The sequence below is a fragment of the Pseudoalteromonas sp. SG41-1 genome (assembly GCF_014164575.1).
Lineage (GTDB): Bacteria > Pseudomonadota > Gammaproteobacteria > Enterobacterales > Alteromonadaceae > Pseudoalteromonas > Pseudoalteromonas rhizosphaerae.
The window spans coordinates 1-52264 of the sequence record NZ_JACJFL010000030.1; the positions used below are offsets into that span (position 1 = coordinate 1).

Below are 52264 nucleotides of genomic sequence, written 5' to 3' on the forward strand. Positions count from 1 at the left end.
AGTGCCCACACAGATGATTGCTTTATATTGTTAAAGAACGTTGCGGTTAAAGTTAAACTTTATCTCGCTAGGGCTGCGCATATTACGCTTTCCTATTTTTTTGTCAACACTTAATTTTAAACTTTATTAAAAATCTAAACTTAAGTTTTACTCGACTAACTGATTAACTCTTGCAGCTTAAGCGTTGCCTGCTGCCGTCTCAGTGGGGTCGCATTATAGGGCGCGGCGAATTTTACGCAAGCGTTTTTATCATTAAATTCGCATTTATTTCATACCCTCAAGATACTCAAAAGAAACTGACACCTTACCCACAGAAGCCTGTGGATAACCTCGTTTTTTTCATCGTTTCACTAAACTATCTGCTTTGCTTATGGTAAGTTGCCCGCTGTTTTTTAAACTCGTTCATTAGGCATATAACATGATAGATATAATAAATAGTATTAGTGGGCTGCTTTGGGGTCATATTCTCGTCTACCTATTAATAGCGGCAGGACTCTTTTTTACTATTAAACTCAAGTTCATTCAATTTGTTCAATTCCCCCACATGATTAAAGTCATGTTCAATTCTCGTCAGTGTGATAAAAACGGTATTTCATCTTTTCAAGCTTTTTGTACTTCCTTAGCCGCACGTGTTGGTACCGGAAATATGGCTGGTGTTGCTGTTGCACTGTATTTAGGTGGTGCTGGGGCTATTTTCTGGATGTGGCTAATTGCCTTAATAGGTATGGCAACGAGTTTTGCAGAAAGTACTTTGGCTCAAGCTTATAAGATTCGTGATGAACATGGTAATTTCAGAGGAGGCCCTGCTTATTATATGGAATATGGTTTGGGTAAACGTTGGATGGGGGTGGTTTTCTCACTCTGTTTGATATTGGCATTTGGCCTAGTATTCAATGCAGTGCAATCTAACTCTATAGCCGCTGCATTTAAAGTCGCTTTTGACATTCCAAACTATGTTGTTGGTTTAGTACTAGTCGTTGGCTCTGGCATTATTATATTTGGTGGCCTGAAAACTATTTCTCGCTTTGCAGAGTTGGTTGTACCATTTATGGCATTAGCTTACTTACTTGTAGCTTTATATGTGTGCGCTATTAATGCAGAGCAATTACCGACTGTATTTATGCGTATTATTAATAGTGCCTTTGGAATTGAGCAAGCGGGTGCCGGTGCGATTGGTTATGGCGTTATGCAAGCAATGATCCAAGGAATAAAGCGCGGCTTATTCTCAAATGAAGCAGGTATGGGTAGCGCAGCAAATGCGGCAGCGACTGCGACGCCAAATCCGCCCCACCCTGCCTCACAAGGTTATGTGCAAATGCTTGGTGTATTTATTGATACGGTTGTTATATGTAGTGCAACAGCCGCGCTGATTTTGCTCTCTGATCAATTAGTAGCTGACTCAGGTGTAACTGGTATTGCATTAACTCAGGCTGCTCTTGAAGAACATGTTGGAAGCTGGGGCACAATCTTTGTTGCGATTGCTATATTATTCTTTGCTTTTACCTCAATTGTTGCTAACTATTCATACGCAGAAACTAATCTATTATTCTTAGAGCATAATCATGAGCATGGTATGTTGATCTTTAGACTTATAGTATTAGGTATGGTGATGTTTGGCTCTGTGAGTGAACTGGGGTTGATCTGGACCTTAGCTGATATTTCGATGGGCCTCATGGCAATCGTGAATGTTATCGCACTGTTTATGTTATCAGGCGTGGTGATCTGGCTTGCGAACGACTACACCACACAGCGCAAAGCTGGCAAATTACCAACATTTGATCCAACCAAAAATACTCAGCTTGATCAAACCATCCCGAAAGGGATTTGGCATAAAAAGTAAATAAGCTTATTTACAATCAAAGAGGGAGCCTATGTGCTCCCTTTTTTGATCAAAATAATAATGTCTTAGTAGTTATTCAGATTTGCTATCACAAGCGTCTAATATATTCATCGCTAAAGCGCGGCCCTTATTGAGTGCTTTATAAATCTGGCTACAGCTTCAACAATGCTTCAGCGAAGCGCCACACAGGAGTGTTGCTCTGAATCTATTGGGTATGCATGCGGCTGCAATTGGCATAGTGACGCTTTACTGTTCTCAGCATTGGCCATTTATCAAGCGTCACCACAAAAGTAAAGCCTGCTGCTTTTTATACCAATCTGCCAAATTATGTGATCTAATTAGCGCACAGATACTTATCTACTTTTACTGAATTGAACTTAAAAGAATCCAAACAACTTTTAGTTTTATCACGTAAAGAGCCTAATGCAAGAAAACGCATACGCCTGCTTGATGTTTCATTATTCTTTGAGGGTGGAAACAGAACGAATATTGCTAAGCGGCCAAATACAGCACGCGGCAGTGTCAAAAATGGATTTCAAACTACCTTAACAATTGAGTTGAATACGACAACACTCTCTATCTGATCGTGTATTTAGTGGTTATGAAGAAATAGTCGAACAGGTTTCACAAGCGTGGAATAAATTCATCTCCGTCCCTGATACGGTTAAAATTATATGCTCTAGAGATTGGATCAAATTTTCTTAATCTTTATGCAGATTGGTATTAGTGTTAGTTAAGCTAATTTCTCTGGCATCAATCAACAAAGTGATTTGCGTATATTTTGGTATTAAGATTGTCCGTACGCGCTATGGATAAAAGTTAAACGCATACAAAAGCTATAAGGTGAAAGTTTAATTTAATAGATAGATAAGCAATTTTGGGTGTGTTTTTTACGCTGTAGGTATAAATGAAGTAATAGTGAAGATAAAGTGGTGCCCGAGGCCGGACTTGAACCGGCACGACTTGTTAGTCGAGGGATTTTAAATCCCTTGTGTCTACCAATTCCACCACTCGGGCATCGAGTTTGCTAATTAAAGCGTGTGGAGTAATTATTTGGAGGCGGAACCCGGAGTCGAACCGGGGTAAACGGATTTGCAATCCGGTGCATGGCCACTCTGCCATTCCGCCTAAATGTAACAAATAATTTGGAGCGGCACACGAGGCTCGAACTCGTGACCTCGACCTTGGCAAGGTCGCGCTCTACCAACTGAGCTAGTGCCGCATAAAACTTTGTCAGTAATTTGTACGTTGGTGCGCGACTATGTCGCGGTAAACGTTCTGGCAACTGAGCTAGTGCCGCATAATTAGATATAATTCTTTGTAAGAAATATTTTTTATCGCCCTTAAATTACCTTGGTTGAGTAATTTAAAGTGGTGCCCGAGGCCGGACTTGAACCGGCACGACTTGTTAGTCGAGGGATTTTAAATCCCTTGTGTCTACCAATTCCACCACTCGGGCATCGAGTTTGCTATTTAAAGCAAGTGGATAAAACTAATATGGAGCGGCACACGAGGCTCGAACTCGTGACCTCGACCTTGGCAAGGTCGCGCTCTACCAACTGAGCTAGTGCCGCATCATATTAATTCTAATTACTACATTTTTAAAAGTTACATTTGGTATATGCAACTAAACCACAAAGTGGTGCCCGAGGCCGGACTTGAACCGGCACGACTTGTTAGTCGAGGGATTTTAAATCCCTTGTGTCTACCAATTCCACCACTCGGGCATCGAGTTTGCTAATTAAAGCGTGTGGAGTGTTGATTGGAGGCGGAACCCGGAGTCGAACCGGGGTAAACGGATTTGCAATCCGGTGCATGGCCACTCTGCCATTCCGCCTCAATACTGGGTAACCTTTGATAAACTGGAGCGGCACACGAGGCTCGAACTCGTGACCTCGACCTTGGCAAGGTCGCGCTCTACCAACTGAGCTAGTGCCGCATAACGCATGTAAGTATTAATATGTTTCATCGCAACCTTGTCGCGGTAAAACATTCTAGCAACTTAACCTGTGTCACTTTGTTTATCTAGGGGGCTATGCCCTCTCAACACGGACGCATTCTACAGAGATTATTAAACGCGTCAATACAAAAAATGCTAGTTTTGAACTGTTTGATTATTTTTTATCTAAAACGGTGCGTTATTATACGTTTAGAGTCAATTTTTAGTCAATTCAGACCACGCTGCTATCAAATATTGCAGCATAGAAGTAACCGTTAAGAAGGTCGCAATGTAAAGTAAGCCATAACTTAAGTACATCATCCAACTATCGTATTGCCAAATGAGTCCAATAATAGCTAACATTTGCGCAGCAGTTTTAAACTTACCCATATTTGATACAGCTACATTACCACGCTTGCCTTGCTCTGCCATCCATTCTCGAAGTGCTGAGATAACAATTTCTCTGCTTATTATGATTAAAGCAGGAATAGTCATATACATTGATTGATAATAACTAGCTAAAGCAACCAATGCTGTACACACCATCACTTTATCAGCAACAGGATCTAAGAATGCACCAAATGGCGTAGACTGCTCAAGCTTGCGCGCTAGATAGCCATCAAGAATATCAGTGATCGATGCAAGCCAGAAAATAAAAGCTGCAGCAAAGAAAGCCCATGAATAAGGCAGATAAAATACCACCAAAAAAATGGGGATAAGAAAAAGTCTAAATGTTGTGAGTGTGTTTGGAATATTCCACATAACTACTTGGGGATGTCTTTTTTTCTATATTCGCACGAAGGGCTAGCCCTTGTCATGCAAATGGTTAAATATCTTCTCAGCCATGTCAGAGCTGATCCCGGGTACTTGCTTTAATTGATCTATATTAGCAGCTTTTACTCCCTGCATGCCCCCTAAAAATTTTAATAATGTTTGGCGTCGTACCGAGCCGATACCACCTATCTCTTCTAATAGTGATTGAGTGCGTTGTTTTTGCCGCTTATTACGGTGCCCTGCAATAGCAAAGCGATGTGATTCATCGCGAATATGTTGGATCAGATGTAGCGCTGGTGCGTCTGAATCCATTGGAATTGTTTTCCGACCACCATCAATTAATAGTGTTTCAAGGCCTGGCCTACGACTGGTGCCTTTTGCCACACCGACTAACAGCGGCATTTTTGCATGTGGCCAATTAGCAAAGTACTGCTCGGCACGAGAAAGTTGTCCTTTACCACCGTCGATAAAAATCACATCAGGAATTTTATCTTCGTCAACCAACTTGTTGTAACGCTTGTTTAACGCAAACTCCATTGCAGCATAATCATCACCTCCAGTGATCCCTGTGACATTAAAGCGTCGATATTCTTTATTATTCGGTCCTTGCGAATCAAACACCACACAACTGGCAACTGTGTTTTCTCCCATTGTATGGCTGATATCAAAACATTCCATACGATTAATATCATCAAGCCCTAACGTCGCTTTAAGTTGTGCGTAACGCTTATTAATCGAATCCTGAGTGCTTTGCTTCACGGTAATACTATTAAGCGCATTCTTATTAGCGAGCTGTAAGTATTGCGCACGCTCACCGCGTGTAACTGTTTTTAAAGTTACTTTGCGTTCACTCACTTGGCTTAATGCTTCACTGAGTACATCAATTTCATCAAGTGCAAATGGCAAAATAACTTCTTTAGCAATTCGCCCTGTTGCACCTGGCGCTAAATAATATTGCCCAAGAAATGAAGCCAGTATTTCTTGTGGCTGTGAATCTTTCGGTACTTTTGGAAAGTACGTTTTGCTACCGAGTACTTTATGATCGCGGATCATCAACAAATGAATGCCATTGAGGCCATTTAAATGAGCAAAACCCACAACATCCATTTCGGCATAATTACCTGATATCGATTGTTGCTCTTGCATTTTACGCAGTAGCATTATTTGATCGCGTACTTTAGCCGCTAGTTCAAATTGTAAAGCGTGGCTCGCAGCTTCCATTTTAGAGATCAACGCTGCGATGACTTCATGAGATTTGCCAGTCAAAAATTTACGTACAAAATCAACTTGCTGATTGTATTCATCGTCACTCACTTCATTCACGCAGGGTGCAGAACAACGTTTTAGCTGAAATTGCAAACAAGGTCGGCTGCGAACGCGATAATACGCATCTTCACATTGACGAACAGGAAATATTTTCTGCATTAACCGCAAACTTTCAGAGACAGCCCCAGCGCTTGGAAATGGCCCAAAATACTCGCCTTTTACTTTGCGGCTACCGCGATGAAATGCAAGTCTTGGATGTTTGTGAGCAGTTAATAAAATATACGGATAGGATTTATCATCACGCAGTAAAATATTGTAACGTGGCTGATATTTTTTTATTAAGTTATTTTCAAGCAGTAAAGCTTCGGTTTCAGTATTGGTTAAAGTGATGTCAATATCACTAATGTTACTGACTAAAGCGCGAGTCTTGCCATCCGTGACATTGCTACGAAAATAGCTACTAACACGTTTTTTAAGGTTTTTAGCTTTACCAACATAAATAACTTTATCATCACTATCAAGCATCCGATAAACGCCGGGTTCGCTTGATAGTGTTTTTAAGAAATGGGCGTGATCAAATTCTGCCATGGGGCAACACTAGTGGGCGCTGTCGATGTCGATCATCTTATGACGAATAGCCAAATGAGTTAATTCAACATCACCACCCACATTCAGCTTTTCAAACATTCTATATCGATAGCTGTTCACTGTTTTAGAACTTAAATTAAGGCGTTCGGCAATGTCTTGTACTTTTTCACCTTTAGTGATCATTAACATGATCTGTAATTCACGTTCAGATAAACTCTGAAATGGACTTTCATCAGTACGACCCGTCACTTGCGCAAGGGCAATTTGTTGAGCTATTTCTGGTGCAATATAGCGTTGCCCTGCATTTACTGCGCGAATTGCATTAACCATTTCATCAGAGCCCGCCCCTTTAGTTAAGTAACCATGAGCGCCAATTTGCATCACTTTACTTGGGAATGGGTCTTCACAATGTACTGTTAGTACAATAATTTTCACATCAGGGCAATAGCGACAAATTTTCTTGGTCGCTTCTAATCCGCCAATACCTGGCATATTCATGTCCATTAGCACAATATCAGGAGAATGCTGACGGCAAAATTGTACCGCTTCTTCACCTGTTTTAGCTTCACCAATTACTTTAAACCCACGAACATCATCTAAAATACGTTTGATACCCGTTCGTACGAGCTCATGGTCATCAACTAAAAGTACATTAATCAATGGGACACCCTCATATAACCTAACAGCACGTCAATATGACAATTTAATTGGTCACACTAACACAGAAAATCTGAAACGATAACTCAATTATCGTTTCAGATAACTAATTTAAGATGGCGTTTTTTCACTGAAGCGGTCAACCCACAAAGCAATTACACCATCACCGGTAACATTACAGGCTGTACCAAAACTATCCTGAGCCAAATAAAGCGCTATCATTAACGCCACAGCACCTTCATTGAAACCGAGCATACTGGTTAACAACCCCAGCGCAGACATGACAGCTCCGCCCGGAGCACCTGGTGCGGCAATCATTACCACACCTAGCATCATAATAAACGGCAACATCCCAAATAATGATGGTACATCCATGTTTGGTGATAAAAACATCACCGCCATCGCGCAAGTTACGATAGTGATCGTTGAGCCAGATAGATGAATAGTCGCACACAAAGGTACAGTAAAGTTAGCAACATCTTCTTTTACATTATTTGCTTTGCTTGAGCGTAAAGACACTGGAATAGTCGCAGCACTAGACATAGTGCCTAAGGCTGTAAAGTAAGCTGGGAGCATATTTTTAATTAATTCAACTGGGTTGCGTTTTAATAAGATACCCGTACCGATATAAAGAATAGTCAACCATACCCAATGCATGATTAATGCAGCAATCAACACCACACCAAACGTTTGTAAGGTATCAACAACAGTGCCTGCAACTGTCATCTCAGCAAACACACCTGCAATATAAAACGGTAATGCTGGGATAATAACTTTTGCTAGCAAACCATCAATCACATCGCGGCCCTGATCCGATACTTTTTTCAAGGTCTCTAGCTCTAATTGGCTCATACCGATACCAAACACAAACGCTGTCGCAAGCGCAGTCATAACACCCATCAATGGTGGGATCTCTAAATCAATAAAACTTGCCACTTCGGTGGCTATTTCAGCTTCGAAGGTTAAACCGCCATCAAATAACGGAATAATTGCACTAACAACCATCACTGCTAATGTGCCTGCAATAATGGTCGAACCGTAGGCGAAACCAACGGTTTTACCTAACAGATGGCCTGAGCCTTTTGGTAAACCAGCAATACCTGATGCTATAAAAAATAAAATAATTAGTGGAATAGTAAAAGTGATCAGTTGGCCAATTATTTCTTTTACCGTGTAAAGGAGTTCAACTCCCGTTAGTGGAACATATAAACCCACTAAAATACCGGCCAATATACCGGCAATTAATTTTAAGATTAACGTCATTGTCATCACTTCATAAATTTTGATGGGTGAGGTTTTAGCATGTTTTTAATTATATGTATCATAAAACCGCTCAACAACAGCCTGTTTGCACAAAATACAATCACTTTTAGCGTTAAACGCCCGTCTAATTTGTTCATTATAATATCTACTAGGCAATTCATTATGATCTAGCGCATATAAATTTTGGTCAGTATTTGTATCCCTAATAATCCTATGTCAGCATACCTGATAGTATTTTTGTTTTAATAACTATACATACAAGCTGTCGCTGTTTTTATTTCATTCAGTTATAAGCCGAATAGATATATCTTATAGCCAAACTTTACTTTAGTTTTTTTAATTCAGCAGTAAAGTGTCACTATTACAGATCGATTTACAATAAAAATCGATCACGATTGAATAAATTGCACCTAAGGGAACATTATGTCTACTATTTTTGAAGATAACTCACTCAGTATTGGTAACACACCGTTAGTAAAACTAAACCGTGTAACGACAGGTAATGTTTTTGCTAAAATAGAATCTCGTAATCCTAGCTTTAGCATTAAATGCCGTATTGGTGCATCAATGATCTGGGAAGCTGAAAAATCAGGTGAGCTGACTAAAGATAAAGAGCTGATTGAACCAACTTCAGGTAACACAGGTATCGCTTTGGCGTTTGTTGCGGCCTCGCGTGGATACAAACTTACGCTTACAATGCCAAACACCATGAGTCTTGAACGTCGTAAGTTACTAAAAGCATTAGGTGCTAATTTAGTCTTAACAGATGGTGCTAAAGGTATGAACGGTGCGATCGCTAAGGCAAAGGAAATTCAAGCATCAGCCCCTGAAAAGTTTATTTTATTACAACAATTCGAAAACCCTGCAAACCCTAAAATTCACTTTGAAACAACAGGCCCAGAAATCTTTAATGCATTAGATGGAAAAGTTGATTTCTTTGTGGCTGGTGTGGGTACTGGAGGTACAATTACTGGTGTCAGCCGTTATTTGAAACTTGAAAAAGGCCTTAATGTAAAGTCAATCGCTGTTGAACCAACTAATTCGCCAGTGATCAGCCAAACACTCGCGGGTGAAGAAATTAAACCTGGGCCACATAAAATTCAAGGTATTGGCGCAGGCTTTATTCCTGGTAATTTAGACCTATCAATGATCGATGGTGTAGAGCAAGTGTCTAATGAAGAATGTATAGCAATGGCTCATGAGCTGATGAAAAAAGAAGGTATATTAGTTGGTATTTCATCTGGCGCTGCGGTTGTTGCAGCAAAGCGTATTGCGGAGTTACCTGAAAATGCAGGTAAAAATGTCGTAGTAATTTTACCTAGTGCAACTGAGCGTTATTTATCAAGCCCACTTTTTGCTGAAGAGTTTTCAGAGCAAGAGCTGGTTCAATAAGTTTAAATAGCTTTTGAAAAAGGATGCAAACTGCATCCTTTTTTATTATTTATTGCATTCACATCACTAATTCTTACCGTAAACTTTACATCTGCCGCATTTCGTCACACACTAAATCATCACTAATAAATCTATTTATCTAATGAAATCATTTATAACTCTTTGCACTGCTACATTTTTACTGCTAATGAGCGGCTGTGGAAATGAAGATTCACCAAAAGGTGAAAAAAATACTCCAGGAAATAGCGCAGCACTATTTTTTGATACGCTTTATAACGAAAACGACCTAAAAAAAGCCAGTACTATGGCCACACCTAAAATGGCGCGGATCATGAACTCTTACGGCACCTCAAAACAATTTGCCCGCAATTTAGTCAACATGCAATACGATGATGTAGTAATTGAAGTTGATATGACTAATATGAGTTTAAGAGAACAATATGGCGATACAGCCAATATCAACCTTATTTTCACAGGCCACTTAAATGGGAATAAAGTTGATGATATGCGCAGCGTAAAAATGGTGCGTAAAAAAGGCAATTGGTACGTTGATAAAATAAATGCCGATCCATTTGCACGCTAACGCTTTATATTAAATATTTAGACCGCTTAACAAGCCTTGCTCGCAGCAAGGCTTGTTAGTTTTCGCTATTACAGTTCACCTGGCTGATAATTATCTACCGCAATAGCCTGTTTGCGTAGGTTATTTGCAGCATGTAGCTTTTCGCCTTGCTCATCAGTTATTAACTGTTTTTCAAGCGCACTGTCGATTGCAGTTGCTATATTAGCATTACGGTTAAGTGTGCCGTCACGTTGCCATTTCTTCAATCGTTTGAAGGCGGCGCTGGTATCATGCATCGCTATAAATGCATTCTCCATCACACCAGTACCCGCTTTATCATCCACATAACATAAATGAGTTAAGCGGTTTCTAAATACCCCTGGTTGTGTCATATGCTCACAAATTGTTTGTGCAAGTTCATCACTTGGGCGCTGGTAATGATTACCAAGCGGAAATACAATACGTTTTAGGATGAAGTTAATAACCGGGTTTGAAAAGTTTTTGAAAAAACCGTCAAATGCTTGGCCAATTTCAAACAGTGACAATTCAACCGCATATTTTACGAACGGAAGATCAGCTTGTTGACGCCCCTCGTCTTCAAAACGTTTTAATACACAAGATGCTAAGTATAAGTGGCTTAAGACATCCCCTAAACGCGCTGAAATCATCTCTTTACGTTTAAGCTCACCACCAAGTACTAACATTGCCACATCAGTGCTAAAGGCAAGTCCTCGGCTCATACGCCCTAATTGCTTATAATATGAAGCAGTCTCACCACAAACGGGCGATTTTGCAAAATAGCTTCGCGTTAATCCATGTATAAAAGCCATACTCGCATTAGTAGCGGCAAATAAAATATGCTGCAGTAATAATGAATCAAATTCTTTTAACGCGAGATCGTCATCTTCCATTGCTGCGGCTTCCATTTCTTTGAGTACAAATGGGTGGCAACGAGTTGCACCTTGACCGAAGATCATCAGATTACGGGTTAATATATTCGCCCCTTCAACGGTAATTGATACTGGAATGCCCATATAACCGTGCGCTAAATAGTTATTTGGCCCCACTTGGATCCCCTTACCTGAATGAATGTCCATAGCATCATTCATTACCGTACGGCCCATCTCTGTCATATGATATTTGGCAATCGCAGTCACCACTGATGGGCTTAATTTTAAATCAATGGCTCCGGCAGTCATTAAGCGGCATGATTCAAGACTATAGGTTAGTCCACCAATGCGAGCCAGCGCCTCTTGCACGCCTTCAAACTGCCCGATAGAAACACCAAATTGTTGACGTACCATTGCATAGGCCGATGTCATACGGGCACATAAATGCCCTGTTGCACTGCTCAATGCTGGTAATGAAATACCGCGCCCGGCACTTAAGCACTCAACCAACATCCGCCAACCTCGTCCTGCCCCTTTTTGACCGCCAATGATCCAATCAAGAGGAATAAATACATCTTTACCGTAGGTTGTGCCATTCATAAACGCCATATTCAATGGATAATGGCGCTCACCCGTTTCCACACCAGGGTGATCTGTTGGGATCAGCGCACAGGTTATACCTAGCTCTTTATGTTTACCAAGTAATCCATCGGGATCATACATTTTAAAAGCAAGTCCAAGAACCGTTGCTACGGGTGCAAGCGTAATATAGCGTTTTGACCAATTTAATCGTAAGCCTACAACTTCTTGGCCTTCAAACTCCCCCTTACACACTACGCCAGAGTCAGGAATACTGCCAGCATCAGAGCCGGCTTCAGGGCCTGTTAGAGCAAAACACGGCACATCATCCCCCTTCGCAAGTGAAGGTAACCAGCGCTCTTGCTGCTCTTTTGTACCATAATGTAATAGTAATTCCCCAGGGCCTAAGCTGTTGGGCACCATCACGGTCACTGCTGCTGTTAAGCTTTTAGTGGCGATTTTAGCTACAATGGTTGAGTTTGCGATTGCTGAAAACTGGCGTCCGCCAAATTTCTCGGGAATGATCAGCGCAAAGAAACCTTGGGTCTTTAGGTAATCCCATACTTCTTTTGGCAAGTCTTTATCTTTTTGCACAATGTGATAGTCATCAAGCATCGCCAACAGTGTTTCCACTTCATTGTCTAAAAATATTCGCTCTTTTTCGCTCAACTCTGGCTTTGGGTAGCTGTGAAGTAATTGCCAATCAGGATTGCCACTAAATAGTTCTCCATCCCACCACACGTCGCCCGCTTCCATCGCTTCACGCTCAGTTTGCGAAAGCGGCGGTAATACCTTTTTAAACATTTTAAATGTCGGGCGGCTGACGAGATTTAAGCGGATATCTTTAACCGCAAAAATAACTATCACCAACACCAGTAACAAAATAAACACTGACATGGAAACTATCCTTATTAATTAATAAAACAGATTGGCTTAATTATGACCGATCCTTTAATAAATACAATGCCACTATAAACTCGCATGGCCTGAGCTTAAGAGTCGGTTATTGATAAACTTTGCCTAACACATAGACGCTGCTATCATCCTACACGATAAATAACAAATATAAGGACCAACATGACTACTCCACATTTTAAGCTCAGTTTGAGCGCAATAATGGTTGCCAGCACATTAGCATTGAGCGGCTGTAACCAAGAAGCCACTAACACAGTAACTCAAGTTGCAAGCCCTGCGCCGGTAACTGCAAAAGACGCGCAAGCCTTTTTAGATACAACAGAGCAAGAGCTCAGTGCTTTATATCTAGAATCAAGTCGCGCGGAATGGATTTACGCTAACTTTATAACGCATGATACATCAGCCCTATCAGCTGAAGTAAATCGTAAAATGACCGAAGCGGTGGTTCGCCTTGCTAACGAAGCTGCACAGTTTGACTCTCTCGAACTTGATTATGACGCACGTCGTAAACTCGACAAATTAAAACTGGCACTGACTTTACCTGCCCCACAAGATGCAGAAAAAACAGCAAAACTATCACAGCTTGTGGCTGAACTTGGCGGTATATATGGTAAAGGTAAATATTGTAAAGACGATGGCAGCTGTTTAAGCCTAGGTGATATGACTGCAACAATGGCCACCAGCCGTGATTACAACGAACTGCTTGATTTATGGCAAGGTTGGCGCCAGGTATCAAAACCAATGCGTCCACTGTATGAACAACAAGTTGTATTAACCAATGAAGGCGCTAAAGAGCTTGGTTATGCAGACACTGGTGCAATGTGGCGTAGTAAGTATGATATGCCAGCAGATGATTTTGCCAAAGAACTTGATCGTATTTGGGGGCAAGTAAAACCATTATATGATTCGCTGCATTGTCATGTTCGTGCCAAGTTAGGTGAAAAATACGGTGAAGACAAAGTACCCCAAGACCAACCTATCCCAGCGCATTTATTAGGTAATATGTGGGCGCAATCGTGGGGCAACATTTATGATGTAGTCGCACCTGAAAATGCCGATCCTGGTTATGATGTAACCGCATTATTAGCCGAGCATAACTACGATGAACTTAAAATGGTACGCGGCGCTGAAAAATTTTTCACCTCAATGGGATTTGCACCTTTACCTGACACCTTTTACCAACGTTCGTTATTCACTAAACCTGCCGATCGTGATGTACAGTGCCATGCTTCAGCGTGGAATATAGATAGTAAAGACGATTTACGCATTAAAATGTGTATTCAGCGTACTGGTGAAGAATTCTCAGTTATTCACCATGAGTTAGGTCACAACTTTTATCAACGCGCTTACAATACCCAACCGCTTTATTATCAAGAAAGTGCTAACGACGGTTTCCACGAAGCCATTGGCGATACTATTGCGCTTTCGGTAACACCTGGTTACTTAAAAGAAATTGGTTTATTAGAGCAAGTGCCTGATGAATCGAAAGACATTGGCTTACTGATGAAAATGGCGCTAGATAAAGTAGCGTTTATTCCATTTGGTTTACTTGTGGACCAATGGCGTTGGCAAGTATTTTCAGGTGCAGTAACCCCTGAAAACTACAATAAGGCATGGTGGGAATTACGTGAAAAATACCAAGGTGTAAAAGCACCTATCACACGAAGCGAAGCTGACTTTGATCCAGGTGCAAAATATCATGTGCCAGGTAATACACCATATACACGTTACTTCTTAGCGCATATTTTACAGTTTGATTTCCACCGTAGTTTATGTGAAATAGCTGGTAACAAAGAAGCCATTCATCGCTGCTCAGTATACAACTCTAAAGAAGCAGGTGAAAAACTCAATGCTATGCTAGAAATAGGTTCAAGCCGCCCTTGGCAAGAAGCATTAGCCACCGTAACAGGTAAACCTGAAATGGATGCAACAGCCCTACTTGATTACTTTGCGCCACTGCAAAAATACCTTGATGAGCAAAATAAAGGCCGACAATGTGGTTGGTAAGTAAACTTAGTTAAATAACAAAAATGCAAAAGCCCGCTCAATTGAGCGGGCTTTTTTAGTATTGCAGTACTAGTATTACAGTTTGATTAGAACTGTAAGCTTACATTTGCAAAGTAAGCGTCATAACCAGAATCATCCCAGTTGTTGCCGTAACCCGCTTTTAAGCCAACATTTTTGTTGAAGAAATGTTGAGCACCAAAAGTGTAATCATCGTTTTTATTAAATGTAACAAACGCTGATGTCGCTTTAGTGAAGTAGTAATTAGAACCTAATTCCCATGAACTACCACTGTCGTCAGTATCTGAAATAGTACCTTCAACAGTTAGGTAGTTACCTTGCTTAAGATCCATGAAGTATTTAGCGTTCACAGCGCGGTAATCAAACTCGTCATCAGATGTTACAGTGAAACCGATGTAATCTGTGCTATTAAGTTTATGATCATAAGCAAGATCAAATATTACTGAATTTTCGCCATCTTCAACGTCAATGAATGTCGCTTTTAATAATAAATTTGGATTAAAAAAGTAACCTGCTGATACATTAAATACGTCTTTGCTTGAAACAGAATCAACATCAAGGTTGCTATATTGAGCACCTACCACAAAATTTTCAACAAAGTACTCACCACCGATAGTTGTTACATCGCTAAAGTCATTATCAATGTATGAACCATATACGTTGGTTTGCTTGTTAATATACTCAAATTGATCGTAAGGACCTAATGTTGCTTTTGGTGAGAAGTAATATTTTGAATCAACACTAACTGTGTCGTTGCCATCGGTATCCATATATCCTAAATGGCTGATTGACTGATAGTTATCCGCAGCAGTCGCGGCACTAGAAAGAAGAATACTCGAAATAATAACTGCTAATTTTTTCATAAAAAGATTTCCCTATTTTACATTGTTTTATTGCTACAAGGTTTAACGTTTAACCGGTTGGTTAAGACGGGGCACATCCTAACGCGAGTAAACTGAATTGAAACTTAACTAAGTGCTTGTATTTTATTATAAAAATGTAAGTGGATGTAAGGAAGTGTAAAAAAAAGGTAGCGAATAGGAATGTTAATCGCTACCGTTTTAAAAGCTCAATTATGATCAAAGCGCGTACTGGCTGATTATCCGGTACACATCATTGATATTATCACCCGATTTAAAGTCTTTGCTGATCGGTGTTGGATCAGAGCCAACCCAAATTTTTAATTCAGCATCTAAATCAAAATGACCTGCACTTTCTTTACTAAACTTAGTAATTTTTGAATAAGCAATACTGATCATCTCTATTTTTGAGCCAGTGACCCCCTGCTTATCCAACAAAATTAAACGTTTGTTAGTAAAAATAAACATGTCACGTACCACTTTATAGGCCTTTTCAACTTGTTCACCTTCAATCAGTGTATTTGCCAATACTTTTTCTAAATCATTGTCATCAATTTCACTGGCATTACCCATTAAACCACTTAATAAACCCATTATATTTGCTCCTGTTTAAATATTTGATTTTCTAATGTATGGCCGTTTACCAATTGGCGATACCGCCAACCTTGCTGATAACAATGTTGCAGTATGGTGATATCAAATGGTGTCGCCGTTTTTTGGTACTCGATAACATATTCTTTAGCTTGGCTCATATACACTTTAGACACTTCTGCTAAAGCTTGTATTTTCTCTTCAACATCCGGGTAATGCTCGCTCAATAACAATGTAATAAATCCAGACTCTAGTTCGCTATTATCACTGTGCGTTGGATGCTCTGTGAGCTTACCTTTATCAAGGTGCAGTACATGTGAACATAAGCGTTCTAGTTCAGTTAAATCATGCGAACTTAAAATAAAGGTAGCCTCACTGCTAAGATTCGCAACCACTTCGCGTACTTCGCGAGCATGAATAGGATCAAGCCCAGCGGTTGCTTCATCCAGCATGACTATTTGTGGTTTCCCGATCAGCGCTTGACCTATGGTGACACGTTTACGCATTCCATGTGATAAATCATCAGAACGCTGTTTAGCAACGTCAGCTAGTCCGACTAACTCAAGTACGCGGATCGCTTCTGCTTGGCTTTGCTTATTTGACAGCCCTTGTAGCTGGCCATAAAACGCCAGTTGGTGAGCGATACTAAAGCGCGGATCAAGTTGAGCATCTTGCGGTAACGCACTGAGCTTGCCAAACAATTCACTACTGCCTGGATTATGTCCAATAATATTGAGCGTGCCTTTTGTTGGTAAAATATAACCGCATAACAAACTAAACAAGGTGGTTTTGCCTGCACCATTTGGCCCAACCAGTGCTACTGGCGCGCCTTGCTGTATCTCAAAACTTACCTGATCAAGGGCCAATTTATTACCATACTGCTTAGTTAAACCTGTTGCGTGTATTAGTGTGCTCATAGAGAACTCCTTGCAAAAATACGCTGAGCAATCGCTAGCATCACGGTAGTTTGTATTAACGGAATGCCAATGCTATTAAATATTCCTGCGTTTTGTCCTGCCATTTGATCAAGTTGTACGCCAGGGAAAACATAATCAAGCATTGCCAAAACGGGTATTTGCCAGCTTAAAATACTGACCACAATATTTCCGCCAGCAAAAAATAATACGGCAAGCACTACAGTTAAACGCGCTGAGCGTGCAAAAGTATTTAACAACGTCATTAGTGCTATAAAGGGCAAAACAGCAATTAATAAATAACAGAACAAAATAAAGCTGCGACTTATGCCACTGACTAATAATGCAGGATCTCTAAATACCATAACCGCAACTGAAGCTACCAAGGTAACAAGTAGTAATGCTGCTAAAATAAATACCTGTCCTAAAAAGCGGCCAAATAACATTTCATTACGGGTAGCTCTAAGAGATAAAAAGCGTAGTGTTCCTCGTTGTTTATCACCAACAAGTTGGTCGCTACATAAAAACAAGCAAAAGCTGGGAAAGCTATACAATGCAATTAACCAATACATAGCTAATTCAGCTTCAGGCCAATCGAGTAATTTACTCAGCCCAATAGCGCCAAACACTTGTTGTGCTAAATCGGCTATTTGGGGCGAACTAATTAAGCTGACAGCTTGACCTATCGGATAACGTAAAATCAATAACCAACAAATCGAAAATGCGGCAACAGCAAGTAAGCCGCGCTTGGTCAAAAATAATCTCACTAGTTCAAACTGGGCAATCTTTAATAATCGCTGAGGGTGGAGTTGCGTCACAGATATTCCTTATTAATCTATATACAGCTTACACTAAGGGCAAACGTGTTGAATTACTAGCAAAAAAAAACCCGTATTAATACGAGCTTTGTAACAAATAATGTAGTCTTATTGATCCGCAGGCTACAAATTCTGTTGGTATATGTCGAGTGCTTGGCTTAAATCAGCAATCAAATCGTCCACATCTTCAAGGCCTATATGTAAGCGGATCACTGGTCCTTGCGTCCAACCAGTTGCTGAGCGTAAACCTTTCATAGTTAAGTTGGCAGTCACTAAACTCTCGAAGCCGCCCCACGAGAAGCCCATTTTAAAATGCTCTAAACTATCTAAAAAAGCATCAATCGCGCTTTGGTTACCTTGTTTCATAACAAAAGAAAACAAGCCATTACTACCATCAAAATCACGCTTAAAAAACTCATGACCCGGACACGTTGCAAATGCCGGGTGACGAATATGGTCAACTAACGGATGTTGCTCTAACCAAGTAGCGACTTCGATCGCGGCTTTTTCATGCTGATTTAAACGTACCGCCATAGTGCGCAGGCCTCTTAACGCTAAATAAGCGTCATCAGCCGACGTACATTGACCAAGTAAATATGAATTTTCTCGAAGTGTCGGCCAGTATTTTTTATTGGCCACTGCCACCCCCATCATCACGTCCGAATGACCCACAATGTATTTAGTTGCCGCTTGAATACTAATATCCACCCCGTGTTCAAGTGGGCGATAATGCAAGCCATTACCATAGGTGTTATCAAGCATGGTCATTACCCCATGCTCATTGGCAACTGCAACCATGGCTGGTACATCTTGAATTTCCATGGTGATAGAACCTGGCGACTCTAAAAACAGCACTTTGGTGTTGTCTTTGATCAGCGCTTTAATATCTGCCCCAATTGTTGGTGGATAATAAGTCGTCTCAACGCCAAAGCCAGCTAAAATTTTATCGCAAAAATCACGCGTTGGTTCATAGGCATTATCTACCATTAAGATATGATCGCCCGCTTTCAAAAAAGCCAATAGTGTGCTGCTAATGGCCGCTGCACCACATGGATAAAGCGCACATCCCTCACCACCTTCAAGCTCAGTGATCGCTTCTTGTAATGCAAAATGTGTAGTAGTACCACGACGACCATAAAAAAGTGTTTTATCGCCACGTTTTTTTGCCGCTTCTTTAAGCTCTGCCACTGAATCAAAAACAACTGTCGATGCACGTTGCACTACGGGGTTAACCACCCCATGAGTATATGCTTTTTTACGTCCGGTACTTACTAACAGCGTATTTTTATTGCTTTTTGTCGTCATCATTAATCCTTAAAATATTTCGTTAGAACATACTCTGCACTATGCTTAATCTTGCAAATTACACCAATAGTCGATTAAATAGCGCGAAATAGAATCAGCTCTTGGTAGCTTTAAATGCTCCCCCTTTTCGTGCCAATTGCCAAATTGAGCGAGCTCTTCACGGCTAAACCACTGCGCATCGTCTAGTTCGTCCTTATCAACCTGGATATTTTCTGTAACAGCTTCAGCGGTAAAGCCCAGCATAATCGATGATGGAAATGGCCACGGCTGCGAGGCAATATACTTAACATTTTCAACCACAATGCCCGCTTCTTCCATCACTTCACGCGCCACCGCTTGCTCTAAGCTTTCGCCCGGATCTACAAAACCAGCTAAAGACGAATACATACCTGGTGCCCATATTGCTTGGCGACCAAGTAAACAGCGTTCAACACCATCAGCAAATGTACGAGTAACCACCATGATCACGGCCGGATCAGTTCGCGGAAACGTTTGGTGTTTACACCCATCATTACTACATAAACGTGAATGACCAGCTTCAACAAGCTCGTTTTCGCTGCCACAACGTCCACAAAAACGATGAGTTGCATGCCAGTAACACAAACCTCGTGCCAGTGCAGCCATTGAGCCTTGCGCGATTTCCACTTGCACCCCAAAGCGGCGAATATCAACAAACTCAGCGTCACCTATCAGCTGACTTAAGACGGCTTCGTCTAGCTTGCTTACATCAAGTGCGAAATGACTGGTTTGCTGCTCATCTAAACCTAAAAAAATCGCTTCGTTTAATGCTAAGTGACTCACATCACTAAAGCTTAAAAAAGTCACAGCAATATTATTTATATCAAATAAAGTGTGATTGTTATTCACCAATAACCAACGGCTTTGCTCATTTATTTGTGCTGCCACCCATTGTTGCTCTTTACGTAGGTTTGATGCACGGTTTAAAGGCATCTGGCTGTAATTAAGCATGCTTATCCTTTTTACTATTTAGATGGCTAAAACTACCATAACACTTACTTAAACCCAATTATTACTCACTGACAAATAGGCAAAAAAAAAGCCCTTACGGACTTTTTTAAACACACAATAAATTCTGTCGTAATTACAATGTAGCTAAATGAGCCTGTAATTTTTGATTTTCAGCTTCAATATGCTGATAAAATTCTAAATCGGCTAATTTACTTGCCGCCGCTTTATCAATTACAATCACTGCATCTTGATGAAGCTGTAGTGCCGACGCTGGACATGCAGCCATCAGTGGCCCTTCAATCATAGCGCGTACCGCATCCGCTTTATTTTCACCCGTTGCAAGTAATACGACTTTTTTCGCCTCTAAAATCGTACCAATTCCCATCGTAATTGATAACTGTGGCTGATATTCATCAGCAGCAAAAAAACGGGCATTATCATCTACCGTTGCTTTTGTGAGTGTTTTTACGCGAGTACGTGAACGCAGACCTGATGAAGGCTCATTAAAGCCGATGTGACCATTACGTCCGATGCCTAATAACTGTACATCAACACCGCCTGCTGCAACTATTTTGTCTTCGTATTCTTTGCATGCTGTAATTGGATTTAGGGCATCCCCTGGCGGTACAAAGGTATTATCTTTGTTTATATCAATATGGCTAAACAATTGCTCATTCATAAAGTGGCGGTAACTTTGTGGATGATCGCCCGTTAAACCTAAGTATTCATCTAAATTAAACGTTGTTGCTTGTGAAAATGAAATCTCACCCGCTTTATTTTTAGCGATTAATTCTTGATATAACGCAACTGGCGTAGAGCCCGTTGCTAAACCGAGCACTGACGTTGGTTTTTTTTGTAATTGTGTTGCGAAAATATTTGCGCCATATGCTGCTACGGCTGCTGCATCATTTAAAATTACTATTTGCATATTAATTTGCTCAGTTATTAAATTAGTTGATGAAAAAATGGGATCTAAGTCCCAACCCCATGTGCAATCGGATTGGGCCTTAGATCAAACCAAACAGGGATACACTATTTGGTCAATACCATTATGACAACGCTGTCATTATTACCATTCAATTTTAGTTTGTAAAGTAAAAGTGAATAAAAATTTACCTTTTTTACTGTGCTGTACATTAGCCAGCTAAACACTGACAAATATTTTGCGCTTATACATCCAATGTAATAAAAGCATTTGCACCAGCAAAAGCGCAACCACGCCAATCAGTGGCTGCCAATCGGTAGCTGCTGCTGCAATAAAGCCACCAAACACGCTATGGCTTATAAACTCCCAATTCACTAAGCTTGATGCCAAATAAATAATGATTGAGTTAGCACCAATAATCACAAACGGATAAGCTAATTTTTGGCCATTGAGAATATCAACCACTGCATAAAACACAGCCAGTAATATTGCGCTCCACCCGACTGTGACTAAAACAAATGAACTGGTCCATAATTCTTTATTAACTGGAAACTGTAAATCCCAAAGCCAACCTAAGCAAACACTCACAACACCTGCAACAAATAATATGCCTGCTGTTTGCCACTCGCCAACCTTACTTGCTCTGGCGATTAGTTGTCCTGCAAATACCCCAAACATGGCATTCACAATAGCTGGTAGACTCGATAACACGCCCTCGGGGTCGACGGCTCTATTTTGATAACTAATACCGGGTAAAAAATGCGAATCAAACCATGCATTCCAACTTCCCTGTGCACTTAAATCACCAGCGTTACCACCTGGTACAGGAATAAAACACATCAAGATCCAATACCCTAGCAGGAGAGCGATTGCTGTAAAGAGCTGTGTGCGAATACTGGTATGCCACACTAGCATTGCACAGAAAAACCATGCAATCGCTATTCGACCAAGTACACTCGCATAGCGTATTTCATCGAAGGCAAGCGGAATACCTGTGCCCCAACCATGGTTATACATCACCCCTAACCCGCACAATAGCAATAACCGCTTTAATGCTTTAGCATAAAAAACTTTTCGCTCTTGCCATGGCAGGTGATCGATGCGTTTTGGTGCTAAGCCCATCGCCACACCTGATAAAAAGATAAATAACGGAAAAATCAAATCGTAAAATGTAAATCCATGCCATGCACTGTGTAGCGTATGCGCTTCAAATACCTGCCAACCAGTCCAACCGGTTAAAACAAATAAAGCGGCAAAAATAGATTGCCCACCTAAAATCCAAAACATATCCATGCCACGTAAAGCATCAAGAGATGCTAAGCGCTTTTTACTCGGCTTTGTGTCTGTATGTGCTGTTGTCATTATTTTTACTCTTAAATAAAAAGCCCCGCGATACAACTGCGGGGTTTTTACAGGGAAACGTTACACTGCATTACCTGCAATATAAGTGGCTTTTACAAACTGATGTTCATCGAGCACCACAAAGTCTGCATCAAAGCCATCAAGTAAACGTCCCTTTTTCTTGAGGTTTAAATATTCTGCTGGATACAGTGCAGCCATGCGTAAACTTTCACTGAGGCTTACATCCAATGTATTAATGGTATTACGCACTGCACTGGCCATGTCTAATACACTGCCTGCTAATTCGCCCGTACTTGAGTTTAATCTATCCCCAGTACGAATTACTTTGCGCCCGTCAAAAAAATCAAATTCCATATCATCGGTACCCACTGGTGGCATTGCGTCAGTGACTAACATAATTTTGCCGCGCTGTTTGGTGCGAATAGCTAATTGTGCAGACAATGGATGTACATGATGCCCATCAACAATTAAGCCACACCAGCTGTTATCATGCCAAAGCGCAGCGCCAACCACGCCTGGTTCACGCGATGTAAACGGCGACATCGCGTTATATAAATGTGTAAACCCATCGGCGCCAGCATTGAGTGCCGCCATTGTCGTTGTATAGTCAGCATTAGTGTGACCTAGTGATACTTTTACACCACACGCCACTAAGCGCTCAATATCAGCAATGCTGACATTTTCTGGCGCTAAGGTAACCATTTTGATACCTAAATCTTGACGCGCATAAATGGCAAATTCTTGTTCGCTAATTGGGCGAATAAACTGCTCACTGTGTGTGCCTTTTTTTGGAAAAGACAAATGCGGACCTTCAAAGTGAATACCTAATACACCCGCGACCCCTTCGCATATTGCTTTTGCTGTTGCATCAGCAGCTGCTTGCATGGTTTCAACTTTATCGGTGATAAGTGTTGGCATCAGTGCCGTTGTACCAAATTGACCATGCGCTTTTGCGATACGATCTAAGCATTGTGTGCTTTGCTCAGCATTAAAAAATGCCCCGCCACCGCCATTAACTTGTACATCGATAAAGCCTGGCGCAACTAAACCATCTAGCTCAATAACACTGCCTGTGGTGGAAGTTTCAAGATGAAAAACGCCATTTTCAACGCTGAATAATGCATTATCTAGAAATTTTTCAGCCGTGAATAAACGTGTCGCGCGATAGAAGGTTTTCATTACAGTGCTACCTTTTGGTCTTGCTCTAATACTGATTGCTGTGCAAAATAAATTGCGCCCATTTCAGGCGGTTGCTTTGGTACTTCAACGAGTTTTGCAATTGCTGGGTCAAGCCATTGATTTAAAGGCTCTGCAAGACCACCGATCATAGATAAACGCGGAGGATTGTTCTCTAATAAACGATGCGCTAACTGACTCACGTATTGCGCTCCGTCTTTTACAATGGCTAAAGCGATTTGATCGCCTTGGTGTGCTGCATCAAATACATAGCGAGCAAGTTTTGCATAGCTACTTGACGGTTGTCCGGCCATTTGCTCTGCAATGCCCATTGCTGTGGTGACATTAAAATGCTCTTTAACCACTGGCGTCATTATCGTGTGAGGACATAAACCATCTAGCTCCATTAACACCGCTTTAATTGCCTCTAAGCCCATCCATGCGCCACTGCCTTTATCGCCAAGTGCAAAACCATGACCGCCGTAATTCACCGACTGCCCTTTTACATATGAAAAACCACATGAACCAGTACCCGTGATTATCACAGCACCATCACCGCCTTCATGAGCCCCGATACACGCCGTATGTAAGTCAGTAGTTAAAAACATTTGTTTAAATGGGTGCTCCCACTCTGTTATTTTTTCATATAAGTTCGGTAAATTAACACCCGCCAATCCTAAACCGGCATACACTTGATGAATAGACTCTAATGGCAAACCTGCATCGCGCATCGCCAATTGTGTAGATACCATTATTGACTCTAATGTGCGCTCCAACCCATGTAATGGATTCGCAGGGCCACCTAAACCTGTTCCTAATACCCCGTTTTGCACAGAGTATATAGTTGCACGGCACTTAGTTCCGCCACCGTCGATACCAATATACAATTGGTCCTCATTCGCACTCTTAGCCATCATTTAACGACCTCTAACCTTCGTTTTATATTTGTATTAATCGCATGTTTTTTTATTATCTTAATGCGATTCACCCTCAACCCATGTTGAATTAATGTTACACAACAAATGACAGCGTTGTCATTAAGTTTTTTATAAAAAATCTCACATATCCCACATTTATCTCTAATTAACTGAATTAAATAAATAATTAATATCAATTAAATTAGTGTCGACTATCTTTTAACGTAATAATAAGGTTTAAAAATGACATTATTACCTAAAAAAACAACAAAAATGGTGATTTATAACACTATTTTCATAACTTAAATGGCCAAAAAACATAAATAAAAATGCAGAATATGCATCCAGTTTACCAAAAATAATAATTTAGTAAAGATTCACTGTCGATATTGGAATATTTTTTCTAGTGGTAGATTAAAAACAATCGCGATCTTAAAAGCGACCTCCAGCGACGGTGAATACCTTGCCACTTCAATTGCGGCAATTGTTTGACGCGTCACCCCAACGACTTCAGCTAATTGCTGCTGCGTCATTTCATTATGCTGAAACCGTAATGCACGGATCGTGTTAGTAATCGCTAACTTTGCCATTCTAACCTCTATATAATAGCCAAGCTTCGGCCCCAGCGCCGATTATCTCGCTCACCAACGCTGCGATTACTAACTGGTGAACCGGACTAATTGCAAACCCAAAATGTGGGTCAATCAGCATTGCAAACACCGCGTTCACAACGCCTAATTGTAAAATAAATAGTGCAACACTTTTTGCTTTTAAGGCAATAGCCTGTTCGCGTTCATCTTTCGCTTGATTCGCATATTTAGTATTAAATATCGCTAAGATAATGTGCATCACAATAAGCATTACAACGGTTTGTATCGTAAGTGATATCAACAAGCCACTTGCTAATAACGGATCCATCTGAGCTTCTGGCGTCATTGATAATACTGACTGCAAGTAATTAAACAACACAACCATCGTTATGCACATCTCAAGTAACCGCGATTTTTGTGTATAACTCATATCACCCCCTTATAATAATAAATTTGATGTTAAGTATACTTAACATTAATGACTATAAGAGTGGGCTCACATCATGTCAAATATTTTTAACATGATGTTATGTTTTTAATACATTAGTTTCAAAGTAACAGGGAATCATCAATGCAAAAAAACTGTGCCGCACTTTGTTTTAATGCATCAGCCGTCAGTCTATCAGCGCCATAGACGTCACACGGTACATTATAATGATGCTGTAAATGACCCAGTAATAAGGCAAAATCCCCGTCGCCGGAGAGTAAAATAACTTTGTCGAGGTTTTTACCTTGTTCTAGCATGTCGATGGTGATGCCGACGTCCCAATCGCCTTTTGCGCTGCCATCTTTACGCTGAATAAATGGTTTTAGCTTTACCTCAAAACCAATCGCACGAAGAATATTTTGAAATTGAGATTGCTTTTCGTCCCCGCGATAAATTGCATATGCAATCGCGCAGTCTATATCATAGTCATCACTGATTTTTGCCCAAAAGGCATTGTAATCAAAGTTTTTTCGGTAGCTCTCTCGACAGGTGTAATAAATATTTTGGACATCGACAAAAATCCCCACTCTCGGCTTTTTCGCCGTTGTACTATGTATTTCTTGACTCATGCGTTATCCCTTTTAAATTAATCACGCTACTGTAGCATACCCTGATTAATTTCAAGCCCTTGCATTTAGCTTTCAAGTAACCTAAATTAGTTACATTGAAGCATGTAACCAAAATTGGTTACTTTTCTTTATGTAACTTAAATCAAGGACATTTATGATTGCGGTGATCAGCGGTGATGTGATCAAATCACAACATATTCCAAAGCACGACTACGATGCGATGCTCTACCAGCTCGACCAAAGTTTGCGAGCAATTACTCAACGCCATCTAGGACAAAGTATTATTTATCGAGGCGATGCTTTTCAGGTGCAAATAAATCAACCACCCCAAGTATGCCGTGTCGCAGTGCTGCTTTACTTACATCTTAAAGCCACCGGCTATGAAATTCGCCAAAGCCTTGCCATTGGTGAAATAGATAATGCTAGAGCCGATATTAAAACAGCAACAGGCTCTGCATTTACATTATCGGGGCGCGGTCTTGACGAAATCCATAACCAACGCTTTACTCTTAGCAGTATTGATGAACTCAAAAATGATGGCTTAACCCTTAATCTAGCTTTTATTGACGTGCTCCTGAGCAAAATGACACACAAACAAGCGAATGCCTTATATGTCTATTTAACCGCAGAAAACAATCAACATAGTGAACTTGCTAAACAATTAAAAACCAGTCGTGAGAATGTGACCAAGTTACTTAATCTTGCACATTATCAGTTGATCGAGCGTTTTTTAGACTATGCAGAGCAGGCCATTGCTAATGCCGTGATAGGAGTAAAAAAATGAGTTTTATGTTGTTATTAGTTGCATTATTTATCGGTCATATTATAGCTGATTTTTATTGGCAGCCAATGAGTTGGGTTAATAACCGTAATACACGTCACTTTCGTGCTAAAAAACTGTACTTGCATGTGCTAGTGCACGGTCTAACTACGGCAGCAATTGTCAGCTGGTGGGAGTTTAGTTTTGGCTGGCAAGAGCTCTCGCGTATCGGTATTGCCACAGCTATTGTTATCGTGACCCACTACTTAATTGATTTAGCAAAATCATATTCAAACAAAGGAGTTGTGCCATTTATCATTGATCAACTTGCTCATCTTGTCGTGATACTACTACTGACTGTGTGGTTGAGCGACAACAGTGAATTTATTACCAGCATTTGGCAATGGCTGATAACCCCCACTACATTATGGGTGCTATGTGGCTATTTACTGGTATTGAGTCCCAGTGCTGTGTTCATTCGTATGATGTTAGAGCGTCTCACTACCGGGTTTAGCTCCACAGGAAGTTTACCAGCAGCGGGGCAAAGTATTGGCATGCTTGAGCGAGTATTAATGCTTACATTTATTTTGCTAGATCAGTTGGCTGGCGTTGGCTTTTTATTAGCAGCAAAATCGGTATTTCGCTTTGGCGACTTACGTGCCAGTAAAGATAAAAAACTCACCGAATATGTTATGCTCGGTACACTTTTAAGTGTCACCGTCACCTTATTTATTGGCTTAGCAGTTAATTATCTTAAAGCATTATAGAAATAAAAAGCATAAAAAAACGCGCCAGCTTAGGCGCGTTTTTTATCAAAATATTATTACGTGTTACTCACGCCATCATTACCAGAGCGACGACGTTGACCACTGCCACCAACAGATTGACGCTTAGCCCATGGGTTTTGTGTTTGCTCACCAGCGGCTTTAGCAGTAGGTTTTTTACCTGAGCCACCACGGCGTGGGCCGGTGCCATTACCGCCGTTATTATTTGGCTTTTTGCTATCAGACTTAGGTTTAGAAAAAGGCTGACCCGCTTTTTTAGGCTTTTTAGGTTTGATAGGTCGTGCATCAAGCTCTCTTTCAGGCACTCCTTTTGTTGGCTCAAAACCAGCTTCTTTTGCACGTGGGATCAATTCACCGATAAAACGTTCAATACCGTATAAGTCATCAGCATCTTCCGGTGTTACAAATGAAATTGCGTCGCCAGATGCACCCGCACGGCCGGTACGACCAATACGATGCACATAATCTTCATACACATTAGGCAAATCATAGTTAACTACATGTGGCAGTTCAACAATGTCTAAACCACGGGCAACAATATCCGTTGCCACAAGTACGCGTACTTCGCCACTTTTAAAGCCTTCAAGCGCTTTAACACGCGCGCCTTGAGATTTATTACCATGAATTGCAGCGCCAACAATATCATCGCGCTCTAACTGCTTTACTAAACGGTTTGCACCATGTTTAGTGCGGCTAAATACCAACACTTGTTGCCAATCATTAGTACGAATTAAATGACTTAACAAGGCGGTTTTACGTGCTTTATCTACCGCATAAACGCATTGGGTAACACTTTTTGCCGTGGTATTTTTTGCAGCGACTGAAATTTCAACCGGATCATTAATAAGCCCTTTCGCAAGCGCTCTAATATCGTCTGAGAACGTCGCTGAGAACATCAAGTTTTGACGTTTAGCCGGTAACTTGCTGATGATACGTTTAATGTCATGAATAAAGCCCATATCAAGCATACGGTCAGCTTCATCAAGCACCAACACTTCGAGGTTATCGAACTTCAAGGCATTTTGGTTATGCAAATCCATTAAACGACCCGGAGTGGCAACTAAAATATCTACGCCTTTGCGTAAACGCATCATTTGCGGATTAATTTTAACACCACCGTACACAACAAAAGAACTGATATTAGAATGCTTAGCATACTCTTCAACGTTCTCGCTTACTTGTAATGCCAGCTCACGGGTTGGAGTTAAAATTAAAGCACGAACTTGGTTAACCTTGGCTTTTTGGCCTGTTGATAAGCGCTCAATTAACGGTAAAGTGAAACCCGCTGTTTTACCTGTACCAGTTTGCGCTGCAGCCATAACATCACGACCTTCAATGATCGCTGGAATGGCTTGAGCCTGAATTGGTGTTGGCGTTTCATAGCCCTTTTCTAAAACCGCATTAACTAAAGACTGTGATAAACCTAACCCATCAAAACTCATATTTTCTCTCAATAATTTTAAGGCCCAATCGGCCAATGGCGCATTATACCGATCGTACGCAATAATGCATGGTATATTCACGTTTGAAATAGCGTCAGCCAAATTTAACTAGCCACATCACACTATAACTCACTAAAAAAACACAACCTTAAAAAACAAAAAAGCGGCACTGTGGCCGCTGTTGAAAAGCTATCATCACTTGAGTGATGCTATTTAACACCTAACTCACGCAGACGCTCTTGTAAGTAACTGTCAGCAGTATAACGCGCTGATAACACCACATCTGGACGCGGGTGCAAAAATAACGGCAAAGAAATACGTGACTTAGATGACGCTTTGCCAGTAGGGTTAATAACACGGTGAATAGTCGACGGAAAATAACCACCTGACGCTTCTTGCAACATGTCGCCAATGTTAATAATTAAACTGCCAAAATCGCATGGCACATCTAACCAACCGCCATCTGTTTTTTGTACTTGCAAGCCTGGCTCATTTGAAGCAGGTAATACCGTTAATAAATTAATATCACCATGTGCAGCAGCACGAATAGCGCCAGGTTCTTCATCACCTGTCATCGGCGGGTAATGTAATATACGTAATAATGTTTGCTCTGAATCAGCAATCATATCTTTTAAATCGATTGAAAACTTAGCACGCACATCCGCTGGTGCTTCAGCTTGCACCCAGCTTAACAATGTCGCAGCAAATTCATTGGCTAAACGATAATATTCGCGAATATCTGCTTCTAACTGCGCTGGTACACGGCCTTTTGGATAAACATGAAAGTATTCTTTAATGTCTTTAACTGTAAAGCCTTTTGCAACTTCTGATACCGAAGGCGGAAAGTAGCCATCTTGAGTGTCTTTAGAGAATAAGAATTCATGTTTTTGTTCAGAATTAAAAAAATCCTGCCAATTTTTATAAATTGATTCAACAAGAGACTGTGGAATTGGGTGGTTTTTTAATACACCAAAGCCCGTATTTCTAAGAGACTCAACAAATTGAGCGGCCGCATCGCTCGCTTTATAATCAACGGTAGGTAATTGCATGTTCGTATCCAATGAATTAAGTTGTTAAAAGCCTTTGCTAATCATAGCAGTTGCTCCATTGTAGCGCTTCGCGAGCATAATAAAACGGGCAAAAAAACATAAGGACTTATGTCCTCTTTAGCTGGGTAAGCGTTTATTACTTGATGCAAATCAAAATGTTGCTATTGTGGATAAAACGCCAAAACAACTGTAATTATAAACGCACTTTAATGGTCTATTCTTCACTAACCTCTTTCATTAAGCAAAGGTAACATATGCGCCAAAAAATTTCGTTCAAAAGTGGTGATTTAACACTCGCCGGTCAGCTTGAAACACCCGCCAGTGATATTAAATTTTATGCCTTGTTTGCCCATTGTTTTACCTGTGGTAAAGATATAGCCGCAGCAAGTCGAATTAGCCGAGCACTCACTCAACAAGGTATTGCGGTATTACGCTTTGATTTTACTGGCCTTGGTAATAGCGACGGTGATTTTGCCAACAGTAATTTCTCATCAAATATCCAAGATTTAATTGCCGCGGCAGATCACTTACGTGAACACTTTAAAGCGCCACAATTATTAATCGGTCATAGTTTAGGGGGCGCAGCGGTACTAGCAGCTGCCGAACACATTGCTGATGTACAAGCCATTACCACCATAGGCGCACCATCAGATGCGCAACATGTAGCGCATAACTTTGCCGCTCATCTTGATGAAATTAATAGCAAGGGCGAAGCCAAGGTAAATTTAGCAGGGCGAGAATTTACCATTAAAAAACAGTTTGTGGACGACATTGCCAATTACGACCACAGCCATATCAGTAAATTAAAACGTGCTTTATTAGTTATGCACTCCCCTATTGATGCCACGGTAAGTATTAACGAAGCTGAAAAGATTTACGCCGCTGCTAAACATCCAAAAAGCTTTATTAGCCTAGATAACGCCGACCACTTACTCACTAACAAAGACGATGCAGATTACGCAGCAGACGTTATAGCATCATGGGCAAAACGTTATGTGGATTTTGATAAAAACCAGTACAGTGCCAAACTTAGCAGCGGCAATGTATTAGTTGAAGAGAAAGATCATGTCTTTACTCAGCATGTAAGTACCAAGGATCATACTTGGCTTGCCGATGAACCACTAAGTGTTGGCGGTAATAATTTAGGCCCAGACCCTTATCACCACTTACTTGCTGGACTTGGTGCATGCACCGCGATGACTTTACGTATGTATGCAAGTCGTAAAAACTTGCCACTTGAACACGTAAAGGTAGAACTGGACCACAGCCGTGATTATCACGCCGATTGCGATAACTGCGAGCAAACCGACAAACTCGAAGCCATCACCCGTAAAATCACCTTAGTGGGTGATTTGAGTGACGCTCAGCGCCAGCGCCTATTAGAAATTGCCGACAAATGCCCTGTGCATAAAACCCTGCATAACAACCCACTGATTGTAAGTGAGCTGGTAAAATAACTATCAAGCGCGTAAGAGTGGCAACTTAATATGTTTACGCGCTAAGTTTTATTATTTTAGTTTGCAACAAACGCTTTGATTTCTTTACTCATCCGCTCTACTAACCACTTAGGTCCGCCATCATACATCTCATTATGGCGTGAGTTCTTTATCGAAATCTGCGTAACCGGATACTGTGCTAATTCATCTTCATTGAGTAATACCTGATTATCCGCAGGGTAATCACTGCCACGAAGCGTTAAAACCCGAATGTTATTATTACGAGGTAACAACATACGCCGATGATCAAGCGTAATAATTTGACTCACTTGCTTAGGATAAATCGCCGCGTAAAGCGCGGCTATATCACCGCCATTAGAATGGCCAAATAACGTTAACTGCGTAAAATCATACTCTGGGTAGCGAGAGCTCAACTCGGTCACTAAAAATTTTAGAGTGACCACACCACGATGCCAGTTTTCCATACGAGTGGCCATATAAGGTGGCGTGCGGTTGAGCGCAGGATCGCTGTCTAATTCATGGGCTACAGCAATGGTTAAATAGCCCTTAGCTGTAAATATATCAGCCGCAAACTGATAGTCAGTATGCGCAATACCATATCCGGCATTAATAAATACCACAGGGCATTTTGTTTGTTGGCTACAATGCTCGTTATATGCTGGTAATGAAATACTGATCGGGATCGCGCGGTCACGCGCTTTATCAACAATCATTTCGCTGTTTGTTGCGGAACTGGCGACGGCACTGACTATGAGAAAAAAGAAGCTCACAAGGTACTTAAAAGGTAGTGGCATTAATTTGCTCGACTTATTTTATTTAAATTATAAAGTACTTTAAGCTTTTGAATATTAATTGCAATAAAACGAGGTACCTAAAACAGCAGAAGAGTTTTAAAGAAAAAAATAATTATTATAAATTTATGCGATAATAGTCGTATTGTCCTAATGTCTATTTAGAAAAGAACCTATCCATGAAATCATACAACAGCATCGAACAGCGTATCGATATTTTACAAAGCAGAATTGAAGCGTATCAAGATGAAATCGAAACGCTAGAAACAGAGCCAAAAAATAATAACGAGCGTATTATTTTTAAATTCATCGAAACAGGCAGCACTGGCAAGACTAAAGATTTTGTGCGTGAATTAGGCATTAAATCACCACGCGATAGTTTGTATTCATCAGGTGATGTATCAAAACTCATCAAAGATGGCGCCAGTGATATTTCCCCTGCATTACTTGAAATTGCCCGCGCACTTGCCAGCGCACGAAATAAAAATGGTCCTGCCTGCTAATTAAGCATTAGATTAGCCGTGTCATAACGGCTAATCCACCAGCTCGATATCTAGTCCGCTGAGTAAGTTTAACGCTGCAAAGCGCTCAAACTTAGCCCGGCTAACATTATTATTTTTAATATCAATATTAAAATGCATCGCCCCGACAAAGTTTACTTTACTCAAGTTTGTTTGCAGAAATAGACTATCTCTAAAGTCAGTGTTACTAAAATCACTGGTAGCTAAATTAGCCTGTCTAAAATCAACATCTTTGGCAAAACAGTCAATCATGATCAAGCCTTTTAACTGTAACTCATAAAATGAGCTATGACTAAGTTGGCAATTTTTAAAACTCACCGATGACGTAAGTGCCAATTGTGGCCAATTTACCTGCGCCCATTGAATACTGTTGAGCTTACAATCAACAAAGCAGACTTCTTCTAACGAACTATAGCCCCAATTTAAATCGCTTAAATTACAGTTAATAAATTCGCACTCAATAAAACGACAATTACTAAATTGACTATGACTAAAATCACATTCAATAAACTGGCACTGTTCAAACTCAATGTCACTAAAGCGCTGCGTATTAGCCATGCAGTTTGAAAAATGCTGGTCGTAGTAGTCTGTTTGTGAAAATTGATAACTCACAGCCATAAAATCCTCTAATAAAATTATCTACACATCTAAATGAAAAAACCCCTAGGTATGAGCCTAAGGGTTTTCAACAAATCACTTATCGGATTGCTTATTCTGCTGATTTTTCAGCTTTTTCAACAACACTAATAGCAAGCTCTGTAAGCGAATCTGCATTTGCTTTACTTGGTGCGTTAGTTAACAAACACGACGCTTGGGTTGTTTTAGGGAAAGCAATCACGTCACGAATGTTATCAGTACCACACAGTAGCATTGCTAAACGGTCTAAACCGAACGCTAAACCAGCATGTGGTGGCGTACCGTATTTTAGCGCTTCAAGTAAGAAACCAAACTTGTCTTGCTGCTCTTGCGCATCAATACCTAGGATTCTAAATGCTGCTTCTTGCATATCTGTATTATGAATACGTACCGAACCACCACCTACTTCGTAGCCATTTAGTACCATATCGTATGCATCTGAAATAGCCGCTGCTGGGTTTGCTTCAAGTTCGCTTGCATTTACATCTTTTGGTGCTGTAAATGGGTGATGAACAGCATGCAATGTACCTTCGTCGTCTTCTTCAAACATTGGGAAGTCAACAACCCAAAGCGGAGCCCAGCTATTTAGATTAGTGATCTCTAAATCAAGGCCAATCTTAATACGTAGCGCGCCCATAGCTTCGTTTACTGTGTTGCGTTTATCAGCACCGAATAAAATGATGTCGCCAGTTTGTGCGTTAGTGCGTGCAAGAAGTTCGTTAATCACCTCTTCATTTAAGAACTTAGCGATTGGCGATTGCACGCCTTCAGCGCCTGCACCGCGGTCGTTTACTTTCATCCACGCAAGCCCTTTCGCGCCGTAAATGCCGATGAATTTAGTGTAGTCATCTAGTTGCTTACGCGAAAGTGATGCACCGCCTGGTACTGTTAATACCGCAACACGGCCTTTTTCATCATTGGCAGGACCAGAAAAAACTTTAAACTCGACGTCTTTTACTAAATCGGCAACGTCAATTAATGTCATTGGGTTACGTAAATCAGGCTTATCAGAACCATACAAGCTCATTGCCTCAGCGTAAGGCATGATTGGGAACTCGCCTAAATCCACGTCTAGCAATTGCTGCCACATTTCGCGGATCATTTTTTCTGTGATACCACGTACCTGAGCAGAGCTCATGAACGAGGTCTCTATATCGATTTGAGTAAACTCAGGCTGACGGTCAGCACGTAAATCTTCATCACGGAAACATTTAACAATTTGGTAGTAACGGTCAAAACCCGACATCATCAACAATTGCTTGAACAACTGCGGAGACTGCGGTAATGCGTAAAAACTGCCTTTGTGAACACGGCTCGGTACTAAATAATCGCGCGCTCCTTCTGGGGTAGCTTTTGTAAGTACTGGCGTTTCGATATCTAAGAAATTATTTTCATCTAAGAAACGACGCACAAAGCTGCTAGCTTTAGCGCGTAGTTTAATACGGTCACTCATTTCTAAACGACGAAGGTCTAAGTAACGGTATTTTAAGCGACGCTCTTCAGAGTTTACCTGATTAAAATCAAGTGGTAATGGCTCTGAACGGTTGATGATAGTAAGGCCTGTGCCTAAAATTTCAACTTCACCAGTTGCCATATCTTTGTTGATTTGGCTGTCAGGACGTGCGCGAACTACACCTTTTAATTGTACGCAAAATTCTTGACGTAATGTATTCGCGGTATCCATTAAGCCTTCAACTTCAGGATCGAATACAACTTGTACTAAACCTTCTCTATCGCGTAAATCGACAAAGATAAGTCCACCAAGGTCACGTCGTTTGTTGATCCAACCACATAGTTCAACTTCTTGATCTACGTGAGTTTTATTTAGCTGTCCGCAGTATATAGAGCGCATAGTTTTCCTGTCAGTGTAAAGACGAATAGCCGCTTCCCCTAAGAATTGCTGTTTTTGAGGGAGAATAGCCACTATTTATAAATCATTTTAGGGGGAGCATTATACCCAAGTTACTTGAAAATGCGAGCTCGGCAGCAGCTACTATGCTTTCAATTTATAGATTTGATATACTAACCAAAACACACAATCAGTTAACCGTTTTATGTTGTATTTAGGGTGTCCGCAGTGGTCAAGTACCGCATGGAAAGGCAATTTATTATCAAGACACTGCAAAAATGCCGATATGTTGCACGAATACGCACAGGTGTTTAATTCAGTCGAAGGCAATACCAGCTTTTATGCCGATCCTAGTGTTGAATCATTAAATCGCTGGCGTGATGCTGTCGGCAATGACTTTAAATTTACTTTTAAATTCCATCGACGCTTTAGCCATGAATTACAGCTTACTCATATCGATGACGAACTCACTGCATGGTTTAATTTATTCGAGCCAATATTGTCTCATGTTGGGCAGATCATGTTGCAGCTACCAAGTAGTTTTAGCCCCAAACAACTGCCGTTATTAGCACAGTTTATTGCCAAGCTCCCGACAGGTTTAAACTACGGCGTTGAAGTTCGCCACCCCGAATTTTTTAAGAAAGGCGCAGCCGAAATTGCCTTTAATCAGCTATTAATAGCAAACAATGTCAACCGTATCTCAATGGACACCCGTGCATTATTTGCAGTTAAGCCGAACACTGAAGCACTCATCGATGCACAACAAAAAAAGCCCCATTTACCCGTGCATGCCATTGCAACAGGCAATCAACCTATGGCCCGCTTTGTGATTGCCGATTTAGATCATGACTATAAAAGCTATTACCAACCGTGGCTTAAAAAAGTAAAACAATGGCTTGATGAGGGTAAGCACCCGTATGTATTTTTTCATACTGCAGATAACCGCCAAGCACCATTATTAGCACGCGAGTTTTGCCAAGATTTAGGTTACCAGCACCCCGTGCTAAACCCTTTCACTGGTGAAAAAGAAGCCAGTCAAGCCAGCCTTTTTTGACTCGCTTTGAAAATTAATTAACTACAAAGAAGTATTGAATGAGTGATTATAAACGCTATTTTAGCGGCTATCCAGAGCAAATTGTAACGCAAGTAATGCAGCTTATTGAAAATGATAAACACGGCGCGTATTTAACTAAAAAATACCCCAGCTCCCATAATATTACCAGTGACAAGTCGTTATACGCATACGCCACTGAGCTTAAAAAGCGCTATTTAAAAAATGCGCCACCGTTTGGCCGCGCCGCGTTTAAAAAACAAGGCGATATGGTCACTAATGCGCTAGGTACTCATACGTATCGTATGCAAGGTAAAACCCGCAAGCACGATTTAGCCATCAACAGTGATTTACTGCGTGCACCAGAGGAATTACTCAAAGCTTTAGTAGTACACGAGCTCGCCCACTTTAAGGAAAAAGACCACAACAAAAGCTTTTACGCCCTGTGCTGCCACATGGAGCCAAACTACCATCAACTCGAATTAGATTTACGGGTTTTTTGTGTGCTAGTAGCTGAAGGTAAAAACCCATACACATAAAAATAACTGAATCACAAAGTACATAGCCGTACAGTTAACATATAAATACTATGCAAGATGAGTACGGGAGATTTCTTCATTGACCCAATGTAATAATTGCTTTATCGCTTTTGAAAGTACCTGATTTTGCCTCACTATATAACCTAAACTGGTAGTTGGAAATTGCGGTAATGCGGTCACTGTGGTGGTTAGATTTGCTTTACTGCGCAGGGAAAACTCTGGCACGATGGCAACGCCAAACCCCGCTTCAGCCCAATCAATTTGCGCATCGACACTGCCCACTTCCATCACCCGGTAATTTGGTAAGTTTAAAGATGGCAAGGCACTATCGAGCAAGTCTCGGGTTCGCGTATCATGGCCGAGTAAGATTAATGTTGGCGGCTCAGTCAGTGTAACATTGTTATCGTTTTTGGCTTGCTGCCATAACTTTAAATGATTACCTAATGCACACCATTTTATCTGCTGTAATTGCGTAAAATGCAGCGGCTCACTTTCTTTTTGGGCAATCACAAACCCTAAATCAGCTTCAGCACTTTTAACCAATGCTGACGCTTGAGAAGACGTTGTATTGAGCAAAGTAAAGTCAATGCCAGGAAACTGGCGCTTAAAAAGCTGAAAAGGCTCAATCAACAATAAACGTGAAATTATATCACTGGCGGCAATTGTCAGTGTGCCTTGGCTGAGATCATTAATCGCATTTAAGTCAGATTGGCAAACCTGTAATTCCCATAAGGTTTTTTGTCCAGACTCTAATAGCCGTAAACCTGCTTGGGTCAAACTAAAGGGATTACGTTCTATCAGTTTAACCCGTGTCGTTTTTTCTAACTGCTTAATATGCAAGCTAACATTTGGCTGTGTCATATGCAGCGCATTGGCTGTTTTACCAAAGTGCTTTAACTCAGCCAATGTGACAAAAGTTTTTAACCAGTGAATATCTAGCATCTTTATGACCTTAATGGTGTGAAATCGATATGAAATTCTTATCAAGATAATAATTATAATTAATTTCTCTTATTTTAATAGAGCGCATACCATATTCGTTCAATCAATTTGGAGATTAAATTATGCCGTCAATTGTTGTTGTAGGTGCAAACTGGGGTGATGAAGGCAAAGGCCGTATCGTCGATTTTCTAGCTGAGAACGCATCTGCGAGCATTCGCTTTCAAGGTGGTAACAACGCCGGACATACCGTTGTGAATGACTTTGGTACGTTTAAACTACACCAATTACCAAGCGGTATTTTTAATCCTGATTGTATTGCAGTACTAGGCCCAGGCATGGTGATAAGCCCTGCGGCATTAAGCGAAGAAATAGCCGAAGTTAACGCCGCCGGTGTTGATGTAAAATTATGTATTTCTGATCGTGCAACGTTATGCTTACCATTACACGCCCTTGAAGATACCCTCGAAGAAGTGCGCTTAGGCGATGCCGCTTACGGCTCTACTCGTCAAGGAATTGCACCTGCATACGGCGACCGAGTAATGAAAAAAGGCATTTTAGTTGGCTGGTTAAATCAGCCAGACGTTTTATTAGAGCGTATTCAATTTATGCTGGATTGGAAAATGCCACAGCTAAAAGCCCTTTACCCAAGCTGTGATTTTTCACAAACAGCTGAACAAATGACTGAGTGGTTATTAGCTGTCAGCGCTCCTTGGCGCGAATTTATTTGTAATGTAACAGAGCCTTTAAAAGCACTGCAAAAGCAAGATGCTAACTTGTTGTTTGAAGCGCAGCTAGGCGCAGGCCGCGATTTAGTTTACGGCGAATACCCGTATACTACATCATCAAACGTTACTGCTGCCTATGCAGGAATTGGCAGCGGACTGCCAGCTTTGCGCCCTGAGCGTGTTATCGCTGTGGCTAAATCATTTAGCTCATCTGTTGGTACAGGTACACTCGTTACCGCCATGGCAGAGCAAGACAATTTTCGTGAAAGCGCGAACGAATATGGCGCAGTGACTGGCCGCCCACGTGATATGGGTTATTTTGATGCAGTTGCCACCCGTAACGGTGTTGAATTACAAGCAGCCACTGAAATCGCTTTAACCAAAATTGATTGCCTATCTGGCATGAAAGATTTAAAAATCTGCGTTGGTTATGCAGGCGATCACAGCGAAAACCCTATTTGGCCACAAACAGCGGCTTTAACGCCAATCTATGAAAGCATGCCAGCGTGGGATGAAGATATTACCGATTGTCGTACCTTCGACAGTCTGCCTGCTGCAGCGCAGCATTACGTAGAACGCATCGAAGTACTGATGGGAGTACCTGTAAGTATGGTGTCTGTGGGCCCTGAACGTGAGCAAATGATTATCCGCTAGATTTATAGCATAGCGTTTTTTATCATTCAATTGAGCACAATAATATTGGGTTTCATTACGAAACCCAATATTATGCACTGTATTAATAACTAAATGCTTTGACCTGCGATTTAATGTCCTTGCAAGGTGTTATTTAAAGTCCAAGTTCTGCCATAAAGTCGTCATCTAAATCACTTGCTTTAGCAGCATCATCAGCAGCTTTTTGTTTTTCTGCTTTATGCTTTGCTTCGTTTTCAATGATGTCATCTGGGTCAATAGCTTCAGCAATATCAAAATCGTGTAATTTGATAAACTCAGTTTTATCCATTGCTAATTCTAAATAAAAGATATTTTGTTTACTGGTGGTAAATGTCACGCGCCGTGCTTGCGGTCTATCCATCGTAGTATCGACCGAAATCTGTACTTGCTTATTGATGGCCATCATCTTCGGTTGATTTTGGGTAATTGAAGTATGTAACTGCTCGCGTACCTTTGAAGTAAAATCACCAACGATTTGGTTCATCAATTCACCGAGTACATTTGATACGTCGTCCGATAAGTGGCTATGAGCTAGTTCTTCTTCAGGCATCCCCATATTACGCATGTAATCATGATAAATCTCCATCGCCGCTTGCGAGGTGAAATTAGTAATTACCAGTCCTGTAAATCCGCCATCAAATAATACAAAACAACCGATATCAGGACGCATACAGGTGCGGGTTATTTTTTGTACCATTGCTGAGTAGCTAATGCTATTACCACTTGCCGACGACAATACACTCGTTACAGAATGGCAAAGGGTTGCCAATATATCATCTGTGCTGATCACTTTACTTTTGCTCATAAACTTCTCTTTTTCTACTTGTTATTCATTATTCTAGCCAAGCTACTGAAATTATCACTGACTATCCAGCATAAAATGCTAAAATAGCCCTATTATTTTTCAAGAGACTGTTTGTGTGAACATAAAAGACAGCATTTATGCCACTGAGCAAGCGGTTAAAGACTTTAGCTTTGACCAACATGTAGTAGAAGTTTTCCCAGATATGATCCAGCGCTCAGTTCCGGGTTATGCAACCATTGTTAGTACGATGGGTAAATTGGCCGGTGAATATGCGCAAAGCAATTCAAACCTTTATGATTTGGGCTGTTCCCTTGGGGCAGTAACATTAAGCATGCGCCGTAATATCCGCACTGATAATTGCCATATTATTGCCGTTGATAATTCACAAGCCATGGTTGAGCGCTGTAAATTACATTTGCACGGCTTTCGCTCAGAAGTGCCTGTTACAGTGACGCTTGGTGATATTAATGAGCTAAATATTGAAAACGCGTCAGTGGTCGCCATGAACTTTACTTTACAGTTTATTCCACCCGCACAGCGCCAAGCCGTGCTTGAAAAAATATACGCGAATTTAAAACCCGGTGGTGTATTGCTGTTAAGCGAAAAAATCAAAGGCGAGAACGAGCAATGCGATAACTTGCTGATTGACTTGCACCACGATTTTAAACGCCACAATGGTTATTCTGAATTAGAAATTAGCCAAAAACGTACCGCCATTGAGAATGTAATGCGCCCAGATACTTTAAATGCTCACCTTTCTCGACTTACCGATATTGGCTTTAGCCAAACCCAAGTGTGGTATCAATGTTTTAATTTTTGCTCACTGGTAGCAATCAAGTAACAAATATAAAGAGTAATTCAATGTCTCAATGGTTTAACCAATTTTACGCCGCAATCGCACAAAGCCCGCTAAGTCACTGGCTGGAAACGCTACCTAGCCAATTAAAACACTGGCAATTAGAGGCAAGTCACGGTGATTTACCAAAATGGCAGAAAGTGTTAAAAAACTTGCCTGAAGTGGCGACCAAACACGTCAATATTATCGACAAAGTTGAAATTGGTGCCCCAGGCGAAATGACCGACGGCGAACAAAAACAAGTTACACACTTATTAAAACGAATGATGCCATGGCGTAAAGGCCCTTTCAGCCTACACGGTATTGAAATTGATACTGAATGGCGCAGCGATTGGAAGTGGGACCGTTTATTACCGCACATTGAGCCGCTAAAAGGCCGCACGGTTTTAGACATCGGCTGTGGCTCTGGCTATCACTTATGGCGGATGCGCGGTGAAGGCGCTGAGTTTGTGGTTGGCATTGATCCGTCTGATTTATTTTTATGTCAGTTTCAAGCCATCAAACACTTTAACCCAGATGAAAACGTGCATTTATTACCGCTAGGTGTTGAAGCCCTGCCTGAGTTAAAAGCCTTTGATACGGTGTTTTCGATGGGTGTGCTTTATCATCGTCGTTCCCCTATCGACTTTTTAGCACAATTAAAAGCGCAGCTTCGCCCAGGTGGTGAATTAGTGCTTGAAACCTTAGTCATTGAAGGCGATGAAAACACAGTACTCGTGCCCACTGACCGCTATGCGAAGATGCGTAACGTGTGGTTTATTCCGAGCACGGCAGCGCTAAAACTCTGGATGGAACGTGTTGGTTTTAAAGATGTGCAAGTGAAAGACTGCGCTATTACAACGCTTGAAGAACAACGTAAATCAGATTGGATGGAAAACGAGTCCCTGATCGACTTTTTAGATCCAAACGATACTAGTAAAACCATTGAAGGTTACCCAGCGCCGTTGCGTGCAATTTTGACTGCAAAGGCTTAATACTAAAGGAACTCGGTTTTAGGTGCTAGGAACTACCTAGCACCTGCTACCTAAATCTATTGTGTCATTATACGGACAAGTGTCCTTGTCAATAATAGTAAACTCATATTTGAACTAGCCGCGCCCTTGCAATTGTTGTAAAATACGCGCGTTTCTAAGCATACACATGCAAAACCATGCAACTTTTTTGAGGAAATCCTGTGAGCGAACAAAAACAGTCTCTAAGTTATAAAGACGCGGGCGTAGATATCGATGCCGGTAACGCACTTGTTGAGCGTATTAAAGGCGTAGTTAAAAAAACCCGTCGTCCTGAAGTTATGGGCGGAATTGGTGGCTTTGGCGCACTTTGCGAAATCCCAGCTGGTTATAAGCAACCAGTACTTGTTGCAGGCACTGATGGTGTTGGTACTAAGTTACGCTTAGCTATCGACCTTAAAAAACACGATACTGTAGGTATCGATTTAGTTGCTATGTGTGTAAATGACCTTATCGTTCAAGGTGCTGAGCCATTATTTTTCCTAGATTATTATGCAACAGGCAAACTTGATGTTGATACTGCCGCAGACGTAGTAACAGGCATTGGTAAAGGCTGTGAGATCTCTGGCTGTGCATTAATTGGTGGCGAAACTGCTGAAATGCCAGGTATGTACGAAGGCGAAGATTACGACATGGCTGGTTTTTGTACTGGCGTAGTTGAAAAAGCAAATATCATCGATGGCACAAAAGTAGCTGCTGGTGATCAACTGATCGCGCTTGCATCAAGCGGCCCGCATTCAAATGGCTTCTCATTAATTCGTAAAGTACTTGAAGTATCAAATGCTGATACAAGTGCTGAATTTGAAGGTAAAACATTAGGCGAAACTCTGCTTGAACCAACACGTATTTACGTTAAACCATTACTTGAGCTGTTCAAGCAGGTAGATGTTCATGCTCTTTCGCATATTACTGGCGGCGGCTTTTGGGAAAATATCCCACGCGTATTACCAGAGTCTGCAAAAGCAGTTGTTAAAGGTGATAGCTGGCAGTGGCCTGGTATTTTCAATTGGTTACAAGAAAACGGTAACATCACCACCCACGAAATGTACCGCACATTTAACTGTGGTGTAGGTATGGTATTGGTTGTGCCTGCTGACAAACTTGAGCAAAGCTTAAGCATCTTAAAAGAGCTTGGCGAAAATGCTTGGCACCTTGGTGAGATCCATGATGCTAAAGCTGGCGAAGAGCAAGTAGAAATCCTAGGCGGCCGTGATTAATGGCCCCTGCTCGTCTAGTAGTCTTAATTTCAGGTAGTGGCTCTAATTTACAAGCCATCATTGACGCCTGTAATAACGGCGAGATAAATGCAAACATAGCGGCTGTTATTAGTAATAAAGCAGACGCTTATGGCCTTGAGCGAGCAAAGCAAGCGGGCATTGCAACAGCAGTGCTCAGCCATAAAGATTTTGACTCGCGCGAAGCCTACGATGCGCAATTAATGAACGTTATTGATTCTTTTGCACCAAATCTAGTTGTATTAGCTGGGTTTATGCGTATTCTTACTCCTAACTTAGTGCAAAAATTTAAAGGAAAAATGTTGAACATTCATCCTTCTTTGTTGCCTAAGTACCAGGGGCTGAATACCCACCAAAGAGCAATTGATGCAAAAGATGACATTCATGGCGTAAGTGTGCACTTTGTTACTGAAGAGTTAGACGGTGGTCCTGTCATTCTTCAAGCCAAAGTACCCGTGCTGGCAGATGATACTGCTGACACATTAGCAAAACGCGTGCATGCACAAGAGCATATAATTTACCCTTTGGTGGTCAAGTGGTTCAGTGAACAACGACTTACTATGGAAGCAGATTATGCAGTTCTTGACAAAAAACAACTTCCTGCACACGGCGCGCACTACCCAGAATAAAAAACTAAGTGCCTTGCTATTGTGTGCGGGCACTTTATTACTTCCTACTAGTTTAATTGCTGGTGAACTTACTCAATTTGAAGCTAACTATGATATTTTACGCAAAGGCGAAAACCATGGTCAAGGCGTCCGCACATTAAAAAAACTAGCAGATAACAGTTACCAAGTTAGCTACCACAGTGACATTGAGTGGATGATATTCTCAGATTCACGCAAAGAAACATCAAATTTTACTTTCAGCGACAAAAAAATCACGCCTGAAAGTTATAGCATGATCCGCACAGGCACAGGCCCGGATAAAGAATATACACTGCAATTTGACCACACTAAAAAACTCGTAAACAGCAGTGAAAGTAAATACCCTATTGAGTGTGAGTGGTCTGAGCAATTTCAAGACTCAATTTCATACCAAGTACAAGTGCGCGAAGAATTAAAAATGGGTAAAACCAGCTTTTCGTATCCGTTAGTTGATAAAAAAGGCAACTGCCGTGAGTATAACTTTGAGGTCGTTGGTAAAGAGACTATTTCCCTACCAATCGGTAATATCGAAGCGATCAAAGTAAAACGCTTATATGATAATGATAAACGCCAAGCGCTTGCATGGTTCGCCCCTGAAATGGATTACATGCTAGTCAGGATGTGGAAAGGCGAAAAAGGCGTAGAACAATTTGAAGTGCAACTTAACTCGTTCACGGTAACCAGCCCAGTTACATTACCTGAAGAAGTTAAAAACGAAATAACACCAGAATAAATTGCTTTCAAGATGCAAGACGAAAGGCTCAAGTGTGACGATCATAACTTGGGCTTTTCAGCTTATAACCACATTAATTAAGTTCAAACGTTAAAACTGACGGCTAAATTAACTCACCCATTTTAAACAACGCAAATTCACCTGGTTCCATTTTTTGCCAACGCTCATCGTTGGTCAGTGGCCGAGTAGCGATCACCGTTACGACATCATTTGGCGTAGTTTCTTGTTGAAAATCTACCACCATATCTGCATCAATTAACGTAGCCTTACCGAACGGCGCACGGCGGGTGATCCAATGCAAATTATTAGTACAATACGCTAACACATACACACCATCAGTCAGCAACATATTAAACACACCTTTTTCACGTAAAGTGTGTGCAAGCTTTGCCGCATAACGAAACACTGACGCCATATTAGCTGGACGTTTAGGGTATTTTTCACGAATTTGATCGAGTAACCAACAAAACGCCAGTTCACTGTCGGTATTACCCACTGGCCGATAATATTCAGGTTTTAAATCATGATAATTCGAAAGCTGACCATTATGCGCGTAGGTCAGCTCCCGGCCCCACAACTCACGGGTAAAAGGATGCGTATTTTCAAGACAGACACGGCCACGATTACCTTGGCGAATATGGCTAATCACCGAGACACTTTTAATGGGATAGGCCTTTACTAACTTGGCAATTTCAGACTGACAGCTAGGCTCAGGATCTTTAAAAGTACGACACCCCTTCCCTTCATAAAAAGTAATGCCCCAGCCATCTTTATGCGGACCTGTGTTACCACCGCGCTCTAACAGCCCTGAAAAACTAAAACAAATATCTGTAGGCACATTCGCCGACATGCCAAGCAACTCACACATAAAATAAATTAACCTTTCAAAAATTTTTATACTTTTAAAATACTGCTTTTTAAAAAGCGTAAACCCGTAACTTAGGCCTTAGCGGCATTGTTAAACATAAGCAAGGGCAAGGCAAGCAAGAAAACAGCTTAATTTTTTCTCAAATAAATCATACTGACGAATCACACATTTATCCGTATGCTGATGTGCACAGATTACAAAATAACAGTCACTGATATTTTCACTAAGCTACTTGATAATTATTCACTCTAGCGCTACTCTAACTAAAGGTGGTCTGACCTCTATTAAGGATTGAATACATGACACTCATATTTACACTTGGTTTAATCGTGCTGCTCAGCATCGCGAGTTACCACAGAGCGAGCTGGAATACTGCCCTTGGCGTTTCCATCGCAACACTTGTCATTGGTACCTTTGCAGGTGCATTTGGCGCAATTAGCTGGTTGATCTTCTTGATCATTGCAGTGCCATTGTCTGTTACTGGCATTCGTCAGCAATATATTATTAAACCTATTTTTGCCATGTTTAAAAAAGTTACTCCAACTATGTCTGAAACTGAAAAATCAGCCATTGATGCGGGTACAACATGGTGGGAAGCCGATCTTTTTTGCGGCCGTCCTGATTGGAACAAATTACACCAATACCCAATGCCTAAATTGACAATCGAAGAGCAAGCCTTTATCGATGGTCCAGTTGAGGTGGTATGTAGTATGTTGGACGACTGGGAAGCAACTCATGAGTTAACCGATTTACCACAAGATGTTTGGCAATACCTAAAAGATAATAAATTCTTTGCCATGATCATTAAAAAAGAATATGGCGGCCTGCAATTTTCTGCCTTTGCACAATCGTGTGTACTGCAAAAGTTAACCAGTAAATCTACGCTGCTTTCATCAATTGTAGGCGTTCCTAATTCATTAGGTCCGGGCGAATTGTTACAGCACTATGGTACTAAAGAACAAAAAGATCATTACTTACCTCGCCTTGCTAGTGGTCAAGAGATCCCATGCTTTGCCTTAACTTCACCAGAAGCAGGCTCTGATGCCAGCGCCATTCCAGATTATGGTGTGGTATGTAAAGGTATGTGGGAAGGCGAAGAAGTCATTGGTCTTAGCCTAACATGGAACAAACGTTATATTACGCTAGCGCCTGTTGCGACAGTATTAGGTCTGGCGTTTAAACTACAAGACCCAGATGGTCTACTAAGCGATGTTAAAGAGCCAGGTATTACTTGTGCACTTATTCCTACAGACATGCCAGGTGTTGAAATTGGTCGTCGTCATTTCCCGCTAAATGTACCATTTCAGAATGGTCCTACTCGTGGTAAAGACATTTTCGTACCGCTTGATTACATTATTGGTGGACCAGAAATGGCCGGCCAAGGCTGGCGCATGCTGGTTGAATGTTTATCGGTTGGTCGTGCTATTACATTGCCGTCAAACTCAACGGGTGGTATTAAAACAATTGCACTTGCAAGTGGTGCATACAGCCGTATTCGTCGTCAATTCCGTTTACCTATTGGCCAAATGGAAGGTGTTGAAGAGTCGCTAGCAAAACTAGCAGGTTATGCGTACAGCTCAGATGCGGCTGTTAGCATGTCAACTGGTGCGGTTGATTTAGGCGAAAAGCCATCGGTTGTTTCGGCAATCATTAAATACCATTTAACCGAGCAAATGCGTGATTCAACCAACCATGCAATGGATGTTCACGGCGGTAAAGGTATTATGCTTGGGCCAAATAACTATTTAGGTCGTGGCTATCAAGGTGCACCAATTGCCATCACTGTTGAAGGTGCAAATATCTTGACCCGTAATATGATTATTTACGGTCAAGGTGCCATTCGCTGCCATCCATTTGTACTGACTGAATTGGGTGCCTGCGCAATCGAAGATCGTGAAGAAGCGCTAGCGGTATTTGATAAAGCGTTAATGGGCCACATCGGCTTTACTATGTCTAACCTTGTACGTACTAAGTGGATGAGCTTTACCGGAGCCCGTTTTGCAACTACACCATTTAAAGACGAAACAGCTGAGTTTTACCGTACTGCGTCACGCTTTAGCGCGTCACTTGCATTGATGTCTGACATTAGCATGGCTGTATTTGGTGGCTCACTAAAACGTAAAGAGCGTATTTCCGCTCGTTTAGGTGATTTGCTTAGTTACCTTTATTTAGTGTCTGCAACGCTGAAACGTTATAACGATGAAGGCCGTAAAAAAGAAGATTTACCGCTTGTACAATGGAGCTGTCAAGATCACCTTTACCACTGTCAACGTGCACTTGCTGATTTAATTAACAATATGCCATCAGCTCCGCTTCGTGCAGCACTTAAGTTGATGTTGTTCCCGTTCGGTCGTCCAGTTCGTAAACCGACTGATAAACTTGAGCATAAATTAGCACAAATTTTACAAGTACCTAGCGAAACACGTAACCGTTTAGCAAGCTACGTATACTTAACAAATGAACCACTTAACTTAGTTGGTCGTCAAGAGCAAACGCTTAAAGACGTGCTAGCTGTTGAACCTTTATTTGATAAGGTATGTCGTGAAAAAGGCGTTAAACTGCCTTTCTTCCAGCTTGATAAAGTTGCTCAGATGGGACTTGAAGCGGGTATTTTAACGCAAGCAGAGGCTGATCAGCTGGCAAGCGTTGAAAAAGCACGTTTAGATGTTATTAACGTTGACGACTTTGACCCTGCAGATTTATTAGCAGGCAAAGCCGCACGTAATAACACGGCAAAAAAGGTGAATGCTGCTTAACATATTAAGTTAACACAGCCAACAGCCCGCCTGTTGTAATCATCCAAACCAGCGCAAAATGCGCTGGTTTTTTTTGTGCTATATATAATTGTAATATACACCAACCAACACTCAGGCTCAGTAATAACCATTCTATTTGTTCAACAAACAGCAGATAGCTGCTCAGTGTTATCAAAAAGAACAAGCAACTTGGCATAAATTGGCTGATAAAAAACACCCGTTGTTGATAATTTGCTTGAAAAAACAACTGATACTTATCATGTAACTTACCACAATCAAATTGCAGTGAGCTGGTAAACAACACCATAAAAGCTGCGGCTATCACGTTAAATATAGCCTCTAAATCAGCACGCTCATTGAGCAAAGTAGTGATTGCCATAAATACACACAACAATAAAGCCACTCGCCATACTAGTACCCTGCTATGTTGCATAAAAAAGCTCAGCCAAAAAGTAGATAATGCATTGATCGGTAACTGGTCGCTCAGCGAAAATGCTGGCAACAACATGCTCAGCGCAAATAATATAATAAAGCCACAGTGATAGGCTAACGGCGCTATATTAATCGGTAGCAAGACTAAAATAGCAGTAAATACTAAGCCATATATTAATGCTCTTGGCTTGTACAAACACAGTACACCGAGGCTAAACTGCAGTAACATAAACAGCACAAAATGGGGTGCTCGTAGCCACTGTGAATAGTTTAAATCCAGCGCAATTACAGCACTTGCTAGCAACCAGCCATTGCTTAAAAGCAATAGTTTTATATCCATTAACTTAAGCCAGTTTGACCTTACAATAGTGCGTTGAAAGAGCCGCTGCTGACTATTTTGAATGGCTGATTTCATTGCACTGAGCATCACGCTTTGCAGTAATAGATACAGCCACGCCATTTGAGCGCCATATTGCGGCTCATCTATGCTGTCGATGATTTTGCCCAGACCTAAAAATAACAGCAAAATCATTCCAAGCATGGCTGAGCCAAGTACCACTAAAAATAATAAGCCGAAGTTTTTAAGTTGCTGTAGTAGTTGTGCCAGCTCAATTTTATAGGCCTGATAACGATACTGCATAAATGAGCGATATTGTGCAATCTCAAGCTTAATACCTAGCTTGCTCATAAGGGGACACACTCAAAGCCATGCTCGATAAACGGCGCCGGCTCATGGCAAGTGATAATGATTTGCCCATGCGCTTTATCTGCTAAATAATTATCTAGTAAACCAAGTAAATATATAATGCTGGCTTGATCAAGTGCCGCACTGGGCTCATCTAGTAACAAATACGGCGCACCGCGCATTAACGCTAAAATTAATTGGCACTTTTTTTGATTACCCGATGACAACGCATCAAAACGAGTCGCTAAAAAATCTGAAAAATTAAAGCCGCTGATAAGCGCTGTCGGCCAATCGCAGCCTAAACTGCTAACCGTTAAATTGATAATTTGTTTCGCGGTTAAAAACTCAGGCAGCGCGATGCGATCACTGGCAATTGCTACCTGTTTATAAGGCTCAGACAACACCTTGCCTGCAAATAATATCTGTCCACTTTGTGGTTGCTCAAGTCCAGCAAGCATCATTAGCAGCGTGGTTTTACCTTGACCGTTCGGCGCTTCAATACATACTCTCGGTGCTGTAAAGCTGATGCGATAATCTTTATATAGGATGTTTTGGGCAAATTGCTTGTGTAAACCACTAACTTCAATCATCACTTTCCTTTTATATGAGAGAGCCTTTTATATGAGTGAGTATTATAACGTAGGCTGTATTTTTAACGATACAGGCTTTGTAACACTTTGTTGCAGTTAAAATCAGCTAAAAACTTGCGTTAAAATAGGGTTAGGGCAACACTAAAACCGGTAAAAATATGCTTAGATAACAATAAACCAAGGAATGTACTATGAACAAAAAATTGCAATTTGCCGCACTCGCCTGTGCAATCAGTATTGCCTTGAGCGGTTGTAGCCAATCAACCTCAACAACAGCCGTCACCACAGTACAGTCGCAGCAAACTCAGCAAGTTAGCACCTATAATGCTAAAACCTTCTTTGATACGACCGCAATTATGGGCAGTAGCTTTTCACCCAATGGCGATAAAGTACTGGTAAGCTCTGATGAAAGTGGTATTTACAGCTTGTATGAAGTAGATGCAAAAACAGGCAACAAAACCCGCTTAACCAATTTTCAGGATAGCACCTACCCTGTCCGTTACTTCCCAAATGATGAAAGGGTCCTCTTTACCAAAGATTCTGGCGGCAATGAGCGCTTTCACGTCTACGTCCGTGAACTTGACGGGTCAATAACAGATTTAACCCCCGGCGATGAAACCCGCGCAAGCTTTGCAGGATTTACAGAAGATAGCAGCGAGTTTTTTATTACTAGTAACCAGCGCGATGCTAAATTTATGGACTTATACCGCGTTGATAGTAAAACCTATAAAATCACCCCTGTTTATCAAAATACGCTTGGTTTAGATGTCGGAGCAATCAGCCCCGATGGCCGCTATATCGCACTATCTAAAAATAACACCAATAAAGACAGCGACACATTTATTCTCGATACCTATAAAAAGACCCTCAAACCACAGCTAATTTCAAAACACAATACACCAGCTCAATACACGCCTGAAACCTTCTCTGTTGATAGTAAATACTTATACTACTCAACGGATGCTAAAGGCGAGTTTTCACAAGTGTGGCGTTATGAGTTGGCCTCAGAGGAGCATAGCCCTGTATTAAAAGATAATTGGGATGTCAGCTTCATTTATTTTTCTAAATCAGGGCGTTATCAAGTCAGCGGTGTCAATGCCGATGCCAGCACTAAAGTCACGGTGATTGATACCCAGTCAGACAAAGAGATTGCGATGCCTCAGTTACCCGCAGGTAACTTACGTGGTGTTAACTTTTCTGCAGATGAAAAAAGCATGGCGTTTTACTTAAATTCAGATACCTCGCCAAGTAACCTGTTTGTCTGGCAAGTGGGTAGTGATAAGGCACAGCAATTAAGTAATACTTTAAGCAAAGAGATAGATCAAAATGATTTAGTTGAAAGTACCATAGTGCGCTTTAAAAGCTTTGACGGTTTAGAGATACCCGGCGTACTTTATAAACCCAAGCAAGCCAGTAGCAATAATAAAGTGCCAGCGCTAATTTGGGTGCACGGTGGCCCAGGTGGCCAAAGCCGCACTGGTTACAGTGCAATGCAACAACATTTAGTCAATCATGGCTATGCTATTTTTGCGGTTAATAACCGTGGCAGTTCAGGCTATGGTAAAACCTTTTTTCATTTAGATGATAAAAAACACGGCACCGACGACTTACAAGACATTGTTTACGGTAAAAAACACTTACAAAGTTTAGATTGGGTCGATGCAGAAAAAATAGGTATCATAGGTGGCAGCTACGGTGGCTTCATGACCGCAGCAGCGCTTGCTTTTGAGCCTGAAGAATTCAAAGTGGGCATTAATATTTTTGGTGTCACCAACTGGGTAAGAACGCTCAACTCAATTCCACCGTGGTGGGAAAGCTTTAAAAAAGCGTTGTACGATGAAATGGGCGACCCTGCAACGGACGGCGAGCGTCATCGTGCAATCTCACCGCTATTCCATGCTAAGAATATCACCAAACCATTAATGGTTATTCAAGGCGCCAACGATCCGCGCGTATTACAGATAGAAAGTGATGAGTTAGTTGCCGCAGTGAAAGCCAATGGCGTACCGGTCGAATATGTATTATTTGACGATGAAGGTCATGGTTTTAGCAAAAAAGAAAACCGTATCAGTGCCTCCAACGCGTATCTAAACTTTTTAGATACCTACTTAAAAGAACGCTTTGGCCCACAAGGCTAATATATTAAAGCTGACTAGAAGTTTAATTATAAGCCTGTAATTCTGATCAAGATTGCAGGTTTTATTATGTTCTTTGTCAAGTTCAGATAAGATAGCTGATAGCTGATAGCTGATAGC

Annotated in this window: 46 protein-coding genes and 8 tRNA genes; 18 read left to right on the forward strand and 36 right to left on the reverse strand. The window is 41.2% G+C overall.

Annotated elements, in window-relative coordinates:
• The first annotated feature begins 418 nt into the window (after positions 1-418).
• Positions 419-1840, forward strand: a complete 1422-nt coding sequence (locus H5203_RS15150) for a sodium:alanine symporter family protein (protein ID WP_149983426.1) — start codon at positions 419-421, stop codon at positions 1838-1840.
• 930 nt (positions 1841-2770) lie between these two features.
• Here the strand turns inward: H5203_RS15150 and H5203_RS15155 are convergent.
• The 12 genes from H5203_RS15155 to H5203_RS15210 all read right to left on the reverse strand — a co-directional run bounded on the left by H5203_RS15155 (position 2771) and on the right by H5203_RS15210 (position 8327).
• Positions 2771-2857, reverse strand: a tRNA-Leu gene (locus H5203_RS15155).
• 37 nt (positions 2858-2894) lie between these two features.
• Positions 2895-2968 (reverse strand) — tRNA-Cys (locus tag H5203_RS15160).
• A gap of 18 nt (positions 2969-2986) precedes the next feature.
• Positions 2987-3062, reverse strand: a tRNA-Gly gene (locus tag H5203_RS15165).
• A gap of 150 nt (positions 3063-3212) precedes the next feature.
• Positions 3213-3299, reverse strand: a tRNA-Leu gene (locus H5203_RS15170).
• 39 nt (positions 3300-3338) lie between these two features.
• A tRNA-Gly gene (locus tag H5203_RS15175) sits at positions 3339-3414 on the reverse strand.
• 66 nt (positions 3415-3480) lie between these two features.
• A tRNA-Leu gene (locus tag H5203_RS15180) sits at positions 3481-3567 on the reverse strand.
• A gap of 36 nt (positions 3568-3603) precedes the next feature.
• Positions 3604-3677 (reverse strand) — tRNA-Cys (locus H5203_RS15185).
• Between the two features lie 26 nt (positions 3678-3703).
• Positions 3704-3779 (reverse strand) — tRNA-Gly (locus H5203_RS15190).
• A gap of 216 nt (positions 3780-3995) precedes the next feature.
• Entirely contained in the window at positions 3996-4541 is a 546-nt protein-coding gene (gene pgsA, locus H5203_RS15195; RefSeq protein WP_145242294.1) for a CDP-diacylglycerol--glycerol-3-phosphate 3-phosphatidyltransferase, read from the reverse strand.
• Between the two features lie 42 nt (positions 4542-4583).
• Complete coding sequence (gene uvrC / locus H5203_RS15200) at positions 4584-6407, reverse strand: excinuclease ABC subunit UvrC (RefSeq protein ID WP_182735608.1); 1824 nt, start codon at positions 6405-6407, stop codon at positions 4584-4586.
• A gap of 9 nt (positions 6408-6416) precedes the next feature.
• Positions 6417-7067: a UvrY/SirA/GacA family response regulator transcription factor gene (gene uvrY / locus H5203_RS15205; protein WP_016707677.1), complete on the reverse strand. Its 651-nt coding sequence runs from the start codon at positions 7065-7067 to the stop codon at positions 6417-6419.
• Between the two features lie 108 nt (positions 7068-7175).
• Entirely contained in the window at positions 7176-8327 is a 1152-nt protein-coding gene (locus tag H5203_RS15210; RefSeq protein WP_182732226.1) for a dicarboxylate/amino acid:cation symporter, read from the reverse strand.
• A 423-nt stretch (positions 8328-8750) separates the two neighbouring features.
• Here H5203_RS15210 and cysK point away from each other — a divergent pair, with 423 nt between their 5' ends.
• Both cysK and H5203_RS15220 read left to right on the forward strand, forming a co-directional pair.
• Positions 8751-9719: a cysteine synthase A gene (gene cysK / locus H5203_RS15215; protein WP_145242300.1), complete on the forward strand. Its 969-nt coding sequence runs from the start codon at positions 8751-8753 to the stop codon at positions 9717-9719.
• A gap of 187 nt (positions 9720-9906) precedes the next feature.
• Positions 9907-10302, forward strand: coding sequence for a hypothetical protein (locus H5203_RS15220; protein WP_404936452.1), 396 nt, complete (start codon positions 9907-9909; stop codon positions 10300-10302).
• A 68-nt stretch (positions 10303-10370) separates the two neighbouring features.
• Here the strand turns inward: H5203_RS15220 and H5203_RS15225 are convergent, their stop codons facing one another.
• Positions 10371-12647, reverse strand: coding sequence for an acyl-CoA dehydrogenase (locus tag H5203_RS15225; RefSeq protein ID WP_182735607.1), 2277 nt, complete (start codon positions 12645-12647; stop codon positions 10371-10373).
• Between the two features lie 180 nt (positions 12648-12827).
• On the opposite strand from H5203_RS15225, the gene H5203_RS15230 reads away from it, so the two are divergent.
• A complete protein-coding gene (locus tag H5203_RS15230) occupies positions 12828-14672 on the forward strand; it encodes a M2 family metallopeptidase (protein WP_182819934.1) in 1845 nt (614 codons plus the stop codon).
• Between the two features lie 86 nt (positions 14673-14758).
• Here the strand turns inward: H5203_RS15230 and H5203_RS15235 are convergent, their stop codons facing one another.
• From H5203_RS15235 to H5203_RS15295, 13 genes are all read right to left on the reverse strand, one after another.
• Positions 14759-15553 carry a putative porin gene (locus H5203_RS15235; protein WP_145242308.1) on the reverse strand — a complete coding sequence of 265 codons (795 nt, stop codon included), beginning with the start codon at positions 15551-15553 and terminating at the stop codon, positions 14759-14761.
• Between the two features lie 216 nt (positions 15554-15769).
• Positions 15770-16144: a PH domain-containing protein gene (locus H5203_RS15240; protein ID WP_145242310.1), complete on the reverse strand. Its 375-nt coding sequence runs from the start codon at positions 16142-16144 to the stop codon at positions 15770-15772.
• Positions 16144-17058 carry an ABC transporter ATP-binding protein gene (locus H5203_RS15245; protein WP_145242312.1) on the reverse strand — a complete coding sequence of 305 codons (915 nt, stop codon included), beginning with the start codon at positions 17056-17058 and terminating at the stop codon, positions 16144-16146. The genes H5203_RS15240 and H5203_RS15245 overlap by 1 nt, the downstream gene beginning before the upstream one ends.
• Positions 17055-17873, reverse strand: coding sequence for an ABC transporter permease subunit (locus H5203_RS15250; protein WP_145242314.1), 819 nt, complete (start codon positions 17871-17873; stop codon positions 17055-17057). The genes H5203_RS15245 and H5203_RS15250 overlap by 4 nt, the downstream gene beginning before the upstream one ends.
• Positions 17874-17996: 123 nt before the next feature.
• Positions 17997-19178, reverse strand: coding sequence for a cystathionine beta-lyase (locus tag H5203_RS15255; RefSeq protein ID WP_145242376.1), 1182 nt, complete (start codon positions 19176-19178; stop codon positions 17997-17999).
• A gap of 45 nt (positions 19179-19223) precedes the next feature.
• Positions 19224-20147, reverse strand: coding sequence for an NAD(+) diphosphatase (gene nudC / locus H5203_RS15260; protein ID WP_145242315.1), 924 nt, complete (start codon positions 20145-20147; stop codon positions 19224-19226).
• Between the two features lie 133 nt (positions 20148-20280).
• Entirely contained in the window at positions 20281-21075 is a 795-nt protein-coding gene (gene nagB / locus H5203_RS15265) for a glucosamine-6-phosphate deaminase (RefSeq protein ID WP_145242317.1), read from the reverse strand.
• Between the two features lie 216 nt (positions 21076-21291).
• A complete protein-coding gene (gene nagX / locus H5203_RS15270) occupies positions 21292-22434 on the reverse strand; it encodes a transmembrane glucosamine N-acetyltransferase NagX (protein ID WP_145242319.1) in 1143 nt (380 codons plus the stop codon).
• 60 nt (positions 22435-22494) lie between these two features.
• Positions 22495-23613, reverse strand: coding sequence for an N-acetylglucosamine-6-phosphate deacetylase (nagA, locus tag H5203_RS15275; protein ID WP_145242321.1), 1119 nt, complete (start codon positions 23611-23613; stop codon positions 22495-22497).
• Entirely contained in the window at positions 23613-24527 is a 915-nt protein-coding gene (gene nagK, locus H5203_RS15280; protein WP_145242323.1) for an N-acetylglucosamine kinase, read from the reverse strand. Before nagK ends, nagA begins: the two co-directional genes overlap by 1 nt.
• A 377-nt stretch (positions 24528-24904) precedes the next feature.
• Positions 24905-25117: a helix-turn-helix transcriptional regulator gene (locus H5203_RS15285; protein ID WP_145242325.1), complete on the reverse strand. Its 213-nt coding sequence runs from the start codon at positions 25115-25117 to the stop codon at positions 24905-24907.
• Between the two features lies 1 nt (position 25118).
• On the reverse strand, positions 25119-25547 hold the full coding sequence (locus H5203_RS15290) for a hypothetical protein (protein WP_145242327.1): 429 nt from the start codon (positions 25545-25547) through the stop codon (positions 25119-25121).
• Positions 25548-25666: 119 nt separating this feature from the next.
• A complete protein-coding gene (locus H5203_RS15295; RefSeq protein ID WP_179959226.1) occupies positions 25667-26173 on the reverse strand; it encodes an NYN domain-containing protein in 507 nt (168 codons plus the stop codon).
• A 154-nt stretch (positions 26174-26327) separates the two neighbouring features.
• Here H5203_RS15295 and H5203_RS15300 point away from each other — a divergent pair, with 154 nt between their 5' ends.
• Both H5203_RS15300 and H5203_RS15305 read left to right on the forward strand, forming a co-directional pair.
• The gene (locus tag H5203_RS15300) at positions 26328-26957 is read left to right on the forward strand and encodes a hypothetical protein (protein WP_145242329.1); all 630 of its coding nucleotides are present in this window, start codon (positions 26328-26330) and stop codon (positions 26955-26957) included.
• The gene (locus tag H5203_RS15305) at positions 26954-27700 is read left to right on the forward strand and encodes a DUF3307 domain-containing protein (RefSeq protein WP_145242331.1); all 747 of its coding nucleotides are present in this window, start codon (positions 26954-26956) and stop codon (positions 27698-27700) included. The genes H5203_RS15300 and H5203_RS15305 overlap by 4 nt, the downstream gene beginning before the upstream one ends.
• A gap of 56 nt (positions 27701-27756) precedes the next feature.
• Here H5203_RS15305 and H5203_RS15310 read toward each other — a convergent pair whose 3' ends face one another.
• A complete protein-coding gene (locus H5203_RS15310) occupies positions 27757-29160 on the reverse strand; it encodes a DEAD/DEAH box helicase (protein ID WP_145242333.1) in 1404 nt (467 codons plus the stop codon).
• Between the two features lie 209 nt (positions 29161-29369).
• Positions 29370-30209 carry an isopenicillin N synthase family oxygenase gene (locus H5203_RS15315; RefSeq protein ID WP_145242335.1) on the reverse strand — a complete coding sequence of 280 codons (840 nt, stop codon included), beginning with the start codon at positions 30207-30209 and terminating at the stop codon, positions 29370-29372.
• Positions 30210-30463: 254 nt separating this feature from the next.
• On the opposite strand from H5203_RS15315, the gene H5203_RS15320 reads away from it, so the two are divergent.
• Positions 30464-31666, forward strand: a complete 1203-nt coding sequence (locus H5203_RS15320; RefSeq protein ID WP_145242337.1) for a bifunctional alpha/beta hydrolase/OsmC family protein — start codon at positions 30464-30466, stop codon at positions 31664-31666.
• Between the two features lie 56 nt (positions 31667-31722).
• Here the strand turns inward: H5203_RS15320 and H5203_RS15325 are convergent, their stop codons facing one another.
• Positions 31723-32460 (reverse strand): alpha/beta hydrolase, encoded by a 738-nt coding sequence (locus H5203_RS15325; protein WP_145242340.1) that lies wholly within the window; start codon positions 32458-32460, stop codon positions 31723-31725.
• Positions 32461-32636: 176 nt separating this feature from the next.
• Here H5203_RS15325 and H5203_RS15330 point away from each other — a divergent pair, with 176 nt between their 5' ends.
• The gene (locus tag H5203_RS15330) at positions 32637-32960 is read left to right on the forward strand and encodes a hypothetical protein (protein ID WP_145242342.1); all 324 of its coding nucleotides are present in this window, start codon (positions 32637-32639) and stop codon (positions 32958-32960) included.
• Between the two features lie 30 nt (positions 32961-32990).
• Here the strand turns inward: H5203_RS15330 and H5203_RS15335 are convergent, their stop codons facing one another.
• Both H5203_RS15335 and aspS read right to left on the reverse strand, forming a co-directional pair.
• Positions 32991-33536, reverse strand: coding sequence for a pentapeptide repeat-containing protein (locus H5203_RS15335; protein ID WP_257326367.1), 546 nt, complete (start codon positions 33534-33536; stop codon positions 32991-32993).
• A 151-nt stretch (positions 33537-33687) separates the two neighbouring features.
• Positions 33688-35466, reverse strand: a complete 1779-nt coding sequence (aspS, locus tag H5203_RS15340) for an aspartate--tRNA ligase (protein WP_145242380.1) — start codon at positions 35464-35466, stop codon at positions 33688-33690.
• Between the two features lie 202 nt (positions 35467-35668).
• On the opposite strand from aspS, the gene H5203_RS15345 reads away from it, so the two are divergent.
• Both H5203_RS15345 and H5203_RS15350 read left to right on the forward strand, forming a co-directional pair.
• Positions 35669-36517, forward strand: a complete 849-nt coding sequence (locus tag H5203_RS15345) for a DUF72 domain-containing protein (RefSeq protein ID WP_145242346.1) — start codon at positions 35669-35671, stop codon at positions 36515-36517.
• Between the two features lie 38 nt (positions 36518-36555).
• Entirely contained in the window at positions 36556-37053 is a 498-nt protein-coding gene (locus H5203_RS15350) for a M48 family metallopeptidase (RefSeq protein WP_145242348.1), read from the forward strand.
• A gap of 48 nt (positions 37054-37101) precedes the next feature.
• On the opposite strand, the gene H5203_RS15355 is transcribed toward H5203_RS15350, so the two are convergent.
• Complete coding sequence (locus H5203_RS15355; RefSeq protein ID WP_145242350.1) at positions 37102-37995, reverse strand: LysR family transcriptional regulator; 894 nt, start codon at positions 37993-37995, stop codon at positions 37102-37104.
• Positions 37996-38117: 122 nt separating this feature from the next.
• On the opposite strand from H5203_RS15355, the gene H5203_RS15360 reads away from it, so the two are divergent.
• Positions 38118-39374 carry an adenylosuccinate synthase gene (locus tag H5203_RS15360; RefSeq protein ID WP_182758884.1) on the forward strand — a complete coding sequence of 419 codons (1257 nt, stop codon included), beginning with the start codon at positions 38118-38120 and terminating at the stop codon, positions 39372-39374.
• A gap of 133 nt (positions 39375-39507) precedes the next feature.
• Here the strand turns inward: H5203_RS15360 and H5203_RS15365 are convergent, their stop codons facing one another.
• Positions 39508-40197 carry a DUF3334 family protein gene (locus tag H5203_RS15365; protein WP_145242354.1) on the reverse strand — a complete coding sequence of 230 codons (690 nt, stop codon included), beginning with the start codon at positions 40195-40197 and terminating at the stop codon, positions 39508-39510.
• 115 nt (positions 40198-40312) lie between these two features.
• On the opposite strand from H5203_RS15365, the gene cmoA reads away from it, so the two are divergent.
• The 5 genes from cmoA to H5203_RS15390 all read left to right on the forward strand — a co-directional run bounded on the left by cmoA (position 40313) and on the right by H5203_RS15390 (position 44678).
• Complete coding sequence (gene cmoA / locus H5203_RS15370) at positions 40313-41038, forward strand: carboxy-S-adenosyl-L-methionine synthase CmoA (RefSeq protein WP_145242356.1); 726 nt, start codon at positions 40313-40315, stop codon at positions 41036-41038.
• A 20-nt stretch (positions 41039-41058) separates the two neighbouring features.
• Positions 41059-42027: a tRNA 5-methoxyuridine(34)/uridine 5-oxyacetic acid(34) synthase CmoB gene (gene cmoB, locus H5203_RS15375; protein ID WP_182717957.1), complete on the forward strand. Its 969-nt coding sequence runs from the start codon at positions 41059-41061 to the stop codon at positions 42025-42027.
• A gap of 200 nt (positions 42028-42227) precedes the next feature.
• Positions 42228-43280 carry a phosphoribosylformylglycinamidine cyclo-ligase gene (purM, locus tag H5203_RS15380; protein WP_145242360.1) on the forward strand — a complete coding sequence of 351 codons (1053 nt, stop codon included), beginning with the start codon at positions 42228-42230 and terminating at the stop codon, positions 43278-43280.
• Complete coding sequence (gene purN / locus H5203_RS15385) at positions 43280-43927, forward strand: phosphoribosylglycinamide formyltransferase (RefSeq protein ID WP_145242362.1); 648 nt, start codon at positions 43280-43282, stop codon at positions 43925-43927. The genes purM and purN overlap by 1 nt, the downstream gene beginning before the upstream one ends.
• Positions 43881-44678 (forward strand): DUF3108 domain-containing protein, encoded by a 798-nt coding sequence (locus H5203_RS15390; protein ID WP_392352532.1) that lies wholly within the window; start codon positions 43881-43883, stop codon positions 44676-44678. Before purN ends, H5203_RS15390 begins: the two co-directional genes overlap by 47 nt.
• Before the next feature lie 103 nt (positions 44679-44781).
• Here the strand turns inward: H5203_RS15390 and H5203_RS15395 are convergent, their stop codons facing one another.
• Positions 44782-45546 carry a class II glutamine amidotransferase gene (locus tag H5203_RS15395; RefSeq protein WP_149982940.1) on the reverse strand — a complete coding sequence of 255 codons (765 nt, stop codon included), beginning with the start codon at positions 45544-45546 and terminating at the stop codon, positions 44782-44784.
• 299 nt (positions 45547-45845) lie between these two features.
• Between H5203_RS15395 and fadE the strand changes: the two genes are divergently transcribed.
• Positions 45846-48302, forward strand: coding sequence for an acyl-CoA dehydrogenase FadE (gene fadE, locus H5203_RS15400; protein ID WP_182819936.1), 2457 nt, complete (start codon positions 45846-45848; stop codon positions 48300-48302).
• Positions 48303-48306: 4 nt separating this feature from the next.
• Here the strand turns inward: fadE and H5203_RS15405 are convergent, their stop codons facing one another.
• Both H5203_RS15405 and H5203_RS15410 read right to left on the reverse strand, forming a co-directional pair.
• Entirely contained in the window at positions 48307-49422 is a 1116-nt protein-coding gene (locus H5203_RS15405; RefSeq protein ID WP_182819937.1) for a DUF6136 family protein, read from the reverse strand.
• Positions 49419-50009 (reverse strand): ATP-binding cassette domain-containing protein, encoded by a 591-nt coding sequence (locus H5203_RS15410; RefSeq protein WP_182732242.1) that lies wholly within the window; start codon positions 50007-50009, stop codon positions 49419-49421. Before H5203_RS15410 ends, H5203_RS15405 begins: the two co-directional genes overlap by 4 nt.
• A gap of 191 nt (positions 50010-50200) precedes the next feature.
• Here H5203_RS15410 and H5203_RS15415 point away from each other — a divergent pair, with 191 nt between their 5' ends.
• Positions 50201-52147, forward strand: coding sequence for a S9 family peptidase (locus H5203_RS15415; RefSeq protein WP_145242372.1), 1947 nt, complete (start codon positions 50201-50203; stop codon positions 52145-52147).
• Positions 52148-52264 lie beyond the last annotated feature (117 nt).

What these genes read in the sequence shown, in the direction of transcription:
- H5203_RS15150 (WP_149983426.1), top strand. Translation starts at nt 419, where the DNA reads ATGATAGATATAATAAATAGTATTAGTGGGCTGCTTTGGGGTCATATT.
- pgsA (WP_145242294.1), bottom strand. Translation starts at nt 4,541, where the DNA reads ATGTGGAATATTCCAAACACACTCACAACATTTAGACTTTTTCTTATC.
- uvrC (WP_182735608.1), bottom strand. Translation starts at nt 6,407, where the DNA reads ATGGCAGAATTTGATCACGCCCATTTCTTAAAAACACTATCAAGCGAA.
- H5203_RS15210 (WP_182732226.1), bottom strand. Translation starts at nt 8,327, where the DNA reads ATGACGTTAATCTTAAAATTAATTGCCGGTATATTGGCCGGTATTTTA.
- cysK (WP_145242300.1), top strand. Translation starts at nt 8,751, where the DNA reads ATGTCTACTATTTTTGAAGATAACTCACTCAGTATTGGTAACACACCG.
- H5203_RS15220 (WP_404936452.1), top strand. Translation starts at nt 9,907, where the DNA reads ATGAGCGGCTGTGGAAATGAAGATTCACCAAAAGGTGAAAAAAATACT.
- H5203_RS15225 (WP_182735607.1), bottom strand. Translation starts at nt 12,647, where the DNA reads ATGTCAGTGTTTATTTTGTTACTGGTGTTGGTGATAGTTATTTTTGCG.
- H5203_RS15230 (WP_182819934.1), top strand. Translation starts at nt 12,828, where the DNA reads ATGACTACTCCACATTTTAAGCTCAGTTTGAGCGCAATAATGGTTGCC.
- H5203_RS15235 (WP_145242308.1), bottom strand. Translation starts at nt 15,553, where the DNA reads ATGAAAAAATTAGCAGTTATTATTTCGAGTATTCTTCTTTCTAGTGCC.
- H5203_RS15240 (WP_145242310.1), bottom strand. Translation starts at nt 16,144, where the DNA reads ATGGGTTTATTAAGTGGTTTAATGGGTAATGCCAGTGAAATTGATGAC.
- H5203_RS15245 (WP_145242312.1), bottom strand. Translation starts at nt 17,058, where the DNA reads ATGAGCACACTAATACACGCAACAGGTTTAACTAAGCAGTATGGTAAT.
- H5203_RS15255 (WP_145242376.1), bottom strand. Translation starts at nt 19,178, where the DNA reads ATGACGACAAAAAGCAATAAAAATACGCTGTTAGTAAGTACCGGACGT.
- nudC (WP_145242315.1), bottom strand. Translation starts at nt 20,147, where the DNA reads ATGCTTAATTACAGCCAGATGCCTTTAAACCGTGCATCAAACCTACGT.
- nagB (WP_145242317.1), bottom strand. Translation starts at nt 21,075, where the DNA reads ATGCAAATAGTAATTTTAAATGATGCAGCAGCCGTAGCAGCATATGGC.
- nagX (WP_145242319.1), bottom strand. Translation starts at nt 22,434, where the DNA reads ATGACAACAGCACATACAGACACAAAGCCGAGTAAAAAGCGCTTAGCA.
- nagA (WP_145242321.1), bottom strand. Translation starts at nt 23,613, where the DNA reads ATGAAAACCTTCTATCGCGCGACACGTTTATTCACGGCTGAAAAATTT.
- nagK (WP_145242323.1), bottom strand. Translation starts at nt 24,527, where the DNA reads ATGATGGCTAAGAGTGCGAATGAGGACCAATTGTATATTGGTATCGAC.
- H5203_RS15285 (WP_145242325.1), bottom strand. Translation starts at nt 25,117, where the DNA reads ATGGCAAAGTTAGCGATTACTAACACGATCCGTGCATTACGGTTTCAG.
- H5203_RS15290 (WP_145242327.1), bottom strand. Translation starts at nt 25,547, where the DNA reads ATGAGTTATACACAAAAATCGCGGTTACTTGAGATGTGCATAACGATG.
- H5203_RS15295 (WP_179959226.1), bottom strand. Translation starts at nt 26,173, where the DNA reads ATGAGTCAAGAAATACATAGTACAACGGCGAAAAAGCCGAGAGTGGGG.
- H5203_RS15300 (WP_145242329.1), top strand. Translation starts at nt 26,328, where the DNA reads ATGATTGCGGTGATCAGCGGTGATGTGATCAAATCACAACATATTCCA.
- H5203_RS15305 (WP_145242331.1), top strand. Translation starts at nt 26,954, where the DNA reads ATGAGTTTTATGTTGTTATTAGTTGCATTATTTATCGGTCATATTATA.
- H5203_RS15310 (WP_145242333.1), bottom strand. Translation starts at nt 29,160, where the DNA reads ATGAGTTTTGATGGGTTAGGTTTATCACAGTCTTTAGTTAATGCGGTT.
- H5203_RS15315 (WP_145242335.1), bottom strand. Translation starts at nt 30,209, where the DNA reads ATGCAATTACCTACCGTTGATTATAAAGCGAGCGATGCGGCCGCTCAA.
- H5203_RS15320 (WP_145242337.1), top strand. Translation starts at nt 30,464, where the DNA reads ATGCGCCAAAAAATTTCGTTCAAAAGTGGTGATTTAACACTCGCCGGT.
- H5203_RS15325 (WP_145242340.1), bottom strand. Translation starts at nt 32,460, where the DNA reads ATGCCACTACCTTTTAAGTACCTTGTGAGCTTCTTTTTTCTCATAGTC.
- H5203_RS15330 (WP_145242342.1), top strand. Translation starts at nt 32,637, where the DNA reads ATGAAATCATACAACAGCATCGAACAGCGTATCGATATTTTACAAAGC.
- H5203_RS15335 (WP_257326367.1), bottom strand. Translation starts at nt 33,536, where the DNA reads ATGGCTAATACGCAGCGCTTTAGTGACATTGAGTTTGAACAGTGCCAG.
- aspS (WP_145242380.1), bottom strand. Translation starts at nt 35,466, where the DNA reads ATGCGCTCTATATACTGCGGACAGCTAAATAAAACTCACGTAGATCAA.
- H5203_RS15345 (WP_145242346.1), top strand. Translation starts at nt 35,669, where the DNA reads ATGTTGTATTTAGGGTGTCCGCAGTGGTCAAGTACCGCATGGAAAGGC.
- H5203_RS15350 (WP_145242348.1), top strand. Translation starts at nt 36,556, where the DNA reads ATGAGTGATTATAAACGCTATTTTAGCGGCTATCCAGAGCAAATTGTA.
- H5203_RS15355 (WP_145242350.1), bottom strand. Translation starts at nt 37,995, where the DNA reads ATGCTAGATATTCACTGGTTAAAAACTTTTGTCACATTGGCTGAGTTA.
- H5203_RS15360 (WP_182758884.1), top strand. Translation starts at nt 38,118, where the DNA reads ATGCCGTCAATTGTTGTTGTAGGTGCAAACTGGGGTGATGAAGGCAAA.
- H5203_RS15365 (WP_145242354.1), bottom strand. Translation starts at nt 40,197, where the DNA reads ATGAGCAAAAGTAAAGTGATCAGCACAGATGATATATTGGCAACCCTT.
- cmoB (WP_182717957.1), top strand. Translation starts at nt 41,059, where the DNA reads ATGTCTCAATGGTTTAACCAATTTTACGCCGCAATCGCACAAAGCCCG.
- purN (WP_145242362.1), top strand. Translation starts at nt 43,280, where the DNA reads ATGGCCCCTGCTCGTCTAGTAGTCTTAATTTCAGGTAGTGGCTCTAAT.
- H5203_RS15395 (WP_149982940.1), bottom strand. Translation starts at nt 45,546, where the DNA reads ATGTGTGAGTTGCTTGGCATGTCGGCGAATGTGCCTACAGATATTTGT.
- fadE (WP_182819936.1), top strand. Translation starts at nt 45,846, where the DNA reads ATGACACTCATATTTACACTTGGTTTAATCGTGCTGCTCAGCATCGCG.
- H5203_RS15405 (WP_182819937.1), bottom strand. Translation starts at nt 49,422, where the DNA reads ATGAGCAAGCTAGGTATTAAGCTTGAGATTGCACAATATCGCTCATTT.
- H5203_RS15410 (WP_182732242.1), bottom strand. Translation starts at nt 50,009, where the DNA reads ATGATTGAAGTTAGTGGTTTACACAAGCAATTTGCCCAAAACATCCTA.
- H5203_RS15415 (WP_145242372.1), top strand. Translation starts at nt 50,201, where the DNA reads ATGAACAAAAAATTGCAATTTGCCGCACTCGCCTGTGCAATCAGTATT.